Annotated in this window: 48 protein-coding genes and 1 pseudogene (1 of these 49 cut by a window edge); 33 read left to right on the top strand and 16 right to left on the bottom strand. The window is 70.8% G+C overall.

Going from position 1 to position 57,671, the window contains the following annotated elements:
• Nucleotides 1-874 carry the 5' portion of a tetratricopeptide repeat protein gene (locus ACIBI4_RS24850; protein WP_399206224.1) on the bottom strand. It extends 1,628 nt beyond the left edge of the window, so 874 of the gene's 2,502 nt are visible here — the first part of the coding sequence; its start codon is at nt 872-874; the stop codon falls past the left edge of the window.
• Between the two features lie 191 nt (nt 875-1,065).
• Here ACIBI4_RS24850 and ACIBI4_RS24845 point away from each other — a divergent pair, with 191 nt between their 5' ends.
• Nucleotides 1,066-1,521: a carboxymuconolactone decarboxylase family protein gene (locus ACIBI4_RS24845; RefSeq protein ID WP_399206223.1), complete on the top strand. Its 456-nt coding sequence runs from the start codon at nt 1,066-1,068 to the stop codon at nt 1,519-1,521.
• Between the two features lie 27 nt (nt 1,522-1,548).
• On the opposite strand, the gene ACIBI4_RS24840 is transcribed toward ACIBI4_RS24845, so the two are convergent.
• Both ACIBI4_RS24840 and ACIBI4_RS24835 read right to left on the bottom strand, forming a co-directional pair.
• A complete protein-coding gene (locus ACIBI4_RS24840) occupies nt 1,549-3,564 on the bottom strand; it encodes a galactose oxidase-like domain-containing protein (RefSeq protein ID WP_399206222.1) in 2,016 nt (671 codons plus the stop codon).
• 117 nt (nt 3,565-3,681) lie between these two features.
• The gene (locus ACIBI4_RS24835) at nt 3,682-4,458 is read right to left on the bottom strand and encodes a VOC family protein (RefSeq protein WP_399206221.1); all 777 of its coding nucleotides are present in this window, start codon (nt 4,456-4,458) and stop codon (nt 3,682-3,684) included.
• A 348-nt stretch (nt 4,459-4,806) separates the two neighbouring features.
• Here ACIBI4_RS24835 and ACIBI4_RS24830 point away from each other — a divergent pair, with 348 nt between their 5' ends.
• Complete coding sequence (locus tag ACIBI4_RS24830) at nt 4,807-5,655, top strand: sulfurtransferase (protein WP_399206220.1); 849 nt, start codon at nt 4,807-4,809, stop codon at nt 5,653-5,655.
• A 69-nt stretch (nt 5,656-5,724) separates the two neighbouring features.
• On the opposite strand, the gene sepH is transcribed toward ACIBI4_RS24830, so the two are convergent.
• Entirely contained in the window at nt 5,725-6,807 is a 1,083-nt protein-coding gene (gene sepH / locus ACIBI4_RS24825) for a septation protein SepH (RefSeq protein ID WP_399206219.1), read from the bottom strand.
• A gap of 483 nt (nt 6,808-7,290) precedes the next feature.
• Between sepH and ACIBI4_RS24820 the strand changes: the two genes are divergently transcribed.
• The gene (locus ACIBI4_RS24820) at nt 7,291-8,265 is read left to right on the top strand and encodes a hypothetical protein (RefSeq protein WP_399206218.1); all 975 of its coding nucleotides are present in this window, start codon (nt 7,291-7,293) and stop codon (nt 8,263-8,265) included.
• A gap of 39 nt (nt 8,266-8,304) precedes the next feature.
• Here the strand turns inward: ACIBI4_RS24820 and ACIBI4_RS24815 are convergent, their stop codons facing one another.
• Nucleotides 8,305-9,639, bottom strand: coding sequence for a D-arabinono-1,4-lactone oxidase (locus ACIBI4_RS24815; protein ID WP_399206217.1), 1,335 nt, complete (start codon nt 9,637-9,639; stop codon nt 8,305-8,307).
• Nucleotides 9,584-10,840, bottom strand: coding sequence for an MFS transporter (locus ACIBI4_RS24810; protein ID WP_399206216.1), 1,257 nt, complete (start codon nt 10,838-10,840; stop codon nt 9,584-9,586). Before ACIBI4_RS24810 ends, ACIBI4_RS24815 begins: the two co-directional genes overlap by 56 nt.
• Before the next feature lie 105 nt (nt 10,841-10,945).
• Between ACIBI4_RS24810 and ACIBI4_RS24805 the strand changes: the two genes are divergently transcribed.
• Both ACIBI4_RS24805 and ACIBI4_RS24800 read left to right on the top strand, forming a co-directional pair.
• Nucleotides 10,946-12,073 (top strand): ferrochelatase, encoded by a 1,128-nt coding sequence (locus ACIBI4_RS24805; RefSeq protein ID WP_399206215.1) that lies wholly within the window; start codon nt 10,946-10,948, stop codon nt 12,071-12,073.
• Between the two features lie 10 nt (nt 12,074-12,083).
• Nucleotides 12,084-12,878, top strand: coding sequence for an inositol monophosphatase family protein (locus ACIBI4_RS24800; RefSeq protein ID WP_399206214.1), 795 nt, complete (start codon nt 12,084-12,086; stop codon nt 12,876-12,878).
• Between the two features lie 90 nt (nt 12,879-12,968).
• On the opposite strand, the gene ACIBI4_RS24795 is transcribed toward ACIBI4_RS24800, so the two are convergent.
• The gene (locus ACIBI4_RS24795) at nt 12,969-13,130 is read right to left on the bottom strand and encodes a hypothetical protein (RefSeq protein WP_162929413.1); all 162 of its coding nucleotides are present in this window, start codon (nt 13,128-13,130) and stop codon (nt 12,969-12,971) included.
• Nucleotides 13,131-13,588: 458 nt separating this feature from the next.
• On the opposite strand from ACIBI4_RS24795, the gene ACIBI4_RS24790 reads away from it, so the two are divergent.
• The 4 genes from ACIBI4_RS24790 to ACIBI4_RS24775 all read left to right on the top strand — a co-directional run bounded on the left by ACIBI4_RS24790 (nt 13,589) and on the right by ACIBI4_RS24775 (nt 17,159).
• Nucleotides 13,589-14,242: a response regulator transcription factor gene (locus ACIBI4_RS24790; protein ID WP_052575660.1), complete on the top strand. Its 654-nt coding sequence runs from the start codon at nt 13,589-13,591 to the stop codon at nt 14,240-14,242.
• A gap of 7 nt (nt 14,243-14,249) precedes the next feature.
• Nucleotides 14,250-15,497 (top strand): sensor histidine kinase, encoded by a 1,248-nt coding sequence (locus ACIBI4_RS24785; protein ID WP_399206213.1) that lies wholly within the window; start codon nt 14,250-14,252, stop codon nt 15,495-15,497.
• Nucleotides 15,498-15,891: 394 nt separating this feature from the next.
• On the top strand, nt 15,892-16,188 hold the full coding sequence (locus tag ACIBI4_RS24780; protein ID WP_093611216.1) for a DUF4193 domain-containing protein: 297 nt from the start codon (nt 15,892-15,894) through the stop codon (nt 16,186-16,188).
• Between the two features lie 14 nt (nt 16,189-16,202).
• Nucleotides 16,203-17,159 (top strand): hypothetical protein, encoded by a 957-nt coding sequence (locus ACIBI4_RS24775; protein WP_399206212.1) that lies wholly within the window; start codon nt 16,203-16,205, stop codon nt 17,157-17,159.
• Between the two features lie 45 nt (nt 17,160-17,204).
• On the opposite strand, the gene ACIBI4_RS24770 is transcribed toward ACIBI4_RS24775, so the two are convergent.
• The gene (locus ACIBI4_RS24770; protein WP_399206211.1) at nt 17,205-17,651 is read right to left on the bottom strand and encodes a DUF3093 domain-containing protein; all 447 of its coding nucleotides are present in this window, start codon (nt 17,649-17,651) and stop codon (nt 17,205-17,207) included.
• 58 nt (nt 17,652-17,709) lie between these two features.
• On the opposite strand from ACIBI4_RS24770, the gene ACIBI4_RS24765 reads away from it, so the two are divergent.
• The 11 genes from ACIBI4_RS24765 (at nt 17,710) to ACIBI4_RS24715 (ending at nt 32,751) form a co-directional block, all read left to right on the top strand.
• Entirely contained in the window at nt 17,710-18,294 is a 585-nt protein-coding gene (locus ACIBI4_RS24765; protein WP_399206210.1) for a PaaI family thioesterase, read from the top strand.
• A complete protein-coding gene (dut, locus tag ACIBI4_RS24760; protein ID WP_399206209.1) occupies nt 18,291-18,818 on the top strand; it encodes a dUTP diphosphatase in 528 nt (175 codons plus the stop codon). The genes ACIBI4_RS24765 and dut overlap by 4 nt, the downstream gene beginning before the upstream one ends.
• A 1-nt stretch (nt 18,819) precedes the next feature.
• Nucleotides 18,820-19,581, top strand: coding sequence for a DUF3710 domain-containing protein (locus ACIBI4_RS24755; protein ID WP_399206208.1), 762 nt, complete (start codon nt 18,820-18,822; stop codon nt 19,579-19,581).
• Nucleotides 19,582-19,788: 207 nt separating this feature from the next.
• Nucleotides 19,789-22,989: an FtsX-like permease family protein gene (locus ACIBI4_RS24750; protein ID WP_399206207.1), complete on the top strand. Its 3,201-nt coding sequence runs from the start codon at nt 19,789-19,791 to the stop codon at nt 22,987-22,989.
• Nucleotides 22,990-23,302: 313 nt separating this feature from the next.
• Nucleotides 23,303-26,002, top strand: a complete 2,700-nt coding sequence (locus ACIBI4_RS24745; protein WP_399206206.1) for a hypothetical protein — start codon at nt 23,303-23,305, stop codon at nt 26,000-26,002.
• A gap of 47 nt (nt 26,003-26,049) precedes the next feature.
• A complete protein-coding gene (locus tag ACIBI4_RS24740) occupies nt 26,050-27,081 on the top strand; it encodes an ABC transporter ATP-binding protein (RefSeq protein WP_399206205.1) in 1,032 nt (343 codons plus the stop codon).
• 77 nt (nt 27,082-27,158) lie between these two features.
• Nucleotides 27,159-27,893 (top strand): ABC transporter ATP-binding protein, encoded by a 735-nt coding sequence (locus ACIBI4_RS24735; protein ID WP_399206204.1) that lies wholly within the window; start codon nt 27,159-27,161, stop codon nt 27,891-27,893.
• A gap of 186 nt (nt 27,894-28,079) precedes the next feature.
• Entirely contained in the window at nt 28,080-30,653 is a 2,574-nt protein-coding gene (locus tag ACIBI4_RS24730; protein ID WP_399206203.1) for an ATP-binding protein, read from the top strand.
• Nucleotides 30,650-31,336: a response regulator gene (locus ACIBI4_RS24725; protein ID WP_399206202.1), complete on the top strand. Its 687-nt coding sequence runs from the start codon at nt 30,650-30,652 to the stop codon at nt 31,334-31,336. The genes ACIBI4_RS24730 and ACIBI4_RS24725 overlap by 4 nt, the downstream gene beginning before the upstream one ends.
• Before the next feature lie 260 nt (nt 31,337-31,596).
• Complete coding sequence (locus tag ACIBI4_RS24720) at nt 31,597-31,995, top strand: OB-fold nucleic acid binding domain-containing protein (protein ID WP_399206201.1); 399 nt, start codon at nt 31,597-31,599, stop codon at nt 31,993-31,995.
• A 3-nt stretch (nt 31,996-31,998) separates the two neighbouring features.
• Nucleotides 31,999-32,751: a DUF3159 domain-containing protein gene (locus tag ACIBI4_RS24715; RefSeq protein ID WP_399206200.1), complete on the top strand. Its 753-nt coding sequence runs from the start codon at nt 31,999-32,001 to the stop codon at nt 32,749-32,751.
• A gap of 64 nt (nt 32,752-32,815) precedes the next feature.
• Here the strand turns inward: ACIBI4_RS24715 and ACIBI4_RS24710 are convergent, their stop codons facing one another.
• Both ACIBI4_RS24710 and ACIBI4_RS24705 read right to left on the bottom strand, forming a co-directional pair.
• Nucleotides 32,816-33,484 (bottom strand): potassium channel family protein, encoded by a 669-nt coding sequence (locus ACIBI4_RS24710; RefSeq protein WP_399206199.1) that lies wholly within the window; start codon nt 33,482-33,484, stop codon nt 32,816-32,818.
• Nucleotides 33,484-34,152 (bottom strand): potassium channel family protein, encoded by a 669-nt coding sequence (locus ACIBI4_RS24705; protein ID WP_399206198.1) that lies wholly within the window; start codon nt 34,150-34,152, stop codon nt 33,484-33,486. Before ACIBI4_RS24705 ends, ACIBI4_RS24710 begins: the two co-directional genes overlap by 1 nt.
• Nucleotides 34,153-34,314: 162 nt before the next feature.
• Between ACIBI4_RS24705 and ACIBI4_RS24700 the strand changes: the two genes are divergently transcribed.
• Both ACIBI4_RS24700 and ACIBI4_RS24695 read left to right on the top strand, forming a co-directional pair.
• Entirely contained in the window at nt 34,315-36,369 is a 2,055-nt protein-coding gene (locus ACIBI4_RS24700) for an APC family permease (RefSeq protein WP_399206197.1), read from the top strand.
• Between the two features lie 91 nt (nt 36,370-36,460).
• Complete coding sequence (locus ACIBI4_RS24695; RefSeq protein ID WP_399206196.1) at nt 36,461-37,792, top strand: class I SAM-dependent RNA methyltransferase; 1,332 nt, start codon at nt 36,461-36,463, stop codon at nt 37,790-37,792.
• 196 nt (nt 37,793-37,988) lie between these two features.
• On the opposite strand, the gene ACIBI4_RS24690 is transcribed toward ACIBI4_RS24695, so the two are convergent.
• Both ACIBI4_RS24690 and ACIBI4_RS24685 read right to left on the bottom strand, forming a co-directional pair.
• On the bottom strand, nt 37,989-38,657 hold the full coding sequence (locus ACIBI4_RS24690) for a nucleotidyl transferase AbiEii/AbiGii toxin family protein (protein ID WP_399206195.1): 669 nt from the start codon (nt 38,655-38,657) through the stop codon (nt 37,989-37,991).
• A gap of 5 nt (nt 38,658-38,662) precedes the next feature.
• Nucleotides 38,663-39,055, bottom strand: coding sequence for a hypothetical protein (locus ACIBI4_RS24685; protein ID WP_399206194.1), 393 nt, complete (start codon nt 39,053-39,055; stop codon nt 38,663-38,665).
• 285 nt (nt 39,056-39,340) lie between these two features.
• Here ACIBI4_RS24685 and ACIBI4_RS24680 point away from each other — a divergent pair, with 285 nt between their 5' ends.
• The 7 genes from ACIBI4_RS24680 (at nt 39,341) to ACIBI4_RS24650 (ending at nt 48,459) form a co-directional block, all read left to right on the top strand.
• Nucleotides 39,341-39,535 (top strand): hypothetical protein, encoded by a 195-nt coding sequence (locus tag ACIBI4_RS24680; protein WP_399206193.1) that lies wholly within the window; start codon nt 39,341-39,343, stop codon nt 39,533-39,535.
• A gap of 65 nt (nt 39,536-39,600) precedes the next feature.
• Complete coding sequence (locus ACIBI4_RS24675) at nt 39,601-40,224, top strand: restriction endonuclease (protein WP_399206192.1); 624 nt, start codon at nt 39,601-39,603, stop codon at nt 40,222-40,224.
• A 64-nt stretch (nt 40,225-40,288) separates the two neighbouring features.
• On the top strand, nt 40,289-40,714 hold the full coding sequence (locus ACIBI4_RS24670) for a hypothetical protein (protein ID WP_399206191.1): 426 nt from the start codon (nt 40,289-40,291) through the stop codon (nt 40,712-40,714).
• The gene (locus ACIBI4_RS24665) at nt 40,711-44,400 is read left to right on the top strand and encodes an AAA domain-containing protein (RefSeq protein WP_399206190.1); all 3,690 of its coding nucleotides are present in this window, start codon (nt 40,711-40,713) and stop codon (nt 44,398-44,400) included. Before ACIBI4_RS24670 ends, ACIBI4_RS24665 begins: the two co-directional genes overlap by 4 nt.
• A 194-nt stretch (nt 44,401-44,594) precedes the next feature.
• On the top strand, nt 44,595-45,431 hold the full coding sequence (locus ACIBI4_RS24660) for a vWA domain-containing protein (protein ID WP_399206189.1): 837 nt from the start codon (nt 44,595-44,597) through the stop codon (nt 45,429-45,431).
• A gap of 17 nt (nt 45,432-45,448) precedes the next feature.
• Nucleotides 45,449-46,276, top strand: a complete 828-nt coding sequence (locus tag ACIBI4_RS24655; RefSeq protein WP_399206188.1) for a hypothetical protein — start codon at nt 45,449-45,451, stop codon at nt 46,274-46,276.
• 2 nt (nt 46,277-46,278) lie between these two features.
• A complete protein-coding gene (locus ACIBI4_RS24650) occupies nt 46,279-48,459 on the top strand; it encodes a hypothetical protein (RefSeq protein ID WP_399206187.1) in 2,181 nt (726 codons plus the stop codon).
• A gap of 775 nt (nt 48,460-49,234) precedes the next feature.
• Here the strand turns inward: ACIBI4_RS24650 and ACIBI4_RS24645 are convergent.
• Nucleotides 49,235-51,748: an AAA family ATPase gene (locus tag ACIBI4_RS24645; RefSeq protein ID WP_399206186.1), complete on the bottom strand. Its 2,514-nt coding sequence runs from the start codon at nt 51,746-51,748 to the stop codon at nt 49,235-49,237.
• A gap of 169 nt (nt 51,749-51,917) precedes the next feature.
• On the opposite strand from ACIBI4_RS24645, the gene ACIBI4_RS24640 reads away from it, so the two are divergent.
• The 4 genes and pseudogenes from ACIBI4_RS24640 (at nt 51,918) to ACIBI4_RS24625 (ending at nt 53,499) form a co-directional block, all read left to right on the top strand.
• Nucleotides 51,918-52,310, top strand: coding sequence for a nuclear transport factor 2 family protein (locus tag ACIBI4_RS24640; RefSeq protein ID WP_399206185.1), 393 nt, complete (start codon nt 51,918-51,920; stop codon nt 52,308-52,310).
• Nucleotides 52,311-52,419: 109 nt separating this feature from the next.
• On the top strand, nt 52,420-52,860 hold the full coding sequence (locus ACIBI4_RS24635) for a MarR family winged helix-turn-helix transcriptional regulator (RefSeq protein WP_399206184.1): 441 nt from the start codon (nt 52,420-52,422) through the stop codon (nt 52,858-52,860).
• A gap of 181 nt (nt 52,861-53,041) precedes the next feature.
• Nucleotides 53,042-53,290 (top strand): annotated as a pseudogene (locus ACIBI4_RS24630) (TauD/TfdA family dioxygenase); the annotation flags it as partial.
• 80 nt (nt 53,291-53,370) lie between these two features.
• Entirely contained in the window at nt 53,371-53,499 is a 129-nt protein-coding gene (locus tag ACIBI4_RS24625) for a TauD/TfdA family dioxygenase (RefSeq protein WP_399206385.1), read from the top strand.
• 168 nt (nt 53,500-53,667) lie between these two features.
• Here the strand turns inward: ACIBI4_RS24625 and ACIBI4_RS24620 are convergent, their stop codons facing one another.
• From ACIBI4_RS24620 to ACIBI4_RS24610, 3 genes are read right to left on the bottom strand one after another with little or no spacing between them, the layout of a single operon-like run.
• Entirely contained in the window at nt 53,668-54,777 is a 1,110-nt protein-coding gene (locus ACIBI4_RS24620) for a CaiB/BaiF CoA transferase family protein (protein WP_399206183.1), read from the bottom strand.
• A 20-nt stretch (nt 54,778-54,797) separates the two neighbouring features.
• On the bottom strand, nt 54,798-55,997 hold the full coding sequence (locus ACIBI4_RS24615; protein WP_399206182.1) for an acyl-CoA dehydrogenase family protein: 1,200 nt from the start codon (nt 55,995-55,997) through the stop codon (nt 54,798-54,800).
• A 23-nt stretch (nt 55,998-56,020) separates the two neighbouring features.
• Entirely contained in the window at nt 56,021-57,598 is a 1,578-nt protein-coding gene (locus ACIBI4_RS24610) for a class I adenylate-forming enzyme family protein (RefSeq protein WP_399206181.1), read from the bottom strand.
• Nucleotides 57,599-57,671: the final 73 nt, after the last annotated feature.

Below are 57,671 nucleotides of genomic sequence, written 5' to 3'. Positions count from 1 at the left end.
TGGCCCGGCGCAGCAGCTCCGCGCTCTCCTCGGGCGTGAGGACCTCCAGCGAGACCGGCGGTACCTCGTCCAGACCCACCAGCCGGTTCCTGCTGGTGATCAGGGCCACCGAGGCTCCCGCCCCGGGCAGCAGCGGCCGCACCTGCTCCGCGTCGGCAGCGTTGTCGAGCACGATCACGGCCCGCCGGTGCGCCAGTTCCGCCCGCCACACGGCGGCGAGCGGCTCGACTCCGCCCTCCTGCGGAATCCGCTCGGAGGGCACGCCGAGCGCGGAGAGCAGCGCCCGCAGCGCCGGATCCGCACCGAGCGGCTCGCGGCCCTCCGTGAAGCCGTGCAGATCCAGGTAGAGCTGCGCCTGGGGAAAGGTGTCCGCGAGCCGGTGCGCCGCGTGCACGGCGAGACAGGTCTTGCCGACCCCCGCCATCCCGTCCACGGCGACCACCCGATGCGCCTCCACGGCATCGAGCACGGCGGCGAGCTGCTTCTCGCGCCCGGTGAAGTCCGCCACGTCCCGCGGCAGATCATTGCGCGGCGGCGGAACGTCCTTCGGTCCGGCGGCCGGAGCGGGCAGCGGGGGAGTGACCAGCCGGCTGGAGCGCGGCGGCGCGGGCAGCGGACTCGACGACCGCTCCCACACCGGCCGCAGCGGCCGCGGATCACGCCGTACGACCTTGCACAGCGCGAGCACCGCGGGCCACGGCGGCACGGTCTGCCCGCCCAGATACCGCGACAGCGACGACGAGCTCAGCCCGGCCTCGCGCGCCAGCGCCCGCACCCCATGCCCCGAGAACTCCTGCAACGCCCTCAGCCGCGCCGCCAGCTCATCCCGCGGATCACCCTTCGCCCTTGCCGGACCCGTACCCACACGCCCCACCCCGTCTCCTGTCCCGCCCCACAGGAAGTTTTCCCGCCGCCAACTCCCCTGTCCAGGCCCGTTGTTCCTGTCCCACGCTGTCCCACGCCCATCGCCGGGCCACCCCCACCCGGGCTGTTATGGAGTCACACCCCGACGACAGCGGGGGACAACGAAAGACCGGGAGACCGGCCCACTTGGAGGAGAACACCATGCAGTCTCGTATGCAGAACCCCGCCGCCCTGCTCCCCGGTTCCATGGAGTCCATCCAGGGCCTGTTCAAGGCCGTGCACTCCGGCGGAGTCGACGCCCACATCCTGGAGCTCGTGCACCTGCGGGCCAGCCAGATCAACGGCTGCAGCGCCTGCGTCGACGGCGGCACCAAGACCGCCCGCAAGGCCGGCGTCAGCGACGAGCAGCTCGCCACCGTCGTCGCCTGGCGCGAGGCCCCCTACTTCTCGGACGAGGAGCGCGCCGCCCTCGCCCTCGCCGAGTCCGCAACACGCCTCGCGGACCGCCCGGACGCGGTCGCCGACGAGATCTGGGACGAGGCGGCCGCGTACTTCGACGAGAAGCAGCTCGCCGCGATCATCATGATGATCGGCGTCACGAACCTGTTCAACCGCCTCAACGCCACGACCCGCCAGATCGCCGGGGCCTGGGGCTGAGCGATGGCAGGGGACCACGAGCCGGCGCTAGTCCAGCGCCGGCTCCGGATCCTCCTCCGTCGTCTCATGCGCCGGCGCGTCCGCCGCGACCGGCACATGCAGCCACACCGCCTCCGACGGCACCCCGCGCCCGTCGACCGCCGTCAGCATGTACCAGCCGGGCGGCACCAGGGCCGGATTCTCCGGGAGCGTCACTTCCACACCCGTCTCCGTCCGCTCGAAGTCCACGGCGATGGAACGCTGTTCGACGTTCGTGACGTGCGTGAACGAGCCCGGTCTGATCAGCCGCATCCGCTCGATCGCCCGCGGATCGTCACTGTCGTACGCCACCGTCGCACCGAGCTTCACGGTCCGCCGGGCGCCCTCCGGGTCCCGCAGCACCGGGCGGGCGCCGCCCTGGTGGAGGTACGGAGGGGTGTACAGCTCCAGGCTCTGCTCGAACGTCGCCTTCTTCGAGTTGGCCTTGTCCGAGAAGAGCGAGTCCGAGCCGAAGGTCATCACGCGCCCGTCGGGCAGCAGCAGTCCGCCGGAGTGGTAGTTGCGGCCCACCAGCGGGTCCGCGGCCGGCTTGAACTCGTTCGTCCGCGGGTCGTAGAGCGACGCCTTCAGGACGTTGCTGTCGGACTTCCCGCGGTAGTCCCCGGAGCCGTTCGTCGTCAGGACGGTGTCGTCGGGCAGCACCACACTGCTCGGATAGCGCGCCTTCTCGTACAGCCGCGGCCCGTCGCGGAACCGCGGCTCGTCCTCCGTGAGGTCCACCAGCCGCGTCCGGTCCGTCGACTTCGGAGACTCACCGACCCCGCCCCCGCCGAGCACCATGTAGCGCTGTTCCTGCGCGGGCGGGAGAAGGACGGACATCGAGGTTTCGAGGAGCTGCGGATCGCTGATCCCCGGGACCTTCGTGAACGCGTTGCTGTCCAGATCCCAGATCCCCGGCTCGCGTCCCTCGTCGTCGGGCCCGTAGCCCGCATTGGAGCCGGTGTAGAAGATCCGCCCGTCGGAGGCGAGGAAGAGCGCGGGATACGTGGGGAAGAACCGCGACTCCGGCAGGAACTCCCAGTCCTTCGTACGGGAGTCGTAGATCTCGTTCTTGCCCGGTACGACCTGCCCGATCTCGTCGAGCCCGGACACCGAGAGCACCTTGCCGTCCTCCAGTGTGGTCAGCGTCGGATACCAGCGGGCCTCGTGCATCGGGTCGACCTGCACGTACTTCTCGGCCACCGGGTCGAACTCGAAGGTGTCCTTGATCCCCTGGAAGTCCTTCTTGTCGAACGACAGCTTCTGCGCGATCCCGTAGATGTTCTCCTTCTCGTCGCCTACGAGCCCCTCGACCGCGTACTGGTCCTGCGTCCCGGTCTGGTGCTCCGCCCCTTTTTCCAGCGCCTCGACGTACACGCGCGCGGTGGACACGGTCACCTCGGCCTCACCCGTCACCGGGTCGGTCTTCTTCTTGGCCCGCGGGACGACGATGTTCGCGTGCGACGCGAAGGTCTTGCCGCTCTCACGGCCGGTGAAACGGGTGCCCTTCGGCAGGGTCTTCGGCGCGTCCGGGTCCTCGTTGTGGACGATCATCAGGCCGCCGGCCTTCTCGACATCGCCCTCCAGCGTCTCGTACCGCTGTGTACCCCCCGCCACCAGGAGCCTGCCGTCCGGGAGTTGGGTGTGGCCCGCGCAGAACAGGTCGGCGGGCGTGGGGATGTTCTTGAACGTGTTCTCCGCCGGATCCCACAGGACCGAACGGAAGGTCTTCGCGTCGAACTGCTTGGCGTCGTTGCCCGAGCCCGCCACGAGCAGCACCTTGCCGGTGTGCAGGAGCGCCGCGTGGATCGTGTTGATCCGGTACTCCTTCGGCACGTCCACGAGGCTCCACTGTCCCCGCTCGGCCTTGTACCCGGGCCGGCCGATCTCATACGAGTGGTAGCGGGAGGAGGCGAAATCGTAGACGGCGGGCGCGTTGGTCGCCCCGAGCACGAGCACGGCGCCCGTGCCGAGCAGGACCCTGGAGGTGCGGCGGCTCAGGCGGCGGCGTTTCGGCTCCGGCATACGGTGCCTCCTGCGGACAGCACGTGCGTTTTGGTACGGATTGCGACTTTAGGCCAGTGCAAGGGACCCCGCACGTGGGTCCGCACTGCCGTGTCGCTCCGTCACACGCTGCCGCGTCTACGCGTCCGCACTCCGCACGACGTTGAACGTCGCCCCTTCGGGATCCGCCACCGACGCCATCCGCCCGTGCCCGCTGTCGTACGGGCCGCGCAGGACGTGACCGCCCAGCTCACCCACCCGATCCACCGTCTCGTCCACGTTCTCCACCTCGAAGAACGTGGTCCAGTGCGCCCCGCGGTCCCGCGGCAGCCCATGGCCGACGCCATGGATCGCGGCGACCTGGCGGCCGGCGGCGGAGAGCGAGAGATAGTCGAAGTCGGCCGAGACCACGGGCTCCTCGGTGTACCCGAAGACGGTCTGGTAGAACTTCGCGACCGAGGACGTGTCCTGCGTGACCAGCTCGTTCCACACGGGTGTGCCCGGCACGCCCACGCCGCCGGCGCCGCTGTGCTCACCGCCCTGCCACACCCCGAACACGGCACCCGCGGGGTCCGACGCGATCAGCAGCCGCCCGGCGCGTTCCGCGTCGAGCGGTCCCACGCCGATCGTGCCGCCGCAGTGCCGGATCGTGTCGGCCGTCGCGTCCACGTCGTCGGAGGCCAGATACGGGGTCCAGGCGACCGGCAGATGCCGGTCGTGCGGCATGACCCCGATCCCGGCGACGTCGTGCCCGTCGAGGACCGCGCGCACATACGGTCCCAGCTGCCGCGGCCCGGGCCGGAACTCCCAGCCGAACAGCGCGCCGTAGAACTTCTGCGTACCGGCCAGTCCGTGCACCATCAGGCTCACCCAGCAGGGCGTGCCGGGCGTGTGCCGAGCTGCTGACTCGGTCATCGTGACTCTCTCCTAGGGCCTGTCCGGCGGATCATGCCTGGGACGGGCCGGTCTGGCACGCCCATCTGCTGCGTTGTCGTCACTCGCCGACGCTCCGCGTCGACTCCCTCCTCCGCCTTGCACCTGGACGCACCAGACCGCCCCTCACCACTCCGTTCAAGGCGCTGCAGCCCGACGGCGGCATGATCCGCCGGACAGGCCCTAGGGGCCGCGACCCGTCGCATGACGGAGACCCGTCGCTCGACGGGCGGTCCGGCAGTGCAGGGCTGTCCAGCGGTGCAGGTGGTCCGGCGATGCAGGCTATTGGCCCCTTCCCAGGGCGGGAAGCTTTTAGGCAAGGATGTGCCCATGAATGCCATCATCTCCGCTGCCGAACTGGCGAGCGAGTCGAAGGGCCCGAACCCTCCGGTCCTGCTCGACGTCCGCTGGCAGCTCACCTTGGCCACGGCGGCCGGTCAGCCGCCCTTCGACGGGCGGGCCGCGTACGAGGCCGGCCACATCCCCGGCGCCGTCTACGTCGACCTGGACACAGCCCTTGCCGGACCGGCGGGTACGGGCGGCCGCCACCCCCTGCCCGACCTGGACGTCTTCGGTGCGGCGATGCGCGCGGCGGGCGTCCGCGCGGACCGTCCCGTCGTGGTGTACGACGGCGGCCAGGGCTGGGCCGCGGCCCGTGCCTGGTGGCTGCTGCGGTGGGCCGGACACCCGTCGGTACGCGTGCTCGACGGCGGTCTGGCGGCGTGGTCGGGCGAGTCGGCCACGGGCACGGAGTCCGTGGAACCCGGCGACTTCGTCCCCCGCCCGGACTCGATCCCCGCCCTCACCGCGGACGACGCCGCCGTCCTGGCCCGCGAGGGGCTCCTCCTGGACGCCCGCGCGGGCGAGCGCTACCGGGGCGAGGTCGAGCCCATCGACCGCGTCGGCGGCCACATCCCGGGCGCGGTCTCGGCGCCGACCACGGAGAACGTGACCCCGGACGGCCGCTTCCTTCCCGCCGCTCAACTGACCGAGCGCTTCGACGCCTTGGGCACGTCCGCCGTGTCCCGCGTGGGCGTCTACTGCGGCTCGGGCGTCTCCGGCGCCCACGAGGTCCTCGCCCTCGCGGTGGCAGGCATAGAGGCGGAGCTGTACGTGGGTTCGTGGTCGGAGTGGTCCGCGGACGAGTCCCGCCCCGTGGCCACGGGCCCGAATCCGTAGGCAGGGCCCCGCAGCATGCCGAGAGGGCCGCACCGATCCCGGTGCGGCCCTCTCGGACAAGCGGAACACTCAATCCTTCTTCTTGCGGCGCGTGCCGAACACGATCTCGTCCCAGCTGGGGACCGCAGCCCGTCGCCCGGGCCGCACCCCGTCCGCCTCGGCCTGCCGGTCCGTCGTACCGACCAGCCGGTCACGGTGCCCGGCCACCGACCGCGGCATCAGAACATCCGCATACGCGGACCCCGCCGACGCCGCAGGAGCGGGCGGCTCCTCGACCTCGGGCTCGGCGACAGGCGGCTCCTCGGCCAGCCGCTCCGGGGGAGCGGGCGGCGCGGGAGGAGCGGCCGCGGACGGCCGCTCCGGCACCACCAGGTCGCCACGGAAACTCGGCACCGCCTCCAGGAGACTCGTGAGCGAGTCCCGCTCGGAGGAGCCCGTGGACTCCTCCACCGGCTCCGGCGCGGGCGCCGGGATCTGTGGCCGCTCCAACTGCCGGTCGAGCGCACGGTCGAGAGGCCGGTCCCGCGGCAGCCGCGCGATCCGCGGCACGAACGGGAAGCTCGGCTCGGGCGCCGCGATGTCGTCGGACTCGCCGATCAGCGAGCGCGCCTCGTCGTCGACGGCCGCCACGAGCCGCCGCGGAGGGTCATATGTCCAGCTCGCCGAGTGCGGCTCACCCGCGACCCGGTACACGAGCAGCACTTCCCACGTGCCGTCGTCACGACGCCACGAGTCCCACTGGACGGTGTCCTTCTCGACGCCGCGCAGGAGCAGCCGCTCCTGGACAGCCTCGCCGAGCTGGGGTCCTGCGTTCTCACCGGGGCGGCGGACGGGAGTCTTCCGGGCACGCTCGGCCATGAAGGCGCGCTCCGCGAGCACGGGACCCTCGAAGCGGCGTACGCGATCGACCGGAATGCCCGCGAGCTGGGCGACCTCTTCCGCGGTCGCACCCGCACGTATACGCGCCTGGATGTCCCGGGGGCGCAGATGCGACTCGACCTCGATCTCGATCTGGCCGAGGCGTGGCCGGTCGCCGCGCACGGCGGCGCGCAGGCGTTCGTCGATCGGAAGGGTGTACTCCGTTGAGTCCGCAGCCTTCAGCACCAGCCGTGTGCCGTCATTGGAGACGGCCACGACACGCAGTTCGGGCATGGGGACCTCCCGGGTGGTGCCTGCCGACGTCACGTACGTCGCTGCTTCCGCTAGTCGAGTGTGGCCTGCCCGGGTGCAGCCTGCCACAACCTTGCCGAGTTGCCCGGCGTGTCGGGCATGGGTCCTTGATCGCCGTTATGGCACGGTTACCTATTCGCCACGCAAAGTGACCGAAGTTGCCCACAATGGTCACCCTGTGCAGCGATCCCCCTCCCGAAGGTCCCTCACGGGCCCCTGGGTACCCAGGCGGGAGTCCGAACCCAGGGCTCGCAACAGTACTCCATTCGGGCCACGTGAGTGGACCGCCGCGCCGCCGAAGTTGTCCCGCGGCAAGGGAGTTGACCCCTGCCGCACCCATATCCCCTGCTTACAGGGGTGTGCTGCTTCACAGAAACTCCGGAAACGGAACTATCCGCTTCGCCCATAAGTCCCTTCTGGGTAGCAGTCGGAAGACTCGGATGAGTCGCAACTCAAGGGACGGGGATGGCGCAGCAGCCGGAAACCGGGGCAGAACCGAAGAAGAAGCGCATCGACCTCAACGTGCCGCAGGTGGCCGGAGGTGCGCTCGCGGCGGTCGTCGCCGCGAAGATGGCGTCAAGTTTCGGGGTGTACGGCACGATCCTGGGTGCCGGTGTCATGAGCGTCATCGCCACCTGCGGAGGCTCGGTCCTGCAGCACTTCTTCCGGCGTACGGGGGAGCAGGTCAAGGAGGCCGCGGAGAAGGCGAAGCCGGCCCGCGGCCGTCGGACACCGGTGCGGGCTCCGTCCACGGACCAGGCGGCCACCACCGCCGACGCCGAGCGGACGATGCTGCTCAAGTCCCTCGACGCCACCCAGGTGTTGGGCACCGCGAGCGCCGCACGGGATGCCGACGAGACCCGGCTCCTGCCCCGCGCCGACGCGCAGGACCGTCCCACCCGCATGCTCGGCACGGCCGTCGGACCGTACGGCGAACCGCTCACCGCCGGCGCGCAGAGCGGCTACAGCGACTCGGGCGTGCAGGGCAAGCGGATCCGCAGCTGGAAGCGGCCGCTCATCGCGGCCGCCGCCGTCTTCGGTGTGACGATGGGCGGTATCACGGTGTACGAGGCCGTGGCCGGCGAGAACCTCTCCGGGACCGACGGGTCGACGCTGACCAGCGTGTTCACCGGCGGCAGCGGCGGCGGCGACCACCGCACCCCGACGGACACCCCCTCGTCCCCGCAGGAGGACCCGTCCACCGGCGGCCGCGACGGTCAGGACACCGCGACACAGGACCCCGGCACCACCGCCCCGGACGAGGACGGCACGGGCGACGACGGGAGCGACGGCGGCGACTCCGGCGACGGTGGCAAGCCGACGCCCACCCCGACCCCGACACCCACTCCGACCCCCACCCCGACTCCCACACCCACGCAGGACGACCCCACAGGGGACCCGCAGACGCAGGACCCGCGGGACGGCGCCGTGGCCGGATGAGCCGTGGCGGGGCGGCAGTCCGGGCAGGAACGCCGTGACTCAGTCGCCCAGGACCCGCCGCAGGTAGTCGTTGCCGAAGACCCGGTCCGGGTCGAGGCGGTCGCGCAGGGCGGTGAACTCGCCGAAGCGCGGGTAGACCGAGGCGAAGTACTCGGCGTCCCGCGTGTGCACCTTGCCCCAGTGCGGCCGCCCGCCGTGCGCGGTGAAGATCCGCTCGGCGGCGGTGAAGTACGCCTGGTAGGGCGTGCCCTTGTACATGTGCACCGCGATGTACGCGCTCTCGCGGCCCGAGGCCGTGGAGAGCGCGATGTCGTCGGCGGGAGCCGTCCGTACCTCGACGGGGAAACTGATCCGCAGGTTCGAGCGGTCGACCATGTCCCGCAGCTCACGCAGCGCGTCGACGAGCTCCTCGCGCGGCACCGCGTACTCCATCTCCACGAAGCGCACGCGGCGCGGAGAAGTGAAGACCTTGTAGGGGATGTCGGTGTACGTACGGGCGGAGAGCGCCTTGCTGGAGATCTTCGCGATCGTGGGGATCGTCCCCGGCACCGCGCGGCCCAGGGAATTGACCACCTGGAACAGCCCGTTGGAGAGCAGCTCGTCCTCGAAGAAGCCGCTCACCTTGCCCACCGGCTGCTCGGGGCCTGCGCTGCGGTTGTTGCGCTTGGTGTTGCAGTTGCCCGTGTGCGGGAACCAGTAGAACTCGAAGTGCTCGTTCTCGGCGTGCAGGGCGTCGAATTCGGACGTGACCCGGTCGAAGCTCATCGGCTCCTCGCGCGCGGTGAGCAGGAAGACCGGCTCCACGGCGAAGGTGATCGCGCTGATCACACCGAGTGCGCCGAGCCCGATCCGGGCCGCCGCGAAGACCTCCGGGTTCTCCTTCTCGGAGCAGTTCAGGACCGAGCCGTCGGCCGTGACGATCTCAAGGCCCTTGATCTGCGCGGAGATCGAGGCCGAGTCGCGCCCGGTGCCGTGGGTGCCGGTGCTGGTGGCGCCCGCGACCGTCTGCTCCATGATGTCGCCCATGTTCGTGAGCGAGAGGCCCTCGCGGGCGAGCGCGAGATTGAGGCGCTTGAGCGGGGTGCCGGCCTCGACGGTGACCGTGCCGGCCTCGCGGTCGAGGCTGCGTATCCCCGTCAGGAGGTCGGGCCGGATCAGCAGGCCGTCGGTCGCCGCCGCCGAGGTGAAGGAGTGGCCGGTGCCGACGGGCTTGATCCGGCGGCCCTCCGAGGCCGCACGGCGGACCGCCGCGGCGAGCTCCTCGACCGAGGCGGGCGTGACCTCCTGCGCGGGCCGCGCGGTGACGTTGCCCGCCCAGTTACGCCACGTTGTCCCGGACGCCGTCGCGCCGCTCGCCGTGCTCGTCGTACCCATCAGGTCCTCCCCGCTGCGGAACCGGCCTGGTCAGCCGGCGGTAGCCGAGGAACCCGATCACGACCGCGACACCGCCCGCGACCGCGGGCACCACGTACGCCCGGTCCGCGCCGACCGCGTCGATGACCCAGCCGGCCGCCGACGAACCGAGAGCGATACCGACCGCGAGGCCCGTGGAGGTCCACGTCATGCCCTCGGTCAGCTTCGCCCGGGGTACGTGCTGCTCGACGAGGGCCATCGTCGTGATCATCGTCGGCGCGATGGAGAGGCCCGCGACAAACAGCGCCACGGCCAGGGACAGCAAGTTCCCGACCAGTAGGAGGGGGATCATACTCACGCCCATCGCACACACGCCCACGAGCCACCGCTTGGCGGCCGGGCCCTTGAAGTGCATGAGTCCGAAGACGACACCGGCCAGACAGGAACCGGCCGCGTACACCGCGAGCACCAGGCTTGCGGCCTCCTTGGCGCCCTCGTGCTCGGCGAACGCGACGGTGACGACGTCGACCGCGCCGAAGACCGCACCGGTCGCCACGAAGGTGGCCATCAGGACCTGAAGTCCCTTGGAGCGCAGGGCGCTGCCGCCGGTGTGGTGCTCGCGCGGATGCGGGACCGGTTCGGTGGCGTGCTGCGCGGTCAGCCAGAAGGTGCCGATCGCCAGGAAGACACCGGCGAGCAGCGGGCCCGCCTCGGGGAACCAGACCGTGGACAGACCGATCGAGATGATCGGCCCGAAGATGAAGCAGATCTCGTCGACGACGGATTCGAAGGAGTACGCGGTGTGCAGCCGCCGCCGGTCGTCGCGGTACACGTCCGCCCAGCGCGAGCGCACCATCGAGCCGAGCGACGGCACGAAACCGACCAGCGCGGCACACAGGAAGAGCGTCCAGTCCGGTGCCTCGAACTTCGCCGCGAGCAGCAGCGCGGTGACGGCGGTGAGCGAGACGAGCGTGGCCGGGCGCAGGACGCGTGCCTGCCCGTAGCGGTCCACGAGCCGTGAGATCTGCGGGCCGAGCACGGCGGCGGAGAGCGCGAGCGTCGCGGAGAGCGCGCCGGCGAGTCCGTACCGCCCGGTGAGCTCGGAGATCATCGTGACGACACCGATGCTCATCATGGCCAGCGGCAGCCGCCCGATCAGTCCTGCCGCCGAGAACGACAAGGTCCCGGGCGGCGTGAATATCTCGCGGTAGGGGCTGGCCAAGGAGTGCTCCGGTAAGGCGTGTGACGGGTGCTTACAGCTTACGGCCGGGGGATCGCAGAGCGCGCGCCGATTTCACCGCCGGACGGACGACCTAGGATCGGGAACATGTCCCACGCGCCCGACCCCCGCCCGTACGACGCCCTGCTGCTGCTCTCCTTCGGCGGCCCCGAAGGACCCGACGACGTGGTCCCGTTCCTGGAGAACGTGACGAAGGGGCGCGGCATCCCGAAGGAGCGGCTGAAGGAAGTGGGGCAGCACTACTTCCTGTTCGGCGGCAAGAGCCCCATCAACGACCAGAACCGCGCGCTGCTCGACGCCCTCCGCAAGGACTTCGCGGAGCACGGCCTCGATCTGCCGGTCTACTGGGGCAACCGCAACTGGGCGCCGTACCTGACGGACGTGCTCCGCGAGATGGTCACCGACGGCCACCGCCGCATCCTGGTCCTCACCACCAGCGCGTACACGTCGTACTCGGGCTGCCGCCAATACCGCGAGAACCTCGCGGACGCCCTGGCCGCCCTGGAGTCCGAGGGACTTCCGCTGCCGCGGATCGACAAGCTGCGGCAGTACTTCAACCACCCCGGTTTCGTGCGCCCCATGATCGACGGCGTCCTGAAGTCGCTCGCCGAGCTCCCGGAGGGTGTGCGCGAAGGCGCCCACCTCGCGTTCACCACGCACTCCATCCCGGACGCGGCCGCCGACACCTCGGGTCCCGCCGAGGGCCACGGCGAGGGAGGCGCGTACGTACGGGAGCACCTCGACGTCGCGCGGCTGATCGCCGAGGCCGTGCGGGAGGAGACGGGCGTCGAGCGGCCGTGGCAGCTCGTCTACCAGTCGCGTTCCGGCGCCCCGCACATCCCGTGGCTGGAGCCCGACATCTGTGATCACCTGGAGGAGCGGCACGGCGCGGGCGTGCCCGCCGTCGTGATGGTCCCGATCGGGTTCGTCTCGGACCACATGGAGGTCCTCTACGACCTCGACACCGAGGCCACCGCGAAGGCCGCCGGGCTGGGCCTGCCCGTGGCCCGTTCGGCCACGGTCGGCGCGGACCCGAGGTTCGCCGCCGCCGTCCGCGACCTGGTCCTGGAGCGCGCCGGATCGGAGCGCGGCGAGGCCGTCACGCCCTGCGTGCTCGGCGCCCTGGGCGCGGGCCACGACCTGTGCCCGGTGGGCTGCTGCCCGGCCCGCGCACCGAAGCCGGCGGCCGCGGGCGCCGACAGCCCCTACGTGTAAGGAACGTGCAGTGACCAGTTCCCAGGCCCTCCTCGACCTGGCCCTCGAAGCCGCCCACAAGGCCGGTGTCTTCCTGCGCGAGGGCCGGCCCGCCGACCTCGGCGTGGCCGCCACCAAGACCAGCGCGGTCGATGTCGTCACCGAGATGGACATCGCCTCCGAGAAGCTGATCACCGGCTTCCTCGCCGAACACCGTCCCGACGACGGCTTCCTCGGCGAGGAGGGCGCCAGCCGCGAGGGCACCAGCGGCGTCGAGTGGGTCATCGACCCGATCGACGGCACCGTCAACTACCTGTACGGACGCCCCGCCTGGTGCGTCTCCATCGCGGCCCGCAAGGACGGCGAGACGGTCGCCGGCGTCGTCCACGTGCCGATGCAGGACGAGACGTTCCACGCCGTCCTCGGCGGCGGCGCCCACCTGGGGGAGCGGCGCCTGGGCGTCAACCCCGCGCCGGAGCTCGCCCTCGCCCTGCTCGGCACCGGCTTCGGCTACCTCGAGGAACGCCGGATCAAGCAGGCCGACGTGGTCCGCGAGCTGATCCCGCAGGTCCGCGACATCCGCCGCGGCGGCTCCGCGGCCATCGACCTGTGCGATGTCGCGGCGGGCCGCCTCGACGCGTACTACGAACGCGGCCTGAACCCCTGGGACTTCGCCGCCGGCGACCTGATCGCCCGCGAGGCCGGCGCGCTCGTGGGCGGCCGCCTGGGCGCGGAGGCCTCCGGCGAGCTGCTCCTCGCGGCCCCGCCCGGCCTCTTCGAGACGCTCAGGGAGCAGCTGGACCGGCTCGGCGCCTGGCACGACTGAGACCCCGCCCGACGGCACGCGAAGGGGCCCACCGCATGGAGTGCGGTGGGCCCCTCACGTCTTCACATGGAACCGGCGGTACGGATCGCGCTAGGCGACCTGTACCCCGTGCTCGGCAGCGAGGCGATGAAGATCGTCTAGCTCGGCCTGCTCCACTTCCGCCAGGAAGTCGTCGCCGTCCTCGCGCGCCTGTGTGAGGTCGGACTCCGTGGCCTTTATGCGCTGCAGAAGCCCTGCGGTGAATGCGTCCATGGTGCGCCCCCTCGTCGTGGGTCGAGTGTCGGTGGCACGGGGGTGTGCCCTCGGGAAGGGGCGATCACGTCTCTTGCCGCCACCGATGCGGACCGGGTGCCGCTCGGCGTATGCGGTTCGTGGCGTGCCACTTGCAAAGAGTGATCGCGGATGTAAGGCCGTCCTCCCCTGGGTTCCTGTCGCGGAAACCTCAACCCGCGGACAGATCTCCTGATTCCCGTACGGGCGTCGGTAATTGCCCCGGGCACCACCGGGCACCCCGCGCGCCCCGCACGCCCCCGAGCAGGGACGGCAGCCGTCTTACAGCCGGTTTACGGGCCAAAGGGGCAGGATGGAGACATCACCATGTGACCGGAACCTGTCGCTCGCGCGCCCGGACGGTCGGTGACGCGGCCCACTGCACCAGCGGGCATCACACGATCCAGCCCGCTCACCGGGCTCACAGAAGGGACAGCGACGTGCGCGTACTCGTCGTCGAGGACGAGCAGCTGCTCGCCGATGCCGTGGCCACCGGGCTGCGCCGCGAGGCCATGGCCGTGGACGTCGTGTACGACGGCGGCGCGGCCCTGGAGCGCATCGGTGTCAACGACTACGACGTCGTCGTACTCGACCGCGACCTCCCCGTCGTCCACGGCGACGACGTCTGCCGGAAGATCGTCGAGCTCGGGATGCCCACGCGCGTCCTGATGCTCACCGCCTCCGGTGACGTCAGCGACCGTGTCGAGGGCCTGGAGCTCGGCGCGGACGACTACCTGCCGAAGCCCTTCGCGTTCACCGAGCTGACCGCGCGCGTGCGCGCGCTCGGCCGGCGCACCACCGTCGCGCTGCCGCCCGTCCTGGAGCGGGCCGGCATCAAGCTGGACCCGAACCGCCGCGAGGTCTTCCGCGACGGCAACGAGATCCAGCTCGCCCCGAAGGAGTTCGCCGTCCTGGAGGTGCTGCTGCGCTCCGAGGGCGCCGTGGTCTCCGCGGAGCAGCTTCTGGAGAAGGCCTGGGACGAGAACACCGACCCGTTCACGAACGTGGTCCGCGTGACCGTCATGACCCTGCGCCGCAAGCTCGGCGAGCCTCCGGTGATCGTCACGGTCCCCGGTTCCGGCTACCGGATCTGAGCCGCCGGTGGCCGCCACCCCGGCGCCGCCATCGGCGCCGCCCAAACCGACGTGGGACCCCCACAAGACGGAGCCGCCCTTCCCGTGGCTGCGTCCGACCATCCGCATAAGGCTCACCCTGCTGTACGGCGGGATGTTCCTGATCGCGGGAATCCTGCTGCTCTCGATCATCTACTTGCTGGCCGCGCAGGCCGTGCATGTGGGTAATGAGATGCCGTTCCGCATCGTCAGCGGCGACGTCAAGATCGACTCCAGCTCCTGTCCCGCACTCAGCGGACGGGAGTTCAGCAGCGTCGACGCCTTCAACCAGGCCGCGCGCGTCTGCGTCGACCACCAGCGCCAGAAGGCCCTCGACGACCTCCTCAGCCGCTCCTTGCTCGCCCTCCTGGGCCTCAGCGTCATCGCGTTCGGCTTCGGCTACGCGATGGCGGGACGTGTCCTGTCCCCGCTCGGCCGGATCACCCGGACCGCCCGCCAGGTGGCCGGCTCGGATCTGACCCGGCGGATCGAACTGGACGGTCCGGACGACGAGTTGAAGGAGCTCTCGGACACCTTCGACGAGATGCTGGACCGTCTGGAGCGCGCCTTCACGGCCCAGCAGCGGTTCGTCGCCAACGCTTCGCACGAGCTGCGTACGCCGCTGGCGATCAACCGCACGCTCCTCGAGGTGCACCTCTCGGACCCGGGCGCGCCGCCGGAGTTCCAGCAGCTCGGCAAGACGCTCCTGTCCACGAACAAGCGCAGCGAGGAGCTGGTCGAGGGCCTGCTCCTGCTGGCCCGCAGCGACAACCAGATCGTCGAGCGCAAGCCCGTGGACCTCGCCGAGGTCGCCTCGCGCGCGCTCGACCAGGTGCGGCCGGAGGCCGAGGAGAAGGGCGTGGAGATCCGCGGAGAGCGCGGTCTCGCCGTCGTCCAGGGCAATGGCGTGCTCCTGGAGCGGATCGCCCTGAACCTCGTCCAGAACGCCGTGCGCTACAACCTCCCGGCCGACGGCTGGGTGCAGGTCACCACCGAGGTGAAGGACGGCCAGGCGGTGCTCGTGGTCTCCAATACGGGCCCGGTGGTGCCGGCGTACGAGGTGGACAACCTCTTCGAGCCCTTCCGGCGTCTCCGTACGGAGAGGACGGGGAGCGACAAGGGCGTGGGCCTCGGACTGTCGATCGTGCAGTCGGTGGCGCGGGCTCACGGGGGCCGTATCATCGCCGAGCCGCGTGAGGGGGGTGGTCTCGTGATGCGAGTCACCCTGCCCATCTGAGATGCTGTCGCGACTGCGCGCCGATGTTCGCTTTTAGCGGAATTTTCGGGACCTGCTCCCGGGAGATCCGTGTGGAATCGATCACAGGGGCGAATTTTCGGCCATCTACTCTCCGTGATCGGAAGGGCAGCCGGAAAGCCGGGAAAAGTCCGGGTTTTCGGGGGTCTTGATCACGGGAAGTACACGGGGTGGCGCCCGTGAACTGCGATCGAAGGACCGTGTACGGTCCCGATCGCGATCCCAGCCGCGCCTCTTCGAGGGGTGCGGTTGGGTGTCGATTGAGTAACAGACCTTGATGTGAGGCAAAATCTCCGCCTCGGGTCGGGCACAAGTCCGGCCTCTCACGCGTTACGTGCGCTGGAGACACCGCAGACACCCAGAGGGGGAGAGCGACATGGCAACGGATTACGACACCCCACGCAAGACCGATGACGACGTCGAGTCGGACAGCATCGAAGAGCTGAAGGCCCGGCGGAACGACAAGTCGACCTCGGCCGTCGATGTAGACGAGTTCGAGGCGGCAGAAGGCCTGGAGCTGCCCGGAGCAGACCTCTCCAACGAGGAGCTTGCCGTCCGGGTCATGCCCAAGCAGGCGGACGAGTTCACCTGCATGAGCTGCTTCCTGGTCCACCACCGCAGTCAGCTGGCACGAGAGAAGAACGGCCAGCCGATCTGCCGCGACTGCGACTGAGGCGTGGGTCGGCCGTGAAGGGTTCGACCCCGCCGAGGAAGCGGCTGCTGCGGCGGCGCAAGCCGGAGGAGTGGCAGGCGGGCGGCTCGCAGACGCCCGCACCGCTCGACGGCACACGTGACGACGGGCGAGGCCCTGGGGCCTCGCTCGAAACCACGGATGCCGGCGCGGCCCCCGCGCCCGCGGGTCGCACCGCGGGCGCAGAGCTCTCGACCACGGACGGCGGCGTACCGGGCATGGCCCGTGCGCGCCGGATCGACAAGGTCAGGCAGAGCGTGCGCAAGGGCCAGGAAGGCGCGAAGGCCGGTATCGGCTATCTCGCCGACCGCGTGATGGAGAACGCGCCGCGCGTTCCCGTCCGCGATCTGGCCACCCTGCGGCGGCAGTTCCCGGGCCTGGGCCCCGAGCAGCTCGCCGACAAACTTGTCGCCGGCGCGGCCAACGCGAGCTCGACCGTGGGCGCCGGTGTGGGCGCCGCGGCGATGCTGCCGGTGCCGCCCGCGATGCCGGCCGAGATGGCCGCGGAGATCACCGGTGTGGCCGCGATCGAGCTGAAGCTGATCGCCGAGCTGCACGAGGTGTACGGGCTGCGCCCGCCCGGCAACCTCAAGTCCCGCTCGACCTCGTATCTGACGTCCTGGACGGAGGAGCGCGGCATCGACGTGGCGAAGCCGCAGACGATAAACGCGGCGCTCGGCGGGCAGATGAAGCGCGAGCTGCGCCAGCAGATCATGAAGCGCATGGTGCGGAACCTGCCGAACCTGATGCCGTTCATGGTCGGCGCGGCCGTGGGCGCGGTGATGAACCGGCGCGATACGAAGAAGCTCGCGGAGAAGGTGCGCGCGGATCTGCGGCGGCACCAAGTGGCCTGGGACGAGCTGGAGTCGCTGCCGGCGCTCGAACGCCCGGAGAACCCCGTGGATCCGCTGAACCCGCTGGCGGGGCCGGGGCGCTCCGCACTCGAAGGCTGAGCGGCGGCCGGCGGTGACCGAGCCCGGAGGGGCCGTGGCCGAGGGCTAGCGCCCCAGCGCCGCCACCAGACGCTCCGGTGCCCGCGTGGACACGTACGCGTAAGGCGTCGGGTCCGTCGGGTCCGTGATCGGGATGCGGACCGCCGTAGGGACGTAGCTGCGCAGGAGCATGAAGGCGCGCGGGTCCGCCTTGTGCGTGCGCCAGGCCCTCGCCTCCTCCGCGTCAAGGATCTCGGGCGTGCCGAGCGCCGTCAGCGGGATGCGGGCCTGACCCGCGACCAGGGAGCCGGCCACGACCCGGACGCGCGCCGAGCCGTACGAGCTGACCAGGACGGACGCGAGCGCCGTGCCGCCGATCAGACCGCCGAGCAGCGGCAGCGTGCCGAGCGGCAGCAGCATCAGGGCGCAGGAGACGCCCACGAGCCCGGCGATCACCCACCAGGAACGGGGGGCGGTGAGGCGTTCGTCGTACGTTTCGGTCGCGTGCTGCATGAGGTCAAGCTTGGCACGGTGCTCAGGGCACCAGGTTGCGCGGGTAAGGTCTGCGCCTGTGAGTGGACGAACACCATCGTTGACGCCCCCGGCCGACGCCACGGCTCCGGTGCGGCACCCCGACGCCCCGGCCCCCGGCGAACTGCTCGGCGCGCACTACGCGCACTGCTTCGGCTGCGGTGACGCACAGCCGCACGGACTGCATCTGCAGGCGCGGGCGGCCGAAGGCGTCGCGATCACCGCCGAGTTCACCGTCAAGCCCGAGCACCAGGGCGCCCCCGGTCTCGCGCACGGCGGCGTGCTCGCCACCGCGCTCGACGAGACGCTCGGCTCCCTGAACTGGCTGCTGCGCGTCATCGCCGTCACCGGCCGCCTGGAGACGGACTTCGTACGGCCCGTGCCCGTCGACACCGTGCTGCACCTGGAGGCCGAGGTCACGGCGGTCGCCGGACGGAAGATCTACTCCTCGGCCGTCGGACGCATCGGCGGGCCCGAGGGCGAGGTGGCGGTGCGCGCCGACGCGCTGTTCATCGAGGTCAAGGTCGATCACTTCATCGACAACGGCCGCCCCGAGGAGATCAACGCCGCGATGAGCGACCCGGACCAGATCCGCCGGGCGCGCGCCTTCGAGGTGAACCCGTGAGCCGTCCGCTCCTCGACGTGCAGATCCGGCGCGTGGACCCCGAGGTCCCGCTCCCCGCGTACGCCATGCCGGGCGATGCCGGAGCGGATCTGCGCACGACCGAGGCCTGTGAACTCGCGCCCGGGGAACGGACCGTACTGCCCACAGGTGTGGCTATCGCGCTCCCGGACGGGTACGCGGCCTTCGTGCACCCTCGCTCGGGGCTTGCCGCACGCTGCGGTGTAGCGCTGGTGAATGCCCCGGGGACGGTGGATGCCGGGTACCGTGGAGAGATCAAGGTGATCGTGGTGAATCTCGATCCGCGCGAGACCGTGCGGTTCGAGCGCTTCGACCGGATCGCCCAACTTGTCGTCCAGCAGGTCGAGAAGGTCCGCTTCCGCGAGGTGGCGGAGCTTCCCGGATCGGCGCGGGCCGAGGGGGGCTTCGGGTCCACCGGCGGCCATGCAGCCGTGGACGCCGGGACGGGCGGGCCAACGGGTGGGAATCGATACGCTTCGGTCGTATCCGACCGGGAAGGACAGTGACGTGTTCGGACGTCGTAAGAAGGACGCCGCCGACGATGCGGCACGCGAGGCCGAGCAGGTCGTCGAGGACGTGGATCAGGAACCCGGCGAGGAGGGTGCGGCGCAGCGGCTGAACCTTCCGCCGGCCCCGCGCCCCGACGGGCCGTGGGACGTCTCCGAGGTCGGCAAGCCCGCCGAGGGCCGGGTCGACCTGGGCGGTCTGTTCGTGCCCGGCGTCGAGGGCATGGAGCTCCGTGTCGAGGTCGCGGGTGACGCGATCGTCGCCGCCACCGTGGTGCTGCAGGACAGCGCCGTGCAGCTGCAGGCCTTCGCCGCCCCCAAGAAGGAGGGCATCTGGGGCGAGGTCCGCGAGGAGATCGCCTCCGGCATCACCCAGCAGGGTGGTGTGATCGACGAGGTCGAGGGCCCGCTCGGCTGGGAGCTGCGCGCGCAGGTTCCGGTGCAGCTGCCCGACGGCACCGGCGGCATGCAGGTCGTGCGCTTCGTGGGCGTGGACGGGCCGCGCTGGTTCCTGCGGGGTGTCATCTCCGGCCAGGGCGCGGTGCAGCCGCAGAGCGCGGGTCTGCTTGAGCAGATCTTCCGTGACGCGGTCGTGGTCCGCGGCGACGGCCCGATGGCCCCGCGCGACCCGATCGTCCTGAAGCTCCCCGAGGACGCGCAGATGGTCCCCGAGGGCGTCAAGGAGGAGTCCCAGGCGGAGTCCCGTTTCTCGGGCGGCATGGGACAGCTGCAGCGCGGACCGGAGATCAGCGAGATCCGCTGAGGCTTCAGAGGTTTCGTACGTGAGGGCCGCATCCTTTCGGAGGGTGCGGCCCTCACGTATGCCGCCCTGTCGTACGTGCTCCTTCCGCAGGCGGCCAACCGGCGCCGGAAGCGCGGGAGTTGATCGCGCGCGGTCATTGCGGTCCGGCTTCGCGCTGTGCACATACTGTGCCCCGCGAAACGGGGGTGAGCGGTGCGGGGGACGGGGATGCGGGCGCCTGCCGTGGTGCGCCGCGGGCGGCACCACGGCCTGGTGCTCGGCGCCGCGGGCCTCGCCGTGCTGCTCGCCGCGACGGTGCTCGCCGCCCTCGCCGCGCTGACCGAACAGGCCGTACTCGGCGCCGCACGCGAGCGGCTCGCCGTCGATCCGCGCGCCGTCGTCTCGGTGAGCGGGCCCCACGAGCCCGGGTCCGCGCGCACCGGCGCCGCGGTGCGCGAGGCGCTGGCCCGCGCCTACGGCGACGTACCGCAGCGCACGTACGACGCCCTGCGCGTCCCCGAGCAGCTCGCGACGGCCCTGCCGGTGACCGAGGCGGGCGGGGAGCCGCGCGACGACGTGACGCTCGCGCTCGTGGGCCTGGAGGACGTGCGGGAGCACGCCACGACGGTACGCGGGCGGATGCCCCGGGTGCGGACGGACGGAGGCGTCGAGACCGCCTTGCCGCAGGAACTCGCCGCCGACCTCGGTGTCGGGCCCGGTGAGCGGATCACCGTCCTGGCCTCCGGCGGCCGGCGGCTCGCGGTGCACGTCACCGGCGTCTACCGGCCCGAGCCGGAAGCGGTCGCGCTCTGGGAGAGCCTCACCGGCACCTTCGGCGCCCAGGACGACCTGGCCGTGGTCCCGCTGCGGACGATCACCGGCACACCGCACCTCGCGGGGGACAGCGTGCGCTCGTGGCTGGCCGTGCCCGACCCCGGACGGTTCCGGCTCTCCGACATCGAGCCGCTGCGCGAGCGCGTCGCCGCGTTCCGCAGCAGCGACCCCGCCCGGTCCCTGTTCGGCGGGAGGACGCCGCCCGACGGACGCCAATTGCGCATCGACGCGGACCTCGGCGTCGCGCTGCAGCGCCTGGAGACCCCGATCGCCGTGTCCCGGGCCGGTCTCTACATCCCCGCGTCCCTGCTCGCGGCCCTCGCCCTCGCCGCCCTCGTGCTCACCGGACGCCAGCTCGCCGGGCACCAGCGCGCCGAACTCGCCCTGCTCGCCGCACGCGGCGCCGGCACCTGGCGCCTCGCCCTCGGTGCCGTCGCCCAGTGGGCCGTGATCGCACTGCCCGCCGGGGCCGCCGCACCCCTGCTGGCCGGGCCGCTGCTGCGGCTCCTGCACCGCGCGGGCCTGGTCGAGGGCGAGCCGCCCGGCACGGCGCTGATCACGGCGGGCGTCACCGCCGCGCTGCTCGCGGTCCTGGTGCACGGGGCCGCCGTCCTCGTGCCCGTGGTCCGCTCCGTACGCGACCGGCGGGCCGTGAGCCGGCTGCGGTGGCGGCCCGCGCGGTTCGCGGCCGCGCAGCGGTTCGGTGCGGATGTGGTGCTCGCGGCCGTCGCCGTCCTGGGCTGGCTGCAGCTGCGCCAGTACCGGTCGCCCGTGGGCGACGGCGCCGCGCTCGATCCGGTGCTCGTGCTCGCCCCCGTCCTGATGACCGCCGCGGCAGCGCTGCTCGTCCTGCGGCTGCTGCCGCCCGCCGCGCGGCTCCTCGACCCGCTCGCGCAGCGCGGCGCCGGGTTCGTCCTGCCGCTCGGCGGCTGGCAGCTGGGACGGCGGGCCGCAGGGCACGCGGGGCCCGCGCTGGTCGTCACGCTTGCGCTCGCCGTCGCCGCGCTGAGCTCGTCCGCGCTGGTGATGCTGGACCGCGGCGACCGCGACCAGTCCGCCTTCAACGTGGGCTCCGACCTGCGGATCGAACCCTCCGACCGGATGGCGGGCGATCAACGCCGGGGCGCGTACGAGGCGTTGCCCGGGGTGCGTGGCGTCACCCCGGTGTCCGAGGCGGACACCATGATCGGCCAGAGCTCCGTCGGGGTGACCGCGCTGCACACGGGCGCCGACGCCGTTCCCGGGCTCGGCGCGGACGAGCGCGAACTGCTCGCCGGAGGCGTCCCCGAACACGGTCTCGCGCTCGGCGGAGGGCTGTTCACGCTGCGGGCGCGGCTCACCGCCGACGGACCGGGACGTCCCCGGCCGGTCCGGCTGACCGCCTACTTCGAGGACGGCGACGGACTCGTCCACGAACGCGCCGCCGACCTGCGTGCGGGCGCGGCACGTACGGTGCGGATCGCCATGCCGGACGGGGCCCGCCGGCTCGTGCAGATCGGCTTCGCGATGCCGGACGAGACCGTACGCCGTACGTATCGCGTGGTCCTCGACGAGGCCTCCGCGCTGTCCGCCGGCGGGAATTGGCGCGATCTGTTCACACCTGCGCCCGATCTGCACGTGGCGGGCTGCCCGGGCGCCGAGGAGCGCGCCCGGCCCGGTGACGCGCCCGGTCCCGTGCTCTGCGCGCAGGAGCCCGCGCGCGAAAAGCTCCTGATCGACGCGGTCCTGCGCGGCCCCGACACCGCGCTCTCCGCTCCCGTACGGTCCATCCGGCTCGGTCTGCGCCACCCCACAGGGAAGGTCGCGCCCTCGCCCGCGCTCGCCGACCGCACCCTGATCGCTTCCGGGGCCGCCTCGGTGGGGGACACCGTGACCGTGCGGCGGTCCGAGGGCGGCGGGGCGCGGCTACGGATCGTCGGCACGATCGACGCCGTGCCGGGGGACCTGAGCCGCGACCGGCCACGGCTGCTCGTGGACTCCCGTGCGTTCGCCGGGCAGTTGGTGCGCTCCGGGGGCGTCCCCGCGGCGGAGACCTTCTGGTGGGCGCGCGCCGACGGCGGTGACACGGGGCCCGCGCTGCGGGCGCTGCGCGACGACCGGCGGCTCGGCACGGCGCGGGACGTGGCCACGGAACGGGCCCGGCTCGCCGCGGATCCGCTGCGCAGCGGGGCGCGGTCGGCGCTCACGCTGTGCCTGCTGCTCGCGCCGCCCTTCGCGGTGGTGGCGTTCACGCTGCACACCGCGCTCGCGGCGCGCTCGCGCAGCCGGGAGTTCGCGCTGCTGCGGGCGATCGGCGTACGGCGCCGCCAACTCGCCGCGTACCTCTGGACGGAACTGCTCGCGCTCGCCGCCGTGGCGGCCGTCCTCGGGACACTGCTCGGCGCCGCGCTCGCGACCCTGATCATGCCGGTGGTGACGGTGGACGCCGCAGGCCACCCGGTCCACCCGGACCTCGCCACGGAGGTCCCCTGGCTCCGCGTCCTGCTCACGGCAGGGGCCACCACCCTGCTGATCTGCGCAATGGTGACGCTCGCGGCGCGGCACCTCGGACGGGTGGATCTGGCGCGGGTGCTGCGGGCGGGGGATGACGGGTGAGGCGGGGGAGGGCGGGAGCCTGGGCGTCGAAGGGGCATGTGACCAGGGGTGCTGCGGGGGTCCTGCGGACGGGCTCGGTAGGGGGCGCGGGGTCTCTGCGGACAGGCTCGGACGGTGCTGCGATGCCTCCGTGGTCACGATCTGAAGCCGGTGCGAAGGCCGTGCGGCGAGGTGCCGCGGAAGGCCGCCGGGCGGTGCGGCAGCGAGCGCGGCTGCGGGCGGGGGATGACGGGTGAGGCGCGGGCGGCCGGTGACCGAGGGCGGTGCGGGGGCGGACGGTGGGCGTGGGGCGGCCGGGCGCAGGGGCGTGCGGGTGCGTGGCGTCGTGCGGGAACTGCCGTTGCTCGTGTGTCTCGCCGTGCTCACCGCGCTCCTCACCGCCATCGCCGCCGCCGCGCCCGCGCTGCTCGACCGGCTCGCGGGCCAGGCCTTCGCCGCGCGGCTCGAGCAGGCGCAGGAGCGGGTGCCCGGCGTCACGTACACCTCGAACTTCGAGGTCTGGACGCGCCCCGGCGACGATCCGGGCCGCGATTTCGCGAACGATCTGGCCGCGGCCGCCGAGAACTTGGAGAGATCGGTCTCCGAGGAGCTGCGGGGCGCGTTAGGCGCGGACTCGGCGCGCGTGGTGCTGCCCGGGGTCGGCCTCGGCAACGAGGGCCCCAGCCGCCTCTCCCTCCTGTACGCCACCGACGCACCCCGCAAGGCCGGGTACGTGGCGGGCCGCGCGCCGCGCGAGCGGGCCGGGACCGTCGAGATCGCGGTGTCCACGCGGACCCGCGACGCCCTCGAACTCAAGCTCGGCCAACGGCTCGACCTCGGCCCCGGCGGGCTCCGGGACATCGACGCGTCCGCCGTCGTCGTCGGGGTCTTCACCGCCAAGGGCGACGCCCGCATCTGGCGCGAGGAGCCGCTGCTCGGCGGTCCGCAACCACGCCAGGGCGGCGGCCACGACGCGATGGCCGTCGCCGCGCCGGGCGCGATCCTCGAACTCCAGGCCCAGGCCCGGGTCCGGCTCACCGCGCAATGGGACGTACGGCTGCACCTGAGCGATGACCGGGCCCGCGAGTACGCCGGGGCGAAGGGGCGGGCGAAGCTGGAATCCGCGCTCACCGCCACGACCGAGCGTTCCATCGATGAGTTCTGCCCCATGGGCACCTTCGGCGGACTCGCCTGCGAGCTCGGCCGCCAGCCGGCCACCACGATGGACGCCGCCACCACTCTGCCCGACGCCATGGACGAGTTCGGGCGGCACTGGGCCCAGGGGCAGGCCGTCGTCGCCTTCGGGCTCGCGACGCTCGCCGTCGTCGCCCTGTCCGCCGCGCTCGTCACCGCACTGCTCGCCGTACGCCGCCGTACCGACGTCCTCCGGCTCCAACGGGCGCGCGGCGCCTCGGCCCTGGGGCTCGCGGCGGGCCGCGCCGGTCAGGGCGCGCCCGGTGCGCTGCTCGGCCTCGCGGCCGGACTGGCCGCCGCGCGCCTCGTCGGCGAGGGCACCGCCGTGACCTGGGGACTGCTCGCCGGGCTCGGCTGCTGGCTGCTCCTGCCGCTCGCGACCTTCCTCGCGGTACGGGACCGGGCACTGCTGCGCGGGACGGCGCCCGGCCGCAAGGGGCGGCGGGCCGTCGCCGAGGCGGCGCTGCTGCTCCTTGCGGGCGCCGGGGTGTGGGCGCTGCGCTCGCGCGGGACGAAGGCCGAGGCGGGGCCCGACCCGCTGCTCGCGGCCGTGCCCGCGCTGCTCGGCCTGGCCACCGTCGTCGTCCTGGTCCGCTGCTATCCGCTGCCCGTACGGCTCCTCGCGCGCTGGACGGCGCGGCGACGGGGGGCGGTGGCGCTGATCGCGCTGCTGCGCGCGGCGAAGGAGGCGCCCGCGCGGGCCCTCGCGCTGCTCGTCCTCGTGGTCACACTGGGCGGTGCGGTGTTCGGCGGGCTCGTGGCCGGGACGCTCACCGACGGGCGGGCCGAAGGGGCACGCTGGCGAGCCGGTGCGGACGCCGCGTTCCTCGGCGCGGACACGTATCCGCAGGCCGCGAAGCAGTTGGCGGACGCACGCGGGGTGCGGAAGACGGCGCGGGTGGCCGAGGCGCGGATCACCCCGCGCAGCGCGAACGGCAACGGCTACGGTGCGACCCGCCTCATCGGCGTGGACAGCGGCGCGCTGCGCGAGGCCGACCCCGGCTCCGCCGCCGCCGCGGCGACGGCCGCGCTGCCGCCGGCGGACGGGGCCGTACCGGTGCTCGCGCGCGGCGGCCCGCGCGTCGGCGAGCTCCTGGACGTGGAGGCCGCGGGGAAGCAGCTCAAGCTGCGCGTCACCGCCACCCTGCCCGCCGCGGCCGCCGACGACCGGGCGCTCGGACCGCTGGACAGGCCCGAGGCGCCGGATATCGAACTGCTCGCGGATCTGGGGGCGTTGCGGGAGCTGCCGCCCGCCGCGTACGACCGGAGCGTGCTCCTGCTCTATGGCGACGCGCTCGACACGGCCGCACTGCGGTCCCTGGTCCCGCGCGCCGCGCCCGATGCGGCAACCGGTGAACTGCGGATCCTGGACGAGGAGTTGGCGCGCGTCGCGGACGACGAACTCGTGTCCGGCCTGACCCGCGCGCATACCGTGACCACCGCGCCGGCCGTGGCCCTCGCCCTGCTCGCCCTGGTCCTCGAACTGCTCCTGTCCGCACCGGCCCGCGGGCGCACCGCGGCGCGGCTGCGCACCATGGGGCTCGACAGCCGCCAGACCGCGGCACTGCACCTGCTCCAGCTGCTGCCGATGGTGGTGGCGGCCGTGGCGGGCGGCACGGCTCTCGGTCTGGCCCTGCCCGCGCTGCTCGGCCCGGCCCTGGACCTCAGCACGTTCACCGGCGCTCCCGGCGCCCCGGCCACCCACGCGGACCCCCTCCTCACCACGCTCCTTGCGGCGGGCTGCGCGGCGCTGGTCCTGGGCGCGGTCGCGCTGGAGACGTGGGCCGGGCGGAGGAGAGGTCTCGGGGCGGTGCTGCGGGTGGGGAGAAGCGATGAGTGAGACGGCGCGAGCGGTTGATTGCCGGGTGCCGAGCGGACGGAGGGGACATGAGGGGACCTGAACGGGCGGGCAGGGGACGGGAGTCCGCCGTCCCGCGGCTGGCCGACCTGGAGGCGCGGGCGCGCTTGGCTCCCGCGCACGGACTCGGTGACGGGCTGATCGTGTGCGACAACCTCGTACGCGTCTACCGCACCGAAGAGGTCGAGGTGCAGGCACTCCAGGGCCTCGACCTCACCGTCACCGAGGGCGAGTGCGTGGCGCTCGTCGGCGCCTCGGGCTCGGGCAAGTCCACGCTCCTGTCCATCCTTTCCGGACTCGACCTGCCCACCGCGGGCCGCGCCCGGGTCGCCGGCCACGACCTGCTCGGCATGGGCCGCCGCGAACGGCTCGGCTACCGGCGGGCCACGGTCGGCTTCGTCTGGCAGCAGACCGGCCGCAACCTGCTGCCGTACCTCACCGCGCAGGAGAACGTCGCCCTGCCGATGAAGTACGCCCGCGTGCCCCGCCGCGAGCGCCGGGCCCGCGCCGCCGAACTCCTCGACACCCTCGGCCTCGCGTACTGCCGCGACCGCCGCCCCACCGAACTCTCCGGCGGCGAACAGCAGCGCGTGGCCGTCGCGGTCGCCACCGCCAACGCGCCCCGTGTCCTGCTCGCCGACGAACCGACCGGCGAACTCGACACCGCGAGCGGCGAGGACGTCTTCGCCGCGCTGCGCCGCGCCAACGAGGAACTCGGCGCCACCGTCCTCGTCGTCACCCACGATCCCCAGGTCTCCGGGCAGGTCGAGCGCACCGTCCGGATCCGCGACGGCCGCACCTCGACCGAGACGCTGCGCGGCGGACAGCGGGAGAGCGCCGAGGAGTTCGCGGTCCTCGACCGCGCGGGCCGCCTGCAGCTGCCGCGCGAGTACGTGGAGCGTTACGGGCTGCAAGGCCGCGTCCGCCTCACCGAGGAGCCGGACCATGTGGGCGTGTGGGCCGCCGACGGCACCTCGGCGGACGGCCCGTCGTCCGACCCGGGCGGCTCACGGACCCGCCCCGATCCGGCACCTCCCGGGCGGAATCCATCCGATGAGTAGAGGTTCGTCCATTGCCGAGGCCGGGCGCCCACGGCGATACTGGCGCGCAAACACAGGAGCGTACGGGGGGTTGGGGCATGACACAGAGCGCGAGCGGAGCCACGCGGACGGTCACCGCCGAGGCGGACGAGAGCGCGCCGATGGTCGTCGTGGACGAGGTGCACCGGTCGTACGGCAGCGGCGCCGCCGCAGTGCACGCGTTGCGCGGGGTGTCGTTCAGCGTGCCCCGCGGTGAGCTCGTGGCGCTGAAGGGCCGCTCGGGCTCCGGCAAGACGACACTGCTCAATCTGGTCGGAGGTCTGGACTCGCCGGACGGCGGCACGATCTCCGTCGACGGCCTCGACATCGGCTCGCTCGGCGAGAGCGGCCGCCTCGCGCTGCGCCGCGACCGCATCGGCTTCGTCTTCCAGTCCTTCGGCCTGATCCCGATCCTGTCCGCGGCGGAGAACGTCGGCGTACCGCTGCGGCTGCGCAAGGCCGACCCGGCCGAGCGCGAGGAGCGCGTCGAGCTGCTCCTGTCGCTCGTCGGACTCGCCGACCACGCCAAGCAGCGCCCGGGCGAGCTCTCCGGCGGCCAGCAGCAGCGCGTCGCCATCGCCCGTGCCCTCGCCAACCGCCCTGCCCTGCTGATCTGCGACGAGCCCACCGGCCAGCTGGACGCAGAGACGGGCCACGCGGTCATGGAGCTGCTGCGCGCGGTCGTCCGCAGCGAGGGCGTCACGGCCCTGGTCGCGACCCACGACGCGGCGATGCTGGACCTCGCGGACCGGGTTCTGGAGCTGAGCGACGGGGAGATCGTCGACGAGGGGTGAGCGGCTCCCGTTCCCCGGGCGTACGGACCCGCCGTATCAATCCCGTCAAAGAGGAGCCTCTCTCCGTACTCCAGGCGTTTTGCCGGACTTCCCGGTCTTAAGGTCGACGCAGTGCGACCAGCCCCTGTCCAGCACGGACAGGCTGCTGTGGCGCTGCGGACGACGCATCTGAAAGACAATGGGGCCATGGGACGCGGCAAGCTTCGGATCTATCTCGGTGCGGCACCGGGCGTCGGCAAGACGTACGCGATGCTGTCCGAGGCACACCGGCGCGTGGAGCGCGGCACGGACTGTGTCGTCGCCTTCGTGGAGCACCACGACCGCCCGCGCACCGAGGTGATGCTGCACGGCCTGGAGCAGATCGAGCGCCGGGAGCTTGAGCACCGCGGCTCCACGTTCACCGAGATGGACGTGGACGCGGTGCTCGCCCGCCGCCCCCAGGTCGCCCTGGTGGACGAACTCGCGCACACGAATGTGCCCGGCTCGCGGCACGCGAAGCGCTGGCAGGACGTCGAGGTGCTGCTCGCCGCCGGGATAGACGTCATATCCACGGTCAACATCCAGCATCTGGAGTCGCTCGGCGATGTCGTCGAGTCGATCACGAGCGTGCGGCAGCGGGAGACCGTGCCCGACGAAGTGGTCCGGCACGCGGACCAGATCGAGCTGGTCGACATGTCGCCCCAGGCGCTGCGCCGCCGTATGGCGCACGGCAACGTCTACAAGCCGGACAAGATCGACGCCTCGCTCTCCAACTACTTCCGCATCGGCAACCTCACGGCCCTGCGCGAACTGGCGCTCCTGTGGGTGGCCGACCGCGTCGACGAATATCTGCAGCAGTACCGCGGCGAGCACAACATCAAGTCCACCTGGCAGGCCCGCGAGCGCATCGTCGTCGGCCTCACCGGCGGCCCCGAGGGCCGCACCCTCATCCGCCGCGGCGCCCGCCTGGCCGAGAAGGGCGCGGGCGGCGAGGTGCTCGCGGTGTACGTGGCCCGCAGCGACGGCCTCACCGACGCCTCGCCCAAGGAACTCGCGCTCCAGCGCACCCTCGTCGAGGACCTCGGCGGCACCTTCCACCACGTCGTCGGCGACGACGTGCCCGCCTCGCTCCTCGCCTTCGCCCGCGGCGTGAACGCCACCCAGATCGTGCTCGGCTCCAGCCGCCGCAAGGCCTGGCAGTACGTGTTCGGGCCCGGCGTCGGCGCCACGGTGGCCCGCGAATCGGGCCCCGACCTGGACGTGCACATCGTCACGCACGACGCCGTCGGCAAGGGGCGCGGTCTGCCCGTCGCCCGCGGGGCGCGGCTCGGCACCTCGCGGATCATCGGCGGCTGGCTGGTCGGGGTGGTCGCCCCGGTGGCGCTCTCGCTGCTGCTCACGTCCATCCCCGGCGACCTCGGCATCGCCAACGACATGCTGCTCTTCCTGTCGCTGACGGTGGCCGCGGCCCTGCTCGGCGGACTGCTGCCCGCGCTCGCCTCGGCGGCGCTCGGCTCGGTGCTGCTCAACTACTACTTCGCGCCGCCGGTGCACCGGTTCACGATCGCCGACCCCAAGAACATCGTCGCGATCGTGGTGTTCGTGGGCGTCGCGGTCGCTGTCGCCTCCGTCGTGGACCTCGCCGCCCGCCGTACGCACCAGGCGGCCCGGCTGCGCGCCGAGTCCGAGATCCTCTCGTTCCTCGCGGGCAGCGTCCTGCGCGGCGAGACCACTCTGGACGCGCTGCTCGAACGGGTCCGCGAGACCTTCAACATGGAGTCCGTGGCGCTGCTGGAGCGCGAGAGCGACGTCGAGCCGTGGACCCGGGCCGGCAGCGTGGGCACGAGCAGCCCCATCGAGCGGCCCGAGGACGCCGATGTCGACATGCCCGTCGGCGACCACATGGCCCTCGCGCTCACCGGCCGGGTGCTGCCCGCCGAGGACCGCCGCGTCCTCGCCGCCTTCGCCGCGCAGGCCGCCGTCGTCCTGGACCGCCAGCGCCTCATGGACGAGGCGGAGCGGTCCCGCACCCTCGCCGAGGGCAACCGCATCCGCACCGCGCTCCTGGCCGCCGTCTCGCACGACCTGCGCACGCCGCTCGCCGGCATCAAGGCCGCGGTGACCTCCCTGCGCTCGGACGACGTGGAGTGGTCCGACGAGGACCGGTCGGAGCTGCTCGCCGGGATCGAGGACGGCGCGGACCGGCTCGACCACCTCGTGGGCAATCTGCTCGACATGTCCCGGCTGCAGACCGGCACGGTCACCCCGCTGATCCGCGAGATCGACCTCGACGAGGTCGTCCCGATGGCGCTCGGCGGCGTCCCGGAGGGCTCCGCGGACCTGGACATCCCCGAGTCGCTGCCGATGGTCAGCGTCGACAAGGGGCTCCTGGAGCGGGCCGTCGCCAACATCGTCGAGAACGCCGTGAAGTACAGCCCCGACCGGACGCCCGTCCGCGTCTCCGCCAGCGCGATCGGCGAGCGCGTCGAGATCCGGGTCGTGGACCGCGGCCCCGGCATCCCCGACGACGCCAAGGAACGCGTCTTCGAGCCCTTCCAGCGGTACGGGGACGCGCCGCGCGGCGCCGGCGTGGGCCTCGGCCTCGCCGTGGCGCGCGGCTTCACCGAGTCGATGGGCGGCACGCTCAGCGCGGAGGACACCCCCGGCGGCGGCCTCACGATGGTCCTCACCCTGCGTGCGGCCCGTACGGCCGACCCCGACGCGTGGGAGGTGCCTCCCGGCGCGGGAGAGTTGGATCTACAGAAAGGCAGGACCGCATGACCCGGGTGCTCGTGGTCGACGACGAACCGCAGATCGTCCGCGCCCTCGTCATCAATCTCAAGGCGCGCAAGTACGAGGTGGACGCGGCCGGCGACGGCGCCACCGCGCTCCAGCTCGCCGCCGCACGCCACCCCGACGTGATCGTGCTCGACCTCGGCCTGCCCGACATGGACGGTGTGGACGTCATCCGCGGCCTGCGCGGCTGGACCCGGGTGCCGATCCTCGTCCTGTCGGCCCGGCACAGCTCCGACGAGAAGGTCGAGGCCCTCGACGCGGGCGCCGACGACTACGTCACCAAACCCTTCGGCATGGACGAGCTGCTGGCCCGGCTGCGCGCCGCGGTCCGCAGGGCCGAGCCGGTGGCGGGCGCGGGCGACGACGACGTGACGGTGGACACCGGCGATTTCACGGTCGACCTGGCCGCGAAGAAGGTCCACCGCGACGGCCGTGACGTGCGTCTCACCCCCACGGAGTGGCACCTCCTGGAGGTCCTCGTCCGCAATACGGGACGTCTCGTCAGCCAGAAGCAGCTGCTCCAGGAGGTCTGGGGCCCGTCCTACGGCACGGAGACCAACTACCTCCGCGTCTACATGGCCCAGCTGCGCCGCAAGCTGGAGGCGGACCCCTCGCACCCCAAGCACTTCATCACGGAGCCCGGGATGGGGTACCGCTTCGAGCGCTGAGAGCCTGTTTCCGAACCCCCGTCGTTCGCCCGGAGGGCGGCGCAGCGGCGTTCGGTGCGTGCTCTCGGCGTGCGGCGTTACCGGTCATGAATGGGGTCTCCCCTGCTCGAACGAAGTTGAGAGCTTGGGGAAGGAGCCACCTGTCCGGTGGCGCCGTGCGGCGAGAGTGCGTGCCGGGCGTCGGGGCGCAGGCGGGGGTTCGGAAACAGGCTCTCAGATCCGCCGGGAGCAACCGCCGGACACCCCGGTACGCTTCCTGTATGAGTGACGTTCCGCGACCGCAGAAGCAGATAGGCCGCTTCCGCCGCATGCTGGACCGGCTCTCCTCCTCGCAGGAGGAGCTGGAGTCCGAGGAGCTGCAGGAGGACACGGCCACGGCGGGCTGCACCCGTATCGGAGACTGCCACGACCGGCAGATCGTCACGGTTACTGGTACCTTGCGCACCGTCACCCTGCGGCCACGCGCCGGAGTCCCGGCCCTGGAGGCCGAGCTCTTCGACGGCTCGGCCGCGCTGGACGTGGTGTGGCTCGGCAGACGCTCCATCGTGGGAATAGAGCCGGGACGCAAACTGATCGCATCCGGGCGGATCTCGATGAGCCGTGGACGCCGGGTGCTGTTCAACCCCAAGTACGAACTCAGACCGCTCGGACGGGAGTAGCCGGTGACGTCAGTCGACAAGCCGACCGACGAAGACGTGACGCCGGACGGCCAGGCGCCACAGACGGATGTGCAGGCAGTCACCGAGGCCGCCCTGTTCGAGGCCTTCGGCGGTCTGCGCGGCATGATCGAGACGGTCCTGCCGGGCCTGCTCTTCGTGACCATCTACACGATCAACAAGGATCTGCACCTCTCCGCCATCGCGGCGCTCGGTGTCTCCCTGCTGCTGCTCGTGGCCCGCCTCGCCCGCCGCGACACCGTCAAGCACGCCTTCAGCGGCGTCTTCGGTGTGGCCTTCGGCGTGGTCTTCGCGATGATGACCGGCAATGCCAAGGACTTCTACCTCCCGGGCATGCTCTACACGCTGGGCCTGGCCCTCGCGTACATCATCACGACGCTGTGCGGTGTACCCCTGATCGGTCTGATCCTCGGCCCGGTCTTCAAGGAGAACCTCTCCTGGCGCACCCGCAACCCCGGCCGCAAGACGGCCTACGCGAAGGCCAGTTGGGCCTGGGGTCTGATCCTCCTCGCGAAGTGCGCGATCCTCTTCCCGATGTACTGGTGGGCGGACACCACCAAGTTCGGCTGGGTCCTGGTCGCCCTGAAGATCCCGCCGTTCCTGCTCGCCGTCTATCTGACGTGGGTGTTCCTGGCGAAGGCTCCGCCGCCGATCGATGTCTTCGCCGAGATGGAGGCGAAGGAGAAGGCCGAGCAGGAGGCCAAGGAGGCGCGCGAGCGGGGGCAGGTCGCACCGTAGCGCTCCGCAAGCAGCAGAAAGGGTCCGAGGCTCACGCCCCGGACCCTTTCCATTGGCTGGGTTCTCAGCTCTCCCGGCGCACCGACAGAAGATCCTCCAGCTGCTCCTCGCGCGCCTGCGCCGCCACGAACAGCAGCTCGTCGCCCGCCTCCAGGGAGTCCTCGTGGGTGGGCGAGAGCACCCGCGTGCCGCGGATGATCGTCACCAGCGAGGTGTCCTGCGGCCAGGCGATGTCGCCGATCATGGTGCCCGCGAGCGCGGACTCCGGCGGCAGGGTCAGCTCGACCAGGTTGGCGTCGCCGTGGCTGAAGCGCAGCAGACGCACCAGGTCGCCGACGCTGACGGCTTCCTCGACGAGGGCCGACATCAGCCGCGGCGTGGAGACGGCGACGTCCACGCCCCAGGACTCGTTGAAAAGCCACTCGTTCTTCGGGTTGTTGACGCGGGCCACGACCCGCGGCACCCCGTACTCCGTCTTCGCGAGCAGCGAGACGACGAGGTTCACCTTGTCGTCACCCGTGGACGCGATGACCACGTTGCAGCGCTGCAGCGCCGCCTCGTCGAGCGAGGTGATCTCACAGGCGTCGGCGAGCAGCCACTCCGCCTGCGGCACCCGCTCCACCGAGATGGCGGTGGGCGCCTTGTCGATGAGCAGGACCTCGTGCCCGTTGTCCAGGAGCTCGCCCGCGATGGAGCGGCCGACTGCACCGGCTCCGGCAATTGCGACGCGCATCAGTGACCGCCCTCCTCGGGGCCCTCGGCGAACGCCGCCTCTACCTTCTCGATCTCATCGGTGCGCATCATGACGTGCACCAGATCGCCCTCCTGCAGCACGGTCTGCGACGACGGCAGGATCGCCTCGCCCAGCCGCGTCAGGAACGCGACGCGGACGCCGGTCTCCTCCTGCAGCTTGCTGATCTTGTGGCCGACCCAGGACATCGAGGTGTGCACCTCGGCGAGCTGCACCCCACCCGTGGGGTCGCGCCACAGCGGCTCCGCGCCCGAGGGCAGCAGCCGGCGCAGCATCTGGTCGGCGGTCCAGCGGACCGTGGCGACCGTGGGGATGCCCAGGCGCTGGTAGACCTCGGCGCGACGCGGGTCGTAGATCCGCGCGGCGACGTTCTCGATGCCGAACATCTCGCGTGCGACGCGCGCGGCGATGATGTTGGAGTTGTCGCCGCTGCTGACCGCGGCGAACGCGCCGGCGTCCTCGATGCCCGCCTCGCGCAGCGTGTCCTGGTCGAAGCCGACACCGGTCACCCGGCGGCCGCCGAACCCCGATCCGAGACGGCGGAAGGCGGTGGGGTCCTGGTCGATCACGGCGACCGTATGCCCCTGCTGCTCCAAGGTCTGCGCGAGAGCGGCACCCACTCGTCCGCAGCCCATGATGACGATGTGCACGACCGTCCTTCCGGCTGTCAATGTTGCGTTAAGAGTTTGACGCGGCTGTGTCCGCCTTGATGCGGTCCTTGCGCCCTCACCAGGGTCTCAGACCAGAGGCCAAGCTACACACGCGCCCACGGACGTGCGCGGGCGCCCGTTCGAACGCTTACGATCCACTGCGTGTCCAAACTGACCGACCTGCCCAAACGCATTCTGATCGGGCGCGCACTACGCAGCGACAGGCTCGGCGAGACGCTTCTGCCGAAGCGGATCGCACTTCCCGTGTTCGCCTCCGATCCGCTGTCCTCCGTGGCGTACGCACCGGGCGAAGTCCTTCTGGTGCTCTCCATCGCGGGCGTGTCGGCCTACCACTTCAGCCCGTGGATCGCGGTCGCCGTCGTGGTGCTCATGTTCACGGTGGTGGCCTCCTACCGGCAGAACGTGCATGCGTACCCGAGCGGCGGCGGCGACTACGAGGTCGCCAACACCAACCTCGGCCGGCGCGCGGGCCTCACGGTCGCGAGCGCCCTGCTCGTCGACTACGTCCTGACGGTCGCCGTGTCCATCTCCTCGGGCATCGAGAACCTGGGCTCCGCGGTCCCGTTCGTGGTCGAGCACAAGGTCCTCTGCGCGGTCGGCGTCATCGTGCTGCTCACCTTGATGAACCTGCGCGGCGTCAAGGAGTCCGGGAAGCTCTTCGCGATCCCGACGTACGTCTTCGTCGTCGGCGTCTTCCTGATGATCGCCTGGGGCGCGTTCCGTGGTCTGGTCCTCGACGACACCCTGCGCGCGCCCACCGCCGACTACGAGATCAAGCCCGAGCACCAGGGCCTCGCGGGCTTCGCGCTGGTCTTCCTGCTGCTGCGCGCGTTCTCCTCCGGCTGTGCGGCGCTCACCGGTGTGGAGGCGATCTCCAACGGTGTCCCCGCGTTCCGCAAGCCCAAGTCGAAGAACGCGGCGACGACGCTGGCGCTGATGGGCGCCCTGGCCGTCACCATGTTCTGCGGCATCATCGGGCTCGCCATGGCCAGCAACGTGAAGATGGCCGAGAACCCGGCGCACGACCTGGTCGTCAACGGACAGCCGGTCGGCAGCGACTATGTCCAGCACCCGGTGATCTCGCAGGTCGCCGAGGCGGTCTTCGGCGAAGGATCGTTCCTCTTCATCATCCTCGCCGCCGCGACGGCGCTGGTCCTCTTCCTCGCCGCCAACACCGCGTACAACGGCTTCCCGCTGCTCGGCTCGATCCTCGCGCAGGACCGCTATCTGCCGCGCCAGCTGCACACCCGCGGCGACCGGCTCGCGTTCTCCAACGGCATCGTGCTCCTGGCCGGCGCCGCCGCCATACTCGTCGTCATCTACGACGCCGACTCCACGAAGCTCATCCAGCTCTACATCGTCGGTGTCTTCGTCTCGTTCACGCTCAGCCAGACCGGCATGGTCCGGCACTGGAACCGGCATCTGCGCACCGAGCACGACCCGGCCAAGCGCAGCCACATGAAGCGCTCGCGGGCGATCAACACCTTCGGGGCGTTCTTCACCGGCCTTGTCCTCGTGGTCGTGCTCGTCACCAAGTTCACGCACGGCGCGTGGGTGGCCCTGCTCGGCATGGTCATCTTCTACGTGACGATGAGCGCGATCCGCCGCCACTACGACCGCGTCTCCGAGGAGATCGCCGCGCCGGAGGGCCCCTCCGACGACAGCGTCCGCCCCTCGCGCGTCCACTCGATCGTCCTGGTCTCCAAGATCCACCGGCCGACCCTGCGCGCCCTCGCGTACGCGAAGCTGATGCGCTCGGACACCCTGGAGGCGCTCAGCGTCAACGTGGACCCGGCCGAGACCAAGGCGCTCAAGGAGGAGTGGGAGCGGCGGCAGATCACCGTCCCGCTGAAGGTGCTCGACTCGCCGTACCGCGAAATCACCCGTCCGATCATCGAGTACGTGAAGAACCTGCGCCGCGAGAGCCCGCGCGACGCGGTCTCCGTGATCATCCCGGAGTACGTGGTCGGCCACTGGTACGAGCATCTGCTGCACAACCAGAGCGCCCTTCGCCTCAAGGGCCGCCTGCTCTTCACACCGGGCATCATGGTCACCTCGGTGCCCTACCAGCTGGAGTCCTCCGAGGCCGCGAAGAAGCGGGCCCGCAAGCGGTCGGAGTGGAACGCTCCGGGCGCGGTGCGCCGCGGTCCCGTGGAGAAGAAGCCGGCGCCGAGGGAGCCTTCGGGGCGCAGCTAGGTCCAGTGTGGCGGGCGGGCGTCCGACACCCACGTAAACTCGTGGGTTGTCGTTCCCCCGCCCGCCATCGTCATTCTGGAGCTACCCCGCCATGCAGGCAGAAACCGAGAACTCGCTGGTCGGGGAGGAGTACGAGGTCGAGGTCGGCCCCGTCGCGCACGGCGGCCACTGCATCGCCCGTACGTCCGAGGGCCAGGTCCTCTTCGTCCGGCACGCGCTGCCCGGCGAGCGCGTGGTCGCCCGTGTGACCGAAGGCGAGGAGGGCGCCCGCTTCCTGCGCGCCGACGCCGTCACCATCCTCGACCCGTCCAAGGACCGCATCGAGGCGCCCTGCCCCTTCGCGGGACCCGGCCGCTGCGGCGGCTGCGACTGGCAGCACGCCAAGCCCGGCGCCCAGCGCCGCCTCAAGGGCGAGGTCATCGCCGAACAGCTGCAGCGGCTCGCCGGGCTCACGCCCGAGGAGGCCGGCTGGGACGGCACCGTGATGCCGGCCGACGGCGACAAGCTCCCCGCGGGCGAGGTGCCCGCGTGGCGCACACGCGTCCAGTACGCCGTCGACCCCGCCACGGGCAAGGCGGGCCTGCGCCGCCACCGCTCGCACGAGGTCGAGGTCGTCGACCACTGCATGATCGCCGCTCCCGGCGTCAGCGAACTCGGCATCGAGAAGCGCACCTGGGAGGGCATGGCCTCCATCGAGGCCATCGCGGCAAGCGGCTCCCAGGACCGCCAGGTGATCCTCACGCCGCGCCCCGGCATGCGCCTCCCCATCGTCGAACTGGACAAGCCCGTCTCCGTCCTGCGCATCGGCGAGAAGGACGGCGCCGTGCACCGTGTCCACGGCCGCGACTTCGTCCGCGAACGCTCCGACGACCGCACCTACCGGGTCGGCAACGGAGGCTTCTGGCAGGTCCACCCGCAGGCCGCCGACACGTTGATGCGCGCCGTGATGCAGGGCCTGCTCCCGCGCAAGGGCGACATGGCCCTCGACCTCTACTGCGGCGTCGGCCTCTTCGCGGGAGCGATCGCCGACCGCGTGGGCGACAAGGGCGCGGTCCTCGGCATCGAGTCGGGCAAGCGCGCGGTCGAGGACGCCCGCCACAACCTCGCGTCGTTCGACCGCGTCCGCATCGAACAGGGCAAGGTCGAGTCGGTCCTTCCCCGCACGGGCATCTCCGAGGTCGACCTGATCGTCCTCGACCCGCCCCGCGCGGGCGCGGGCCGCGAAACGGTCCGCCACCTGTCCGCCCTGGGCGCCCGCCGCATCGCGTACGTCGCCTGCGATCCGGCGGCGTTGGCGCGGGACCTCGGGTACTTCCGGGAGGGTGGGTACAAGGTGCGGATGTTGCGGGCGTTTGATTTGTTTCCGATGACGCATCATGTGGAGTGCGTGGCGATCCTTGAGCCTGCTGAGAAGGGCCGCTGAGCTGGCTTTTGCTAGTCCTGATACGCGTGAGGGCGGCTCATCGACGAGTACGGCCCAGCCTCCACCGGCATCGCGACACACGCCGCAGCCGATGCCCACATCGGAGGATCGCTAGTTCGTGCGTACGCGTCGATCGTCGGTAGCCGGGACGCCAATCCGGGTGGAACTCGCGATTTGGCCGATCCTTCGGACGTGCTCAGCCGATCTCCGGATCCTCGTTCGCTTCGAGGAGCCGGGCAGCAAGCTCGTCGGCCCAGGCCAGGGCCCATGCGCGGAGATCTGTGACGGTGGCGTCATCGAGCCCGTAGGCAGCGAACGCTTCGTCATCGGTCCACTCGGCGCCCGTGAGATTCGCCTGCAGATCCTCGCGCTCGAAGCGGCCGCGGGCGTGCTGGCGGCCGAACTCCTCCAGCTCGGTATTGCTCCAGCGGCGGGAGGCGGCGAACACGTCGATCAGATCGCGGGGCGCTCCGCGATCGGCCAGAGCGCGGACCTTGGTGCCGACCACGTCCTCTGCCGCGAGGACGGGCCCATAGGGGCTCTGGGCAACAGGGCGCCAGAAATTCTCCTTGAGGATGTCGACCTCGCACTCCTGACCGGTCGCAGGGTCGGTCACCGTGAAGCGGGCGGACAGTGGGGCCGTCTCCAGCGCCTGGACCAGCCAGCCCCGGGTTTCCAGGCCGCTGCGGAGCGTGGCCGCGATCTCGGCCATGGGCGCCGGGTTCTCCGTGGCGACATCGAGGTCCTGGCTGGGCCGATTCACCAGGCGGTGAGCCCGCACGGCGTATCCGCCGGTGAGAACGAGCGGGTACGGAGAGCCCAGCGCGATGACGTCAGCCAAGAGCCGGGTGTGCAGCTCCGGCATGTCCGTCACGCGGCGGCTCGGGCGCGGGAGGCGAGCTGGGGAAAGGCTTCCTCCCACACGGTCCGTACCGTGCGGCCGACGAGCTTGCGCAGGACTGGCCACAGCTGGAGGAGGAGGTCGTGGTTGAGGTAGCGGGGCAGGTCCTCGTGCAGGCCCTCGTGCAGGAGGGTGCGGTACAGCCCCATGCGCTGGCGCGGGTTGCTCATGTCGTACGAGGTCATACCGGACCAGGCGATGTGCAGCGGCAGCCCGACGACCCCGTCGGCGGGGCCGTTCAGGTCGTCCAGTGACTCCGGCAGACGAAGCCGGAACTTCTCCCGGTACAACGCGAGGTCCTCGGCGACCGGGCCCGAGAGGTCGCCGGATTCGGGTGCGGCGGGCTGCGGGCTGGGGGGCATGTCCCCATTATGGCGGCTAGCGGAGCTGCGCGGGGTCAGACCGGCACCGGCCGGGAGCCGAGGCGAGCAGCAGGACGGTGTCCCGCCGAAGCTGGCGATGTGCTCGGTGAGCGCTGTGGTGGCTGTGCGGGACGGCGGGTGTGAGGTGCAGGGGTGGGTGACCGGAAGCGTGCCCTGCGGTTCGTCCGAAGACGTACTGGTCGGGACGCGCAACTCTTCGATACATATGCAGGATCGAGCGGTGGATCGGGGGAGCCAGTGCTGCTTGTCCTTGGATTACTGATCATGGGTGGATTCCTGCTGGTGTCCCGTTGCGGTGGACCGACGCGGTACCACCGGCCGTGCCGCCGCAGGCGCAAAGGACTGTTCGCCCGCTGCCAGGATCACGGCTTCACCGTTGTCACGGTCACCGACCTGGCGGGACTCGCGCTGTTCGGTCTGGCTTTCGGAGTGTGGACGCTCTTCGGGGCGGCCGGCTGATGCGGCGCAGCCGGAGCCAGGGTGGGTGGGCCGCGATTCCCTGGTGGGCGTGGGGGCTCGGAAGCATGGCAGGGCTCATTGGCCTGTGGCAGGTGATTCAGCAGTGGCCTGTGTGGACCAGTTTCGGGCTGGCTTCCGCAGCTCTCGGGCTGGCGCTGAAGCCGGGGCGATCCGTTTTGACGGCGCGGGTCGATCGCTCGGCACTTGCCGCCGCAGGCCCAGTCCGCTATTCGCTGGCGCATCTCGATTCCCTGGACCCCACGGCGTTCGAACTGGCGGTCTGCTCCCTGCTGCGCAGGGACGGACTGGCCGCGCGACATGTCGGCCGCGCCGGTGACAAGGGAGCCGACGTACTGGTTGTCGACAGGTCCCGACGGCGGGTGGTCGTGCAGTGCAAGCGGCTGCGACCGGACCGAAGGGTCGGAGACCAGGACGTCCAGCGGGTCAACGGAACCTACCGTCACGACCACGCCGCCGACTTCGCTGTGATCGTCACCACCGGAGGGTTCACGAGAGCCGCGCGAGCCAGTGGCCCGCGTTACGGGATTCACCTGGTCGACCGAGGCGCCCTGGAGCGGTGGGCCGACCTGGGGGAGCCGCTGTACCGGATTCTCCGGATTCCCGATCCGCAGGCGCGGAGCGGAAAGCGAGGCCCCGGATCTTGGCATGCAAGAAGATCGCTAGGCTGACATCGCGTCAGTGAACATCACAACTAGCCTTATACGGCAGTGAGTTTACGACCAGAGGGGGAGTATGACCGGCCAGATAGAGTCTGTGCGGATTCAGGTGTCCGGGGCGGATCCGCGTCACGCGGAACTGGAGGCGCGAGAACTCCGAGACGTTCTGCGCCGGTTGGACGGCACCGAGGTGCGCTTCGCCCCAGCGGAAGCAGGAAATAGCGCAGACGGTTCGAAAGGGCCCGCGCTGCTGACCCCGGAGGTCATGCTCGTTCTTACGGGAGGATCCTTCACGCTGGCCGGGACCGCCATCAAGGCGTGGGTCGCTGTCCGCAAGAGCCGTAAGGTGCGCGTCCTGCACCCGGACGGCTCCATCACAGAGTTCCAGGGCGGCGTCTCCGGGCGAGAGATCAGGAACCTGCGGGACGGTGGCAGCGACGACAGCGGCAACACCGCTAGTGGCAACGGCAGTTCGGGCCCGAGTCCCGGAGCCGTTCGGTGAGCCGAAAGCATGCCCTGCTCGTAGGCACCGCCATCCACCAGGACGCGACCTACCCCGCACTGCCTTCGGTGCGCGCGGACATCCATTTCCTGGGCCAGGTTCTGGAGATGCCCGCCGTCGGAGGGTACGAGGAGTGCGTACGGGTCGAGGACTCGCCGAAAGTGGCGGTCAAGCAGGCCGTCGAGGGATTCCTGAGCGCGAGGGAACCCGATGAACTGGTGGTGTTCTACCTCAGCGGCCACGGGGCGTACGACCGTGAGGACGGACAGCTCTACTTCGTGACCACGGACACCGAGGCCGGCCGGGAGCGGCAGACGGCCCTCGAGGCAGCTTTCGTCATCGACCAGTTGGAGAAGTGTGCGGCCCGCCGCAAGGTGCTGCTGCTCGACTGTTGCTTCAGCGGCAGCGCGGTCCAGGGCTTCCGCAGCAAAGGGGCGCCCCGGTCGGCCGCTGAACCGAAGGTCGAAGCCAGCGGAGTGCACGTCATCACCGCCTCCCAGCACTGGGAGAAGGCGTTCACCACGGATGCCGACCAGCCTTCGCAGTTCACCCGGGCGATCGTCGAAGGCCTCCATTCCGGACGAGCGGACCTGGACGGCGACGGGCAGATCTCCGCGAACGATCTGTTCCGTCATATCGGCCAGGACCTGCGGAAGGCACCGGACGGCCGTCGGCAGACGCCGACTCAGTCCACCCTGTCCGTGACCGGCGACATCTATCTCGCCCGGGCCTCCGTCGGCCGCCAGATCCCCGCACTCAAGCCGCTGCCCGCCGGGCTCTCCCCTGTGACCGACGCCGCGGGAAACAAGTCGCCAGCGCCGGTCGAACCCATCGAGGCGGCGCACGACGACTCCGCCTTCACCGAGGCCGAATGGGCCGGGCTGCTGGCCTATTACCAGCAATGTCTCGAAGCCGAGGGCAGCACCGGCGGACTGCTGCCGCTGGCGGGCAGTGACCCGCCGCGAGCGGTCTGGCCGGCCGGGGAGGAAGTCCTGCTTTCCGGCACGGAATCCACTGTGCAGGCACCGCAGCGCGTGGTGGACCTCGCCGAGCAGGCACAGAAGGACGGCACCGACCTCTGGTACGGCTACCCCGTCGCCGTGCTGTACGACGGCACGCGCCAAGTGTGCGCACCGCTCGCCATGCGCCGGATCGACGTCGAACCCGGACCACAGGGACGCAGCGTCGTCACGCCGTCAGGACCGATCGTCCTCCACCCCGAACTCGTCCGGAACCGGCTGGGCAAGGACGAAGGCCGGGAACTGCTCGCCGCCTACCAGCCCAACTGGCGGCCGGGATTCCGCGAGGACATGATCCGCGACCTGCGCAGCCTGCTCCAAGAACTCGGGCTGGCCGACACCGAACATCTCGATCCCGCGGCCCTCGGCGACGGCAGCTCGCTGCGTGCGGCGCACGAGGGTGCTCGCAACGTGGCAGTCGTCTACGCGACCCGGTCGGACAGTGCGGCCACAGCTCAGCTGCTGAAGGACTACACGACGCTGCAACGGAGCATCGAGCAGTTCCCGGACACGGCGCTCGGAGCGTTCACGGCGCACGGCGAGACGGATTCGAGCGCCGAACAAGACGTACAGGTCGTCGCGCCACTCGAACTCAACGAAGCACAGGAAGCCGTCATCCGGGCCGCCATGGTCCGCAGGCTCACGGTCGCAACCGGTCCACCCGGCACTGGCAAGAGCCAGCTCATCGTCAACACGGTCGCCACTGCCAGAGCGGCCGGACAGACCGTGCTCGTCGCCTCCACCAACAACAAGGCAGTGGATGAGCTGTGGGAGCGGTGCGAGGAACTCTCCCCGGGGCTTGTCGTACGGACAGGCGCGCAGTCGGTTGTTGACAAGGAAGTGAGCACTCTGGAGGAACTCGCCCGCAGCGTCCGGCCCCGGCAGTCCTCCCAGACGTACCGGGGCGAACTGCGGAACCACCTGCGGACACAGGAGTCGCTGCGGCACCGGCTCGCGGAGATCGCCCGCCGGGAGCGGGACCTCGCCGACCTCGGCCGGTTGCGTTCCGCCTACGCGGAAAAGCACCACCAGGACGCCCAGGCCCTCGCCACTGCGCTGGGCGACGACGTCTCCCTGGGCCGGTGGCTGCGCCGGGCCCGCACAGCCGCCGGTCTCGGAATCTTCGGGGGATGGCTTCGCGGCCGGTGCGTGCGCAGGCTCGTCCCTGCGCCGGTCCAGGTCACGGACCGGCAGGACTTCGCGGAACTACTGGAGTTCGCTGAAGCGGAGGCCGATTGGCGGCAGATGCGCACCGCAGCCGAAGCGGCGCCCGATGACGCCCAGCTGCTCGCCGCGCTCCAGGATGCCGACCTGCGGGCCCGTGAGGCCGCGACAGCATTGCTGCAGTCGTCAGTGGCGGAGCAGGCCATGACTGCGCGTGCTGCCATCCACGACCGTATCGAGGCGGTGCGGGCCCAACCAAGGAGGCAGTGGTCGAGCCTTGACCGCATCCTGCCGCAGGTCCCGGGCTGGGCCGTCACCGCGCGGTCCGCACGGCGGTTCCGGGACCGGGCCGCCCTTTTCGACCTGGTCATCGTGGACGAGGCCAGTCAGTGCTCCGCACCGGATGTGCTGCCGCTGCTCTTCCGCGCCCGGCGTGCCCTGGTGATCGGCGACCCCATGCAGCTGCAGCACATCACCACACTGCAGCCACGCCAAGAGGCGCAGGCGCACCGGGGAGCGGGACTGCGGGCGAGCTGGCTCGACGAGCACCGACTCGAGCACCGCCGCTACTCCTCCTTCCATGCGGCTGCGCATGCGGCAGGGGAGACGCTGCTGCTCGACGAACATTTCCGCTGCCACCCCGACATCGTCGGCATTGCGAACCGACACTGCTACGGCGGCCGGCTGACCGTCCTCACCGACCCTCGGTCCCTGCGGCGTATCGATGGAGTCGACGCCGTGCAGTGGCTGGACGTGACGGGCACAGCACGCAGAGGCCACAGCGGGTCGTGGGTGAACCAGGAGGAAGCCGACCGCGTTCATCTCTCGGTGGAGCGCCTGCTCAAGCGGCTTCCGGACGGTTCGACCGTAGGCGTCGTCACTCCCTTCCGGGCCCAGAAGGACCTGATCGCAGGCCGCTGGAAGCATGAACCACGAGTCAGGGTCGGGACGGTGCACACCTTCCAGGGAGGACAGCAGGATGTGATCCTCCTGTCCCTCGTCGCGTCCGACCGGATGCGTCAGAGCGCGGTCAACTGGCTCTCCCGCGAGGTCAACCTCTGGAACGTGGCCATCACTCGGGCCCGTTCGCATCTCATCGTGTTCGGTGACCGCGACTTCTGGTCGGTCCGGTCCGGCATGCCGCACGCACTCCTCGAGGCGGCAGAGGCCAAGGACGGCCTCCCCTCGCTCGGCGTTCACCCGGAACATTCCGACGAAGACGTCGGTGACCGGCTGCAGTACCTGCTGACGGATGAGTTTCCGGGAGTCCTGATCGACCGGAATGCCACGGTGGACGGCTATCCCTACGATTTCGACATCCGCAGCAGCTCGGACAGTGTGCAGATCCGCCTCGACCACGGGGCGCCCACCGCAGCAGAGGCCGCACGTCACCTGAGACTCACGCTCGGCCGAACGGCCCTACTACCCAATGGTGTTCGGATCCCTGCCTGGCACGTGTGGGACGGACGGACGGAACGGGTGGTGGGCCGGCTCGACAACTGACATGCGCAGGACGGGCAGGCAGCGCGGAGCGGGACGAGCGCGAAGCACGATACGACTGCGACAGCAGAAGCCTGTCCCTACCATTGGACCGGGGGATCTCGGTGTCCCGGTCCACACGCCGGAGACCGCTGCGTCGGCATGCCGTACGAGCTTCTCCGACGACCGGTTTCTTCGTATTCCGCCAGGAGTTCACCGTGCCGTACATAGCAGAGATCAGCCGCACCAACCCGACGAGCATCATCTTCCTCGTCGACCAGTCGACCTCCATGAGTGATCCCATCGGTGGTGAGGTGCCGCAGCAGAAGGCCGATGTCGTCGCCGACGCCATCAACCGGCTGCTCACCGAACTCTCCGTCAAGTGCGCGAAGGAAGAGGGCGTACGCGACTACTTCCACGTCGCGGTCATCGGCTACGGAGCCACCGTGGGCTCGGCGCTGGCGGGGCCGCTCGAAGGGCGGGACCTCGTCCCCCTCAGCGAGGTGGCGGACAACCCGGCTCGCATCGATGAGCGGAGCAAGAAGGTCCCCGACGGTGCCGGCGGCCTGGTGGAGACCGCTGTCAACTTCCCGCTGTGGATGGATCCGGTTGCCCACGGCGGGACTCCGATGAACCGTGCGTTGCAATACGCGGAGGGACTCGTCGCTGACTGGACCGAGCGGTATCCGGCCGGATTCCCGCCCATCGTCATCAACCTGACGGACGGCGAGTCGACCGACGGCGACCCCACTGCGGCCGCCGAGGCCATAACCTCCCACGCCACAGCGGACGGAGCGGCGCTGCTGTTCAACCTGCATGTGTCCGCGGCAGGCGGCACTCCGACCGCGTTCCCCGACTCGGCGGACACCCTTCCGGACAGCTACGCCCAGACCCTCTTCGGCATGTCCAGCCCGCTGCCGAGCCACATGCGCTCGTACGCGGCCTCGCAGGGACAGCGGGTCAGCGAGACCACGCGCGGCTTCGTCTACAACGCCGACATCACCACGGTCATCCAGTTCCTCGACATCGGTACCCGGGCCACCGAACTGCGGTGACGACCTCCACTTCCTGCGTGTACGTCACGCACCTGGTGGCCCCCAAGAAGGGAAGCACGGCAGCGGAATGCGAGGACGCCGTCGCCGTGCTTCCCGAGCACCCGCACGATCACATGCTGCGGGAGCCATTCGCGGCAGGTGTCTGCGACGGAGCCACGGAAAGCGCACTGGCCAAGGACTGGGCCAGGCTGCTGTCACGCGCCGCAGCCGAACACGCCATGGCGCTGCCGGACGCGCTGACACGGGGCACCGCTTTCGAGCGGTTCGCGGTGTCCGTTGTGGCCCGGTGGGAACCCTGGCTGGCCGACTACACACTTGCTCGCCAAGCAGAAGGTCGGCCACTGAAGTGGTACGAGCACACCAAGCTCGCCGAGGGCGCCTACGCGACCTTGCTCACTGTGCGCGTCGACCCGGAGGACAGCGCCCACAACGGCGAAGCGGCACCGTCCTGGCAGTGGCGTGCCGCTGCGCTGGGAGACAGCTGCCTCTTCCACCTGCGCGACGACCAGCCGATACAGACGTTCCCGGTGTCGACCGTCGAGGAATTCGGCACCACTCCCGATCTCTTCGGCAGCCGCAACCGTGACGCCGAGCTCCTTGCCGACCGCACGAGATTCACCGTGGGGACCTGTCGCCCGGGAGACCGCCTGCTCCTGATGACTGATGCCCTGGCCGCTTGGCTCATGTCGGCCCCGGACCAGGCCAACGCTGTCGAACAGCTCCTCGAATACGCCGGGCCCGACGACCTGGACGATTTCAACAACTGGCTGAACGGGCTGCGGGACAGCGGGCAGTTGCGCAACGACGACGTGGCTTTCGTGCGGATCGATTTCGAGGGACGGTGAACATGGGCCCGGCCACCGGTTCGCAGCGCCAGTTCCCCAGCGGCGCCAAGTACGCGGAAGCCCTGCAGCACACCCAGTTGTGCTTCGATCATCCGGAACTCAAGGGCGCCCAGCCCGAGTTGACCGGACTCGGCCTGCCGCGACCCATCTCCGGCAATTTCGCCAGTGTCTTCTCCCTGACCTCGCCCTCATCGGGCCGCCGGTATGCGGTCAAGTGCTTCACCCGTCACGTCCCGGACCAGGAACGCCGGTACGAGGCCATCAGCTCCCGTCTCGCCCTGCTCGATCCGGCGGAGCTTTCCCAGCCGTGGAACCTCGGCTTCGAGTACCTTCCCGACGCCATCAGCGTCGAGGGGGAGTGCTACCCAGTCCTCAAGATGGAGTGGGCGGAGGCCGTCACCTTGTCCTCGTGGCTCGACGGCAACCATGCGGACCGGTTGGCCGTCGATCGCCTGGCGGATCGGTTCGAGGAACTGACCCGGGACCTGGAGGCCCACCAGATTGCCCATGGGGATCTGCAGCACGGCAACCTGCTCGTGGCGAGTGACGACACCTTGCGGCTGGTCGACTACGACGGCATGTACGTTCCGGCTCTGGCCGGCATGGGAGGGACCGAACGAGGTCACCGGAACTATCAGTCGCCCTTGCGGGGGAACGACGACTTCGGAGTGGATCTCGACCGGTTCTCCGCCTGGGTCATCTTCCTCTCGCTGAAGGCGATCGCCGCCGAACCTGCCCTGTGGTCCCGTTTGCACGAACCCAGCGGCGAGTTCCTTCTGCTCACCGAGGACGACTTCACGAGCCCGGCCGGGTCCGCACGACTGCAGACACTGCTCGCTCATCCCGACCGTATGGTGAGCGGACTCGCAGATCAGGTGCGGACCCTGGCCTGCCAGCCTCTGGACAAGCTGCCGCCGCTCACCCTGACTGTGCCCAGGCAGCGTCCAGCCGCAACGGTGATCACAGATACCACTGCTCACAGCGGGGCGGCTGCCCCGGGGACGGGCGGTCTGCCCGGCTGGATGGCGGGACACGTCGCCTCTGCAACATCCCCGACACGGCCCGCGCCCTCTGTCGCCTCACCAGACAGATTCCAGGTCAGGACACCGCTGGATGTCGCCGTAGCCATCATCTGGCCGGTGATACTGGCAGTGACCGTAGTGGCCCTTGTTATGGGCCTTTCGACAGTCCGTTTCAGTCCGGCAGTCCCGCTGCTCGCAGCCGCCGCACTCTCGGTGTTCGGGCGGGCGCGCCGCACGGAGCGGGCTGAAGCGCGGGCCGTTCTCTCCGGGCTCACAGCAGAACTGGACCAGCTCGACGACCCTGTCAAGGCCGAGGGGAAGCTACAGAAGGTCCGGGCGAAGTTCGATGCAGCAGAGGCGAAGCGCACCGCGGACCACCCACGAGCACAGAGCAAACTCACTGCGAGCCACCAGGTCGAGCTCCAGCAGATCGAGAAGCGCAGGATCCGTAAGCGGCAGGAGCTGGACAAGAAGATCGCCGAGCTTTCGTCGGAGCGAGGGAAAGCACTGCGCAAGGCGCTTGCCGCCCAGCAGTCCGCCTACGTGCGGGACCGTCTCGGACGACGGTCGATCGCCCAGAACCCACCGCACGGCATCGGACCGAAACTGACCGCACGACTTGCGGCAGCGGGAGTCCGTACCGCAGCCGACTTCACCGGATACCGATCCGTGCCCAACGCGCACTACAACAGCGTCGGCGCCGAACTGGTGCTCAACAACGGCCGCCGTATTGCTGTCCAGGGCATCGGTGAGGCCAAGGCCATCGCACTCGATGCCTGGCGCAGGCAGCTGGTCGCCGCTGCCGAAGCCGATCAGCCCACCCAACTCACCGCACAGGAACGACAGTCGATCGACCGGGACATCGAGGTCCGGCGCACCCGTCTCACCGCTGAGATCCGCTCAGTGGACGCGGCAGCTGAAGGCTCGCGGGCCAAAGCACAGAAGGAACTGGAGGACGGCCAGGCTCGGCTAACCCGGGAGAACACCCTGGCCGGCGACCGGGCACGCCGACAGCGGCAGGAGTTCAGCCGGCGCGCGGTCATGCTCCAACAGGACAGTGTGCGCCATGCAGCCCTGAGCTCAGCCGTCGAGACTGCCGAGGCACACCGGCGCAGGCTGTCACTCGTGCGCTATCTGCGCTTCATTTACACGGGTCGCTGAACCGAACCCCTAAAATGTGCGATGTCACAGCCACGGTCAACCTTGTGCTCTAGATGGTCCGCCAGGTCGGCCGGGTGGGTGGTGGCAAAGTCGAGTTCAAGGTTCGGGCGATGGACGATGCCGCGCGCCTGGATCGCGTAGCCGTCCATGAGAGCGAGTCCGTACGCGGGCCCAAGGAGAAGGCGGGGCGCAACGGCAGATGCGCGGGGCCATCGGTTCAGTCAGGCTCGACGGCAGCTGGTTCGCGGCGGGCTCCATCGGGGAGGCGTAAGCGCCTCGCTTTGAGGTGGGCTGGCGCTCGGGAACGTACGAATCCTGGAGTTACGGTGGTGGGCCGTGGTTCGGGGCCAGGCGCAGGAGCACGGAGCGGAGTTGACCTGTCCGTTGTGACGCGTGTTTGACGCTGGTGGCGCCTGCGCACCCTCACATAAGTCGTAGCACCCTGGTTGACCTGTCGTTTCGCCGTTCACCGTTCAGGCCGGCACCTTCCCGATGACCCATCATGTGGAGTGCGTGGCGATTTTGGAACCGGCCGCTAAGGGCTCATGACCTGCGGTTTGTGCGTACGCATTATGTGCGGTGTGGGCGCACAACGTGTTCTGGGGCGTGACGCTGCGGGGCGTTGAGTACGACTCGGGTACGGCCGTCCTCTGCGAGGACCTCCCAGCTCCTCCCCGGACGGGGCCACCGCCCTCGGCCAGGGCGTCCTTAGTCATGACCTCGTAATGCAATCTATGGAAGGCAATTCCCGCTGAGGGCGAGCGATCTACGCCCGTCACGGGCGCCCCGCCGCCGACCGGCGCGTAGTGCGGCTGGTGCGGCGCAGCCATTGGCCGGTCGGGGTGGTCGCGGCTTCGGCCAGCTCTTCGGGGGTGCCCTGGGTGGCGATGCGGCCGCCGTCGGGGCCGCCGCCGGGGCCGAGGTCGATGACGTGGTCGGCGTTCCAGATCAGGTCGGTGTCGTGGTCGATGACGATCACGGTGGCGCCGGTGTCCAGGAGCCGGTCGAGTGTGGTGACCAGGGTGGCGATGTCCTTGGGGTGCAGGCCGACGGACGGTTCGTCGAAGACGTACACGGTGCCGGGTCTGTCGCTGTGCAGGGCGGTGGACAGGCGCATGCGCTGGGCCTCGCCGCCGGAGAGGGTGGGGGTGGCCTCGCCCAGGGTGAGGTAGCCGAGGCCGACTTCCCGCAGGGCGTGCAGCGGGCGGTGGACGGCGGGCCGGGCGGCGAAGTGCTCGGCGGCCTCGTCGACGGTCAGGCGCAGGACCTCGGCGATGTTCAGGCCGTCGAGGGTGACTTCGAGGGTCTTGGCGTTGTAGCGGCCGCCGTGGCAGGTGTTGCAGGGCATGGGCAGATCGGGCAGGTACTGGATGTCGATGGACAGTTCGCCCAGGCCCTGACAGCCGGGACACTGACCGGCCTTGGTGTTGTACGAGAAGTGCCCCGCGTTCCAGCCGCGCTTGCCGGCCTCGTCGGTGGCGGCGTACAGCTTGCGCAGCGCGTCCAGGGCGCCGGTGTACGTGGCGGGTGTGGAGCGGGAGTTGGGGCCGATCGGGGCGGCGTCCAGGTGGCGCAGGCCGGTGAGCGGGACGTCGGCTTCGAGGCGGTCGACGTGCGCGGGCAGCACACCCTGGGCCAGGTGTGCTTCGAGGGCGGGGACGAGGCTGTCCAGGACGAGGCTGGACTTGCCGGATCCGGAGACGCCGGTGACCAGGGTGAAGCGGCCCAGAGGGAAGTCGGCGGCCACGTCGTGCAGGTTGTGCAGGTCGTTGACGTGGAGACGCAGACGCGGGGTCGTGTCGTCCACGGGGCGCTGGGTGCGCACCAGTTGGGGTGCGGTGCCGGCGAGGTAGGGGCCGGTGACCGAGGACGGGTCGGCGGCGAGTCCGGCGGTCGTGCCGACGGCGTCGAGGCGGCCGCCGTCGCGTCCGGCGCCGGGACCGATCTCGATCAGGTGCTCGGCGGCGCGCATGATCTCCAGGTCGTGGTCGACGACCAGGACGGTGTTGCCGCCGTCGGCCAGCTGGTCCAGGGCGCGCAGCAGGCCGTCGAGGTTGGCCGGGTGCAGGCCGATGCTGGGTTCGTCCAGGACGTACAGGACTCCGGTGGATCCGGCGTGCACGGTGGCGGCCAGCTGGATGCGCTGACGCTCGCCCGTGGACAGCGAAGGGCCGGGCCGGTCCAGGGTGAGGTAGTCGAGGCCCAGGTCGAGCAGCGGATCGAGGCCCTCGAGGAGGCGGCCGGTCAGGTCGAGGGTGAGCTCGCGCAGGTCGGCGGGCAGCAGGCCGGGGAGTTTCTCGGCCCAGCTGCGCAGGGAGGAGAGGTCGAGGGCGGAGGTCTCGGCGATGCTGCGTCCGTCGAGGAGGGTGGCGAGGGTTTCCTCCTTCAGGCGGGTGCCGTGGCAGGCCGGGCAGGCGTGGGTGGTGGTGAAGCGGGCGGCGCCCGCGGTGTCCCCGGCCTCGGTCACGGCCTGGCGGGCGTTGACGTAGGTCATGTTGAGACGGAAGACGCGGCCGGTCTTCGTCGGGACGGCGATCTCCCGCTTCTCGGCCGGACCGTCGAGGACGAGCTGCTTCTCGCGCTTGGTCAGATTGCGGAACGGGATGTCGGTACGCACTCCCAACTGGGCTGCCACCAGCGGCATTTCACGCCGTCCGGGCAGCTTCCAGGAGGCGACGCCACCCTCGTCGAGGCTGAGGGAGTCGTCCGGGACCAGCGCCCGCTCGTCGATCTCGTCGACTGTGCCGAGCCCCTTGCAGGTCGGGCAGGCGCCGAGCGGTGAGTTGAAGGAGAACGACTCGGCCGCGGGCATCTGGAAGTACGCCGAGCACACCGGGCAGGTCTGCCGGCCGTTCTCGTCCGTGGTGCCGGTGCCGACCTCCTCCAGGGTCGGTGTGGACAGATGTCCGTTGGGGCAGCGGTGCTCGCCGACCCGCGCGAACAGCAGGCGCAGCAGGTTGTACGTCTGGGTGAGCGTGCCGACCGTGGAGGAGCGGGACGGGATCGGCGGGCGCTGGCGCAGCGCGATCGCCGAGGGCACGTTGGCGATGTGGTCGACCGGCGCGGGCGGCGCCTGCTTGACCCGCTTGCGCTGGTAGGCGGTGAGCGCGTCCAGGTAGCGGCGCGAACCCTCCGCGTACAGGGTGCCCAGAGCCAGGGAGCTCTTGCCGGAGCCGGATACCCCCGTGATCACGGTGAGCCCCCACAGCGGCACGTCCACGTCCAGGGCCTTGAGGTTGTTCAGGCGCGCACCGCGGACCTCGATGTGTGCGGGCAGGGGGCGGGGCATGGGTCCACCTCAATTTGCTTCCATGGAATACAAATGATGCCATGGAAGTACGCAAAACCCCGGATTGCCCCGGATTGCCCGCCGCGCCCCGGCGTGCGGCGGACGACGTCTCGCAACACACTCCAAGCACCAGACCCGTACCAGACCCGTACCACCAGGAGGGCCCACCATGGCCAGTACCAGCCTCGACACAGCCCGCAGCTACTTCCAGGCCATCCAGAACGGCGACCTGGACACCGTGGGCAACCTCCTCCACGACGACGTCGTGTGGCACCAGCCCGGCGACAACCAGTTCTCCGGCGAACGCAACGGCCGCGACGCCGTCTTCGCCATGCTCGGCGGCATGATGGAGGCGAGCCAGGGCACCTTCACCATCGACACGGTCCACGCGCTCATGACCAACGGCGACCTGGTCGCCGCCACCATCCACTTCGCCGGGCGCCGCGACGACGCCGCCATGGCCATGGACGGCGTCGACGTCCTGCGTATCGAAGCCGGAAAGATCGTCGAAGTCTGGCTGTTCTCAGGCGACCCCGCCGCCGAAGACGCCTTTTGGGGCTGAGCCGTCTTCTTCCACGGCACCGCCGAGATCCTCGACCGCCCGGCCGGAGTGCGCCACCGGCGTACCATCGACCGTTGCGTAAAGAACATTCCACGGAAGGCACACGACGGTGGATCTCAAGGAGCTGTACCACGACCTGATCCGCTACGAGACCGAACTGTGGAACGCGATCGACGCCCGGCTGACCGCGGAGTGCGGCATCCCGCTGACGTGGCTGGAGATCCTGCGGATGCTGGAGCGCACCGGCGGCTGCCGCGTGCAGGACATGGCGCGCGAGTTCGCCATCACTGTCGGCGGCATCAGCAAGGTCGTCGACCGGATCGAAGCCGCCGGTCACTGTGCGCGGCGCCCCAACCCAGACGACGGCCGCTCCTCCCTCGTCGAACTCACCCCGGCCGGACAGGAGTTGCTCGGCCGGGCCGTGCAGCTCTTCGAGGACGAACTGGACCTGCGCATCGGCTCCGTTCTGCCGCGCAGGGCCCAGCAGCAGCTCGCCGACACCCTGCGCACGCTGCGCGCGGCGAGCCGGTCCGGGGCTCATCGCCGGTGACGAATGCCTAGTTGGCCTCTCGTGTGAATGCGAGGCAACCGCGTTGTCGTTGCGCTGACCGGCATCCGCAGCGACCTTCCGCAGGGAGACCGCATCGGCGCACTCGACCGCGAAGGGCGGGGCGAATGCCCGTACGCGATCGCCGAGGCGTTCGCCCTGCCCCTGGCCGAACTTCTGGTGGATGCGCCGTCGGGCAGCTGGTACCTGCGGTTCTGCGTGCAGGCTGCCCGAGGCGACCAAGGGACGGCCGGCCGGGCTGCGTGCCGTACACGACTTCAGCCAGTCGTTCGGCAAGCAGCTCGGTGCCGAGGACCTCGCACGCGCGCAGCGGAAGTACCCGCCGGTGGTGCACCCCGTGGTCCGTACCCTTCCCGAGTCCGGCCGCAAGCTCATCTACGTCAACCGGATCTTCACCAGCCACATCGCGGGACTCGCACCGGCGGAGAACCGCGAGCTTCTGGACCTTCTCTTCGACCAGGCGCGTCACCCGAGTACCAGTACCAGTGCCGGCTGCGCCGGCGCCCGGGCACCATCGCCTTCTGGGACAACCGCGCCACCCAGCACTACGCCAACGGCGACTACTACCCCCGCAACCGCGTCATGGAGCGGGTGACCATCATCGGCGACCGCCCCGAGTGATCGGCTCGCAGGAACGGCGTCGAGGCGGTGTCGGGATCCAGGTGGTCTTCTGGCTCGCCGGTCTCTATTTCGGCCGGCGTTGGGCGCATGCATCCGGTGCGGCGTGGCAAGGCGAGGGCGCCTTCGGGAGCCTCCCCCTGTACGCCCTCGCCGTCGCCGGATCCAGTCCTACGCAGGCAGTTCGCCGACCACTTCCCGGGTGTGTTCGCCGAGGGCCGGGGCCGGGCTTCGGAAGGTGTCGAGTCCGGCTCCGAAAGTGACGGGGAAGCGGGCTTGAGGGGTGGTCCTTTCCTGGGTGTCGAAGAGGTTGCGGGCCGTGGTGTGCGCGTCGGCGAGGAGGTCGGCGGGACGGGTGTGGACGGGGGCCCAGGGAGCGTCGATCGCGGTGAGCCGCTTCTCCCACCAGTCGTGGTCGCGTGCGGCGAACACCGTACGGAGCAGGGTGTGCACCTCTTCTCTCGCCGCCGTCCGGTCGGCCCGCCGGTCGTAGGCGGCCGTGTCCAGTTCGGGGAATTCGGGGGCGAGTTCCGTGCGCAGACGGTGCCAGAACTTGTCCTCGAAGGTGGCCAGGGACAGCAGGCGGCCGTCGGAGGTCGTGAAGACGTCATTGTCGCCCTGGACGAGTCCGGCTGCCAGCGGGTCCTCGATTCCGAGGAGGGGGAGGGCGAAGAGGGAGCACCAGGCCGTGATCGACTCGCTGAGGGAGACATCGATGTGCTGGCCAGGGCCGTCGCCCGTCAAGGCGACGGTGAGGGCGAGGGCGGCGTGCATGGCGCCGGCCATGTCGCCGACGCGGACGCCGGGGCGGGTGGGGGAGCCGTCGAGGCGCCCGGGCACGGCGAAGAAGCCGGACAGTCCGAGGAAGTTGAGTTCGTGGCCGGGCTTTGCGGCATAGGGCCCGGTCTGGCCGTAGCCGGTGAGGGAGCACAGGACGAGCCGCGGGTTGACCGCGTGAAGGGCGTCGAAGCCGAGACCGAGGTCGGCGAGGACACCGGGGCGGAAGCTCTCGACCACCGCGTCGGCGGTGCGGGCGAGCCGCAGGAAGGTCTCCCGGCCCTCCTCGGTGCGCAGGTCGAGGGCGAGGGAGCGCTTGTTTCGGTTGAGCGCGTCGAACAGGGGCGGGGCGAAGCGGAGCGGATCCCCACCGGCTGGGTCCTCGACCTTGATGACGTCCGCGCCGAGGTCGGCGAGCATCGAGGTGGCGTACGGGCCGGGGAGGAGGCGGGAGAGGTCGAGGATGCGTTTGCCGCCGAGGGCGGACCAGTGCGGGGCAGTCATGTGCGGGTGTCCTTCGCGGATCAGTGGTTGAAGGCCAGGAGCTTGGCGATGCCGTTGCGTTGGATCTCGGACGTGCCGGTGAGGACGCGGAACATGCGGATCTTGCGGAAGAGGTACTCGATCTCGTTGCCCTGGGTGAGCCCCTCCTTGCCGTGGATCTGCACGGCCTCGTCGAGGATGCGGAAGGCGGACTCGGCGACGAACAGCTTGCACATGAACGCTTCGGCGTGGACCTCGCGGCCCTCGTCCAGTGCCGCCAGCGCGCTGTACGTCATGGAGCGTGCGGCGTACAGCTCGGTGGCCATGTCGGCGACCTTGTGCTGGATGGCCTGGAGCATGAGCAGCGGCTGGCCGGCGACCTGCCGGGTCCGCGTGCGGTCGAGGGTCAGCCTGACGGCGCGGCGGGTGGCGCCGAGCACGGTGGGGCAGTGCAGGAGGCGGTTGGTGGTCACGCGGCCGAGCGCGATGCGCATGCCCTTGCCCTCCTCGCCGAGGAGGTTGGCGGCGGGGACGAAGCAGTCGTCCAGGACGATGTCGCTCTCGATGTGCTCGCCGGACATCGGGGTCGCCCCGTCCTCGACGCGGCAACCGGGGCTGTCCAGGTCCACGAGGAACGCGGAGAACAGCGGCTTGTCGCCCTCCGCCTCGCCGGTACCGGCCATGCGGGCGACCACGATCGCGAAGTCGGCGAAGGGGCCGGCCGAGGAGAACACCTTGTGTCCGGTGAGGCGGTAGCCGTCCCGCTCGTCGTCGCGGACGGCGACGGTGCGCATGGAGCGGACATCGGAGCCGGCGTCGGTCTCGGTGAGGGAGAAGCAGCAGGCCCGCTCGCCGTGGATCAGCGGCAGCAGATACGTCTTCAGCTGGTGCTCGGTGGCGTGCTTGAGGATGTCACCCGCACGCAGCGGTCCGCCCATGTCGCCCAGGACGCAGTGGGACAGGACACGTCCGCTGGCGCCCACCTCCTCCTTCAGGGCGGCGAGCTGGGTGTACGTGAGGTTCTGGCCGCCGTACTCCTCGGGCAGGTGGATCCCGTAGAAGCCGAGTTCACGGCTGCGGCGCCAGACCGGTTCGAGGTCGGCGCGGGTGAGGCGGGTGGCGGGGGTGATGCCGCGCTCGCGTTCGTAGTCGGCGAGCTCGCCGTCGAGGTAGTCGCGCAGGCGCTCGACCAGTTCGGCGGTGCGCGGGTCGTCGTAGGCGGGAAGGAGGGAGAAGGTCATCAGGGACTCCGTGGTGCGGTGGGTCAGTTGACGCGGCGGGCGGCGTTCGCCCAGTACGGTTCGCGGACGGCCTTGCGGTCGAGCTTGCCGTTGCGGTTGTGGGGGAGTTCGCTCACGAAGTCGACGGAGCGGGGCTTCTTGAGGCGGTCGAGGCGGTCCGCGCAGAAGGCGATCAGGTCTTCGGCGGTGGCGGTGGCGCCCGCGTGCGGTACGACGACGGCCTTGACGGCCTCGCCCCACTGCTCGTCGGGCACGCCGACGACGCACGCCTCCTGGACGGCCGGATGTTCGTACAGAGCGGACTCGACCTCGGTGCAGTAGATGTTGAAGCCGCCCGAGATGATCATGTCCTTCTTGCGGTCGACGAGGAACAGATAGCCGTCCTCCCGCATCCACGCCAGGTCACCGGTGTGCACCCAGCCGTCACGGAAGGTCTCGGCCGACAGCTCCGGCTCCTTCCAGTACTCCCGTACGCAGTCGGGGCCGCGCACGATGACCTCGCCGACCTTGCGCGGGGCGAGCTCGCGGCCGGCCTCGTCGACGACGCGTATCTCGGTGTCGTATGTGGCCCGCCCGCACGACTGGAGCAGTTCGTCGTCCTCCTTGACCGCGTGGGCGATCTCCTCGGAGCTCAGTCCCGCGACGACGCTGGTGGTCTCGCCGAGGCCGTAGCCCTGGGCGACGACGGGTCCGAAGAAGGCGACCGCGTCGCGCAGGCGCTGCGGCGAGATGGGCGCGCCGCCGACCCGCAAGCTGGTCAGGGAGGAGAGGTCGTACCGTTCGGCCTCCGGGTGGGCGAGGACCATGTTCACCATGGCCGGCACCAGGAAGGTGGTGGTGATGCGTTCCTTCTCCACGGTCTCCAGGAAGCTCTGCGGGTTCCAGGTGGGCAGGACATACGTGGTGGAGCCGCCGAACACACCGGCCAGCAGGCCCATTCCGGTGGCGTGGGTGATGGGGCCGCAGGCCAGGTAGCGGGTCCCGGGGCGGGGCCGGGACTCGTCGGCCATCAGCAGCTTGCGCATGTTGGCGAGACGGTTGCCGACCGTCTGGACCGCCGCCTTCAGGGCCCCGGTGGAGCCGGAGGTGAAGTTCAGGACGCACGGCTGCGACGCGTCGACCTCGACGAGGAACGGCGCCTCGTCGCCCTCGGCGAGCAGTGCGTCGTAGGACACCTCGCCCGGTCCGGACGCGTGCGGGGCGTCGAGTGGGACGTCGAGTGGGACGGGCACGCAGTCGGTGCCGGCGGCGGCGATCGCGGCGAGCGCGTCCTCGCGGTGCGCCGCGTCGAAGATCAGGGCACGAATGGGGGCGTAGCGCAGGATGTGCTCGATCTCGCCGCGCCCGAGCCGGGCGTTGATCGGAGCGCGCGTCAAACCCGCTTTGTACAGGGCGAATTCGACCTCCACGAGCTCGCCGCGGTTCCACGCGAGCGACGCCACTGCGTCACCGGGCCGCAGGCCCCGGGCGGACAGGGCGGAGGCGAGGCGGTTGGCCGCGCCGTCGAGTTCGCAGAAGGTCCAGGACCGGTCGCCGCACACGAGGGAGGGGGCCTGGGGCCAATAGCGGGCGCTGCGCGCCAGATAGGTGCCGAGGTTCATCACGTGACCTGCTTCCGAGCGGAAGGGGAACGGAGCGCAGAGCGGCGTGCCGCCGCACCGCGCAGGAAACTGA

The organism is Streptomyces sp. NPDC050418 (genome assembly GCF_044458745.1).
Classification (GTDB): domain Bacteria; phylum Actinomycetota; class Actinomycetes; order Streptomycetales; family Streptomycetaceae; genus Streptomyces.
The sequence above is the reverse complement of the archived record's forward strand: the minus strand, read 5'-3'. Positions and strand labels throughout refer to the sequence as shown.

Excerpts from the sequence above, each read along its gene's own strand:
- ACIBI4_RS24845 (WP_399206223.1), top strand. The coding sequence starts at position 1,066 with ATGCAGTCTCGTATGCAGAACCCCGCCGCCCTGCTCCCCGGTTCCATG.
- ACIBI4_RS24840 (WP_399206222.1), bottom strand. The coding sequence starts at position 3,564 with ATGCCGGAGCCGAAACGCCGCCGCCTGAGCCGCCGCACCTCCAGGGTC.
- ACIBI4_RS24835 (WP_399206221.1), bottom strand. The coding sequence starts at position 4,458 with ATGACCGAGTCAGCAGCTCGGCACACGCCCGGCACGCCCTGCTGGGTG.
- ACIBI4_RS24830 (WP_399206220.1), top strand. The coding sequence starts at position 4,807 with ATGAATGCCATCATCTCCGCTGCCGAACTGGCGAGCGAGTCGAAGGGC.
- sepH (WP_399206219.1), bottom strand. The coding sequence starts at position 6,807 with ATGCCCGAACTGCGTGTCGTGGCCGTCTCCAATGACGGCACACGGCTG.
- ACIBI4_RS24820 (WP_399206218.1), top strand. The coding sequence starts at position 7,291 with ATGGCGCAGCAGCCGGAAACCGGGGCAGAACCGAAGAAGAAGCGCATC.
- ACIBI4_RS24815 (WP_399206217.1), bottom strand. The coding sequence starts at position 9,639 with ATGGGTACGACGAGCACGGCGAGCGGCGCGACGGCGTCCGGGACAACG.
- ACIBI4_RS24805 (WP_399206215.1), top strand. The coding sequence starts at position 10,946 with ATGTCCCACGCGCCCGACCCCCGCCCGTACGACGCCCTGCTGCTGCTC.
- ACIBI4_RS24795 (WP_162929413.1), bottom strand. The coding sequence starts at position 13,130 with ATGGACGCATTCACCGCAGGGCTTCTGCAGCGCATAAAGGCCACGGAG.
- ACIBI4_RS24780 (WP_093611216.1), top strand. The coding sequence starts at position 15,892 with ATGGCAACGGATTACGACACCCCACGCAAGACCGATGACGACGTCGAG.
- ACIBI4_RS24770 (WP_399206211.1), bottom strand. The coding sequence starts at position 17,651 with ATGCAGCACGCGACCGAAACGTACGACGAACGCCTCACCGCCCCCCGT.
- ACIBI4_RS24750 (WP_399206207.1), top strand. The coding sequence starts at position 19,789 with ATGCGGGCGCCTGCCGTGGTGCGCCGCGGGCGGCACCACGGCCTGGTG.
- ACIBI4_RS24740 (WP_399206205.1), top strand. The coding sequence starts at position 26,050 with ATGAGGGGACCTGAACGGGCGGGCAGGGGACGGGAGTCCGCCGTCCCG.
- ACIBI4_RS24735 (WP_399206204.1), top strand. The coding sequence starts at position 27,159 with ATGACACAGAGCGCGAGCGGAGCCACGCGGACGGTCACCGCCGAGGCG.
- ACIBI4_RS24730 (WP_399206203.1), top strand. The coding sequence starts at position 28,080 with ATGGGACGCGGCAAGCTTCGGATCTATCTCGGTGCGGCACCGGGCGTC.
- ACIBI4_RS24725 (WP_399206202.1), top strand. The coding sequence starts at position 30,650 with ATGACCCGGGTGCTCGTGGTCGACGACGAACCGCAGATCGTCCGCGCC.
- ACIBI4_RS24720 (WP_399206201.1), top strand. The coding sequence starts at position 31,597 with ATGAGTGACGTTCCGCGACCGCAGAAGCAGATAGGCCGCTTCCGCCGC.
- ACIBI4_RS24710 (WP_399206199.1), bottom strand. The coding sequence starts at position 33,484 with ATGCGCGTCGCAATTGCCGGAGCCGGTGCAGTCGGCCGCTCCATCGCG.
- ACIBI4_RS24695 (WP_399206196.1), top strand. The coding sequence starts at position 36,461 with ATGCAGGCAGAAACCGAGAACTCGCTGGTCGGGGAGGAGTACGAGGTC.
- ACIBI4_RS24690 (WP_399206195.1), bottom strand. The coding sequence starts at position 38,657 with ATGCCGGAGCTGCACACCCGGCTCTTGGCTGACGTCATCGCGCTGGGC.
- ACIBI4_RS24685 (WP_399206194.1), bottom strand. The coding sequence starts at position 39,055 with ATGCCCCCCAGCCCGCAGCCCGCCGCACCCGAATCCGGCGACCTCTCG.
- ACIBI4_RS24680 (WP_399206193.1), top strand. The coding sequence starts at position 39,341 with ATGGGTGGATTCCTGCTGGTGTCCCGTTGCGGTGGACCGACGCGGTAC.
- ACIBI4_RS24675 (WP_399206192.1), top strand. The coding sequence starts at position 39,601 with ATGGCAGGGCTCATTGGCCTGTGGCAGGTGATTCAGCAGTGGCCTGTG.
- ACIBI4_RS24670 (WP_399206191.1), top strand. The coding sequence starts at position 40,289 with ATGACCGGCCAGATAGAGTCTGTGCGGATTCAGGTGTCCGGGGCGGAT.
- ACIBI4_RS24650 (WP_399206187.1), top strand. The coding sequence starts at position 46,279 with ATGGGCCCGGCCACCGGTTCGCAGCGCCAGTTCCCCAGCGGCGCCAAG.
- ACIBI4_RS24645 (WP_399206186.1), bottom strand. The coding sequence starts at position 51,748 with ATGCCCCGCCCCCTGCCCGCACACATCGAGGTCCGCGGTGCGCGCCTG.
- ACIBI4_RS24640 (WP_399206185.1), top strand. The coding sequence starts at position 51,918 with ATGGCCAGTACCAGCCTCGACACAGCCCGCAGCTACTTCCAGGCCATC.
- ACIBI4_RS24620 (WP_399206183.1), bottom strand. The coding sequence starts at position 54,777 with ATGACTGCCCCGCACTGGTCCGCCCTCGGCGGCAAACGCATCCTCGAC.
- ACIBI4_RS24615 (WP_399206182.1), bottom strand. The coding sequence starts at position 55,997 with ATGACCTTCTCCCTCCTTCCCGCCTACGACGACCCGCGCACCGCCGAA.
- ACIBI4_RS24610 (WP_399206181.1), bottom strand. The coding sequence starts at position 57,598 with ATGAACCTCGGCACCTATCTGGCGCGCAGCGCCCGCTATTGGCCCCAG.